This is a genomic window from Pleomorphomonas sp. NRK KF1 (assembly GCF_023721755.1).
Classification (GTDB): domain Bacteria; phylum Pseudomonadota; class Alphaproteobacteria; order Rhizobiales; family Pleomorphomonadaceae; genus Pleomorphomonas.
Genome location: NZ_JAMDLH010000001.1, coordinates 1,081,689 through 1,139,359, shown reverse-complemented (window position 1 = coordinate 1,139,359; position 57,671 = coordinate 1,081,689). Strand labels below are relative to the sequence as shown.

Genomic DNA, 57,671 nt, shown 5'->3' with positions numbered 1-57,671 from the left:
AGATCGACAGCATTGCCGAACTGGCTTCCGGGCTCGGTGTGGCCTTCGCGAACGTCGGTCCTGATGACACCGCCATTCTGAATGCACTGGATGGCGACCTGAGGCGCCTCTCCGAAAAGTTCCGGCTGCTTCAGGAAAACATGACCGAGCAGGGCTCGCGCTACATCGCCTTGCAGGATGAGACGTTGGCGGCGAGCTATTCCGCCATGCTGAAACTTTCCATCGCACTGGTCGGCGCCATCGTCTCGATGCTGGCGTTGCTTGTGCTCAACCGTCGTGCCACATGGCAGGCCAACTATCGCGCCGACCATGACGTGACCACGGGCGTGCTCAACCGCCGGGCTTTCGAGCGATGGATCGAGGGCATCCATTTCGATCCGCAGGCCACCAAGGCCGTCATGGTGTTCGACCTCGACAACTTCAAGGAGGTCAACGACGAACTGGGCCACATGGCCGGCGACCATGTGCTCAAGGCTTTCGTCCGCAGCCTCGTCGCCGCCTTCGGTCAGGACGCGCTGGTGGTGCGCTGGGGCGGCGACGAGTTCGTGGTCGTCGTCTCGACGGATGGCTTCGTCGAGGCGGGCGCCGTGACGCTGCTGCGCGCGTCGTTCCAGCGGCTGCAGTCGGTCGTACGTTTCGGCGATACCGACATTGAGATCCGTTGTTCGGGTGGCGCTGCCGTCTGGCCCTCGGACAGCCGGGATTTTCACGAGGTCCTGCAGCTCGCCGACCTCGCGCTTTACAAGGCGAAGTCGCGCGGCAAGTCGCGTCTCCAGTTCTACGATACCGACATTCTCAACGAGCGCCACAAGGTCTTGGCGTTGCGCGAGCGGCTGCGCGCTGCGCTCCGCGACGGCGAACTCAGCCTCCATTGGCAGCCGCAGGTCGACGTGGAGCGCGGTTACGTTCCGTCAGCCGAGGCGTTGATCCGGTGGACGGACAAGGAGACGGGCCGGCTGGTGCCGCCGGGCGAGTTCATTCCGGCGGCAGAGGCATCCGACCTGATCATCGAGATCGACAACTTCGTCATTGAGGAAGCGGTCAGCACCGCCGCCAAGTGGGCCACGGTCTGGCAGTATCCGCCGATCGCCGCCGTCAATGTCTCGGCGGTGCATTTCCAGCGACGCGAGTTCGTCGGGCAGGTCCGCGACATTCTTCGCCGGCACAACGTCAGCCCCGATCGGCTCGAACTCGAAATCACCGAAGGCGTCATCCTGGGCAACAACATCGAGGTGACGCGCAACCTGAAGGGGCTCGAGGCTCTCGGCGTGCATGTCGCCCTGGACGATTTCGGGACCGGCTACTCCAACATCGCCTATCTTTCGCAGCTGAAGCCGGACCGGCTGAAGATCGACCAGACCTTCATCGCCGCGCTGGCCGGCAGCTGCCAGATGGAATCCCTGGTGTCGGCGATCATCGGCATCGGCAAGGCCATCGACTGCGAAGTGGTGGCCGAAGGCGTCGAGACGGTCGATCAGCTGGATCTGGTGCGACGGCTCGGCTGCTGTCTGGTGCAGGGCTACCACTTTGCCAAACCGATGCCCGACGAGGAGTTCAGGGTCTGGCGCGACGCCAATTACCCGGACGCCGTCGCCTCGGTGAAGCATCTCCGTCGGCTGGGCGACCGCTTGGCGACCATCGCCGGCAGCGATGGCGCGGGATGGCGGCGCGGTCACGAGACCCCGTAGACATTTTCTCATGCCAAGCGGGGCGCACCCGGTCGTCGTCAAGCGGACTTCAGAAGGCCGTTTCTAGTGCTTTGTCGCGTGATCTTCGTTTGGCTCCCGTCGGATGAGCGCGTGTCGGAGCTTGGTGCGGGCGCGCTACGGCGCTATGTATGCACCGATCTCAACTCATCCACGTTCGACCGGAGCACGCCATGGCCGTCTGGCCCACCGAAATCCGCCTTTCCGCCGACAAACGCTCGCTGGCGGTGTCTTTCGAGGACGGCAAGTCCTTTTCCATTCCGGCAGAGTTGCTCCGGGTAAACTCGCCCTCGGCCGAGGTGCAAGGACACGCCCCGAGTCAGCGGGTCACGGTTGCCAGCAAGAAAGACGTCACGATCACCGCCATCGAGCCCGTCGGCTCCTATGCCGTCCGCCTGGTATTCGATGACGGCCATGACAGCGGCCTCTACACCTGGACCATCCTCTACGAGACCGGCCGAGACAAGGAGACCTTGTTCTCGGCCTATCTCGCCGAGCTCGAAGCCAAGGGACTGACGCGCTGATATCCGTGTCCGACAAGAAAACGCCGCCGCGGTGGGACCGCGACGGCGTCGGAATGTCGTTGGTGGAGACTGCTCAGCGGACGACGACGACCTTGGTGCCGACGCCGACGCGCTCGTAGAGGTCGGCGACATCGTCATTGGTCATGCGGATGCAGCCCGACGACACGGCCTGACCGATGGTCCAGGGCTCGGCGGTTCCGTGAATGCGATAGATCGTCGAGCCGATGTACATGGCGCGGGCGCCAAGCGGATTGTCCGGGCCGCCGGGCATGAAATAGGGCAGCTTGGGCTGACGCTTGCGCATGGCCGGCGGCGGCGTCCAGCCGGGCCACTCTGCCTTGCGGGTGATGTGGTGCGTGCCCTGCCAGGTGAAACCGGGACGGCCAACGCCGATGCCGTACTTCATCGCCTTGCCGTCGCCGAACACGTAGTAGAGGCGACGCTCGGTCGTGTTGACGATGATCGTTCCGTTGCCGTAAGGGCCGGCGTAGTCGATCAGTTCCTTCTTGATCGGGCTTTCCATCGAACGGGCCGAGGGCTTGCGGGCGATCGTCTGGAAGCTGCCTGTGGCAGGGTCCCAGAAGCGAACGGTTGCCTCTTCGGCACGGGCGACACCCGCATGGAGCGGTGCGGCCACCATGAGGGCCGCCGCTAGGAGAAGCATCTTTCTCATCATCGTGAAAGAACCGAATCCGATAGGTTTGAGAGGGGGAAAGCAGAACTGGACTCGACTCGGAGTCCCCCGAGCCGAACTCGAAACTGACAAGATGACGATGCAGAGAGCGCCGTCGACCTTCAAGCGCTTATACGCGGAATTCCGGCGTTGGTTCCGCCTTCCGATCGCTTTGTTGCCACAATGCAACGGTCGCGCTCAGGTTTTCGAAAGCGCCGCCTCGCCCTATGGCGGTGGTCGTCACACCGTGAGTTGCTGGCCGAGCTCGACCACCCGGTTGGAGGGCAGGCGATAGAAGTCGGTGGCATTGGCCGCGACGCGCGTCAGGGAGATGAACAGACGGTTCTGCCACATCGGCATCGGCGATTGCGGGCTCGGCTTGAAGGAGCGGCGGTTGAGGAAGAACGACGTCGCCATGATGTCGAATTTGATGCCCTGCTTGCGGCATTGGGCGAGGGCGCGCGGCACGTTCGGCGTTTCCATGTAGCCGAAGGTCAGCTCGACGAGGATGAAGTCGTCCGACAGCGGTTCGATCTTCACGCGCTGGTCGTCCGGGTAACGCGGGGTCGTCACCACATGCACGGTCATGATGATGTTCTTGGCGTGCAGGACGTTGTTGTGCTTGAGATTGTGCAGCAGCGCGCTCGGCGCGATCTCCGGGTCGGAGGTCAGGAACACGGCGGTGCCGCCGACCCGAACCGGATGCGACTTGCCGAGCATCTTGATGAGGTCGTTGAGCGGGATGTTCTCGCGGTGCGACTTCTCGAAGACCAGTTCGCTGCCGCGCACCCAGGTCCACATGCAGGCGGCGACACAGAAGGCCAGCGTCAGCGGCAGATAGCCGCCGTCGAACACCTTGAGAAGGTTGGCCGACAGGAAGATGATCTCCATCGACAGGAACGGCGCGACGATGGCGACGGCCACCCAGATCGACCATTTCCAGACCTTCCAGACCACGATGAAGGCCAGCATCGACGACATCACCATCTCACCGGTCACGGAGATGCCGTAGGCGGACGCCAGGGCGCTCGACGACTGGAAGAACACGACCAGCGCCAGGATGCCGGCCAGCAACAGCCAGTTGATGCGCGGCAGATAGATCTGCCCGGCTTGCGTCTCGGACGTATGGCGGCTTTCGATGCGCGGAATGAGGCCGAGTTGCACGGCCTGCTGGGTAAGCGAGAAGGCGCCGGTGATGACGGCCTGGCTGGCGATGATGGTGGCGATCGTCGCGAGCAGGATGAACGGCAGGAGGATCGGCTGGGGCACCATCAGGAAGAACGGATTCTCCAGCGCCTCCGGGTGGGAGAGCACCAGCGCGCCCTGGCCGAGATAGTTCAGCGTCAGCGCGGGAAACACCAGCGCAAACCAAGCGAGCTGGATCGGCCGTCGGCCGAAATGTCCCATGTCGGCATAAAGGGCCTCGGCACCGGTCACCGCCAGGAACACCGAGCCGATGACGACGAGAGCGAGAAAGCCGTGGTTGATGACGAACTTGATCGCGGAGGTTGGTAGCAGCGCATAGAGGATCGCCGGGTCGTCGCTGACGTGCATCAGTCCCAGAACGCCGAGGCAGAGGAACCATAGCGCGGTGATCGGTCCGAACCAGGCGGCGACACGGCCGGTGCCGAAGCTCTGGATGGTGAACAGCGCGATGAGGATGACGATGGTCAGCGGGACGACATAGTGCGAGAAGCCCGGCGCCACGACCTTGAGGCCTTCGACGGCCGACAGGACAGAGATGGCCGGCGTGATCACGGCGTCGCCGAAGAACATCGAGGCGCCGAGGATGCCGATAACCAGGGCGAAGCCGCCGCGCTTGCCGAGGGCGCCGCGCACCAGCGCCACAAGGGACAAGGTGCCGCCTTCGCCCTTGTTGTCGGCATACATCAAGAACAGGACGTATTTGAGGGTCACGACCAGCGTCAGCGACCAGATGAGCAAAGATACGACGCCCGTCACCTCGGAGCGCGTCACGCCGTCGGCAGCCGTATGGTGAAGGGCTTCCCGGAAGGCATAGAGTGGGCTTGTACCGATATCGCCGTAGACGACGCCGACAGAACCGACGGCGAGGCCGAGCATCGAGCCGTTGGCGTGGGAGTGCTCTCCATGACCGCTTGAATCCATGGTCGGGGAGGGCACGCCGGGCGCGGTCGTCTGCGGGTCTTTTGAATTGGCGTCGTTCATGTAGAACCGTCACAGGGATCGGACGTCGGTGACGTCGGCTCGATCCGGCGGCGTGGAAATAGCGGAATATCGCCAAATCCGCAAGCGTGGTTGCCGGACGGGTCTGTCTGCCACCGGGTCATCGCGTCCCGAAATGCCGAGCGTTTCATACATTTCTCCCACGCGCGAAGGGGCATCGATCTGCGGTCGCTCGTTCGGTCTGCGATGCAAACGCCGGTCGGCGATTGAGGTTCCAATTTGCCGGGCGATGCTCTAGAAAGCGCGGAATTGCCGCCGACCGTCATCGCCGACGTCGACCCGGCATCCTTCCGGCCGAGTTTTTGCCCATGTCGCTTGTCTCCGTACTTCTCGTCGCCATGGGCGGCGCCTTCGGCTCTGTCTGCCGCTATCTGGTCGGCGTTGGCGCCAGCCGGTTCCTCGGACCGGACTTTCCGTTCGGCACGATGATCGTCAACATTGTCGGCTCCTTCTTCATGGGGCTGTTCATCGAGCTTCTGGCCCTGAAACTCGATGGGTCCGAATCCCTTCGCCTGTTCGTGGCAGTGGGCGTCCTTGGCGGCTTCACCACACTTTCCTCTTTCTCGCTCGACAGCATCGTGTTGTTCGAGCGTGGCGCGATCGGCGCCGCCGCCCTCTATGTCGGGGGCTCGATCCTGCTGTCGCTGGCCGCGCTGGTTGCCGGTCTCCACTTTGTGAGGGCCTTCGCATGACCCAGGGAACGGCCGGCGGGCCGCGCGTCGAAACGATCATCGTGGCCAAGGACGAGGCCGGCATGCGCCTCGACCGTTGGTTCAAGGACCATTTCCCGGGCCTTGGCTTCGGCCACCTGCAGAAACTGATCCGCTCGGGCCAGGTCCGCGTCGATGGCGGGCGCTGCAAGACCGACCAGCGGCTCGGCGCCGGCCAAACGGTTCGGGTGCCGCCGCTGCAGTATGGCGACGCGGCGCAGAGCGGGGCGTCCTTCTATGACGGTGAGAGTGGGGCGCCGATGGCCCGGCCGAAGCAGGTGGCTTCGGCCAACGAGGCCGAGTATCTGCGCTCGCTGCTGCTCTATGAAGACGAACACGTCTTCGTCTTCAACAAGCCGGCCGGGTTGGCGGTGCAGGGCGGCTCGGGCATGACGCGCCACATCGACGGCATGCTCGAGGCGCTACGCGACCGCAAGGGCGTCAAGCCGCGTCTCGTCCATCGTCTCGACCGCGAGACGTCGGGTTGCCTTCTGGTTGCCCGCTCTCGTCTGGCGGCGGCGACGCTGGCCCGTACCTTCCAGACCCGTTCGGCGCGCAAGATCTACTGGGCGCTGGTCTTCGGCCAGCCGAAGCCGGCGCAGGGCAAGATTTCGAGCTATCTGAAACGCGTGGCGGGACCGGACGGCGACATGATGACGATTGCCAAGCACGGCGAGCCCGATGCACAGCACGCGGTCACGTATTACTCGATCGTCGAGCATTCCGCCGGCCGCCTGTCGTGGCTGACCATGAAGCCGACGACGGGCCGGACCCATCAGTTGCGCGTCCATTGCCAGGCGATGGGACATCCGATCATCGGCGATCCCCGCTATTTCGACATCGAGAACTGGCAGTTGCCGGGGGGCATCCAGAACAGACTGCATCTGCTCGCCCGTCGTCTGACGATCCCGCATCCGGCCGGAGGGGAGCCGATCGACGTCACTGCGCCGCTGCCGCCGCATATGCTGCAGTCCTGGAATCTCCTCGGTTTCGAGGTGTCCGACAAGGACGAGGAGAATCCATCGTTCCCCGAAGACTGACCATGGGGAGACGTAGGCGCGACCTGTGGTAGAAGGGTATTGTAACGAATCGCAAGTCTGCCGACCGGGCATGGGGTGGCATGTTGCGCCGCGCCAGGAGGAAGAATGACCGCCAAGTTGGACCGGATGCGCATGATTCCGCTGATCGGCGCCATCCTCGCCATCGGCTTCCTGATCACCAACATGGTCAGCTATCTCATCGCGGTGGATACGGTAAGGCAGTCGATCGTCGAAACCGAGCTGCCTCTCACGGGATCCAACATCTATTCCGAGATCCAGACCGATCTGGTGCGGCCGATTCTCGTGTCCTCGCTGATGGCCAACGACACCTTCGTGCAGGACTGGCTGCACTCGGGCGAACTCGATCTCGGGGCGATCACCCGCTATCTGCAGCGCATCCAGCGCCAGTACAACACCTTCACCGCCTTCCTGGTGTCGCGCGACACGCAGGCCTACTATCATTTCCAGGCACCGCCCCGGCATCTCAAGCGCGACGACCCGGCCGACATCTGGTTCTTCCGCTCGATCGACGCGGCGGCTCCCTATGAGGTCAACGTCGACATCAACAAGCAGCAGAACGACGCGCTGACCGTTTTCATCAACTACCGGGTCGTCGATCACGACGGCAAGATGATCGCGCTCGCCGGCGTCGGGCTGGATTTCCGCACCGTGCGCAACATCGTGGCGCGCTATCGCGACCAGTTCGATCGCAACATCTACTTCGTCAATGCGCGCGGCGACATCGTGGTGGCGACTGATGCCGACACACCGGTGGGCGCTTCGATCCGCAAGTCCGAGGGGCTCGACGCGGTCGCGGACCACATTCTCCGGGAGGAGAGTGGGGAGTACTCGTTCAAGCGGGACGGGCGAACCATCCTGCTGTCGCACCGGCTCATTCCCGATCTCGGCTGGCGGGTGATGGTCGAGCAGGATGAAGCCGCGGCGATGCGACCATTGTGGCTCGGCTTCCTCTTCAATCTCGCGATCGGCTTCGTTGTCATCGTCGTGTCGCTCGTTCTCGTCTCGTTGGCGTTCGGCATCTACAAGAAGCGGATCGGCGACGTGGCCTTCCGCGATGCGCTGACCGGCCTCGTCAATCGGGCGGGGTTCGAGGCGGAGTTCGACGCGCGCACGTCCTCTCGCCGGCCTCCTCCCGGCCCGCTCAGCCTGGTCCTGATCGACCTTGATGCATTCAGTGTCTTCAACGACCGGTTCGGTCGTGCCGCCGGCGATGCGGCTCTTGGAAAGATAGGCCGGATCGTGTCGGAGGTTGCCAGTGGTGTCGGCGTGGTCGCCCGACTTGACGGGGACGATTTCGCGATCTTGCGGGACGGCAGCTCCGACGCCGCCACACGCTTTGCCGACAGTCTCGTGAAGGTCATCGGTGCGGAGACCTTCGGCGACGGCGTCCCGGCGCAGCTGACAGCGAGCGTTGGCGTCACGCCGCTGGCGGAAGGCGAGGGGCGTGGCGCGGCGATGGAACGGGTCGAGCGGGCGTTGCGCAAGGCGAAAGCCGCCGGTGGCGACCGCGTTTGTCTCGCTTGAGTTCGGACACGGCGCGTCACATCGCCCGGATTGCCATGCCTGCCGGCGGGTGATCCCGGTCCGACATGCCTCATCGCTCCGGTTCTGCCAGATCGCAGCGCAACTCTCGGCTCTGGTCGACGTTTTGCCGCCATCCACACCGGCCTGCATGCGAGACACCCGGACAAGGCAAACGATCGGCATCGGACCTGTACGGCCCGCTTGCCGTGTGCTGTTGATGTGATTCGATAAATGGTTGAATTTTCAACCCATTTCCGAGTCAGAAATTTCTCCGGCCGGTCCGGGAACTTGCTTCGCTCTTGAGAGTTTATGTCTCCGGCGAGTAAGTGTCCGATAAGGTAAAACTGGCCAGTAAATATTTCCTGATGTTATCCCGTCTCTTATTACTGTGAGAAATGCGCAGTCTTACGGAAAATTGCGTACAATTTAAGTACGATTTATAGAGATGCGATGCGGTTCCTATAGAAACTGAGGTGATGTTCTCTTGATCTTATTCACACTAGTGTTATCTTTTCCTAGCAGTGTTGCGTCGAACATATCTTGGGAGGATGTGTCATGAACGTCACCGAAGTGTCTTTCGTCGCAGCGGCCGCTGCTGTAGCGAACGGAAAGGCTTTGCCGGCCATTGGCCAGACGCCCGCTCGCTACGCCGGGCATACCTTCGAGACGGGGGCCGATGCTCCCGACAGGCCGGGTGTCTTCGTGCTGACCACGGAGCTGTCCGGGCGCGCCCATCCGATTTATGTCGGAGAGAGCGAGTCCGTGATTGTCGCGGTGTCGGCCGTTCTGGCCGCCAACCCCATCCTGAAGCGCCTGACCGCCGGGGTGTTCTGGCAGGCCTGTCCTTTCGCCCTCGACCGGAGGCATCTCGTCGAGGAGCTGATCGAAGAGTACCAGCCTCATTTCAATGCCGCGGCCGAAGCGGAGAAAAGCGACCGTTCTTCTGAACGGGATGACTGGGTGCGAGATCCCATCGAGCTGATCGCTCGCTTCTGAACGGCCGCCGTCCTGCTGGCGATGACAAGGAAAAAGGGCTTCGAACAGGCGGTTCGAGGCCCTTTCCATTTTGCTTTCCGATCGAAGATCGTCAGCCTTCGTTCGGCTGAGCCTCGAGGCGCATGTCGAGGTAGTTCCCGCAGTGCTCGATCAGCTCGTCGATCTTCTGGTCGAAGAAGTGGTTGGCGCCTTCGATGATCTTGTGATCGATGACGATGCCCTTCTGGGCCTTCAGCTTGTCCACCAGAGCCTGGACATCCTTCTGTGGCACCACCTTGTCGATGTCGCCGTGGATGATCAGACCCGAGGACGGGCAGGGCGCGAGGAAGGAGAAGTCGTTGAGGTTGGCCGGGGGGGCAATCGAGATGAAGCCCTCGATTTCCGGGCGGCGCATCAGGAGCTGCATGCCGATCCAGGCACCGAAATCGAAACCGGCGACCCAGCAAAAACGCGCCTCCGGATGGATCGACTGCACCCAGTCGAGCGCCGAAGCCGCGTCCGACAGTTCGCCTGAGCCGTGGTCGAACTGTCCCTGGCTGCGGCCAACGCCGCGGAAGTTGAAGCGCAGCACCGCGAAACCGCGTTCCTTGAACATGTAGAACAGGCGGTAGGCGATCTGATTGTTCATGGTCCCGCCGAATTCCGGATGCGGATGCAGGATCATGGCGATCGGCGCGTTTCGCACTGTGGCCGGCTGGTAGCGGCCCTCGATGCGCCCGGCAGGGCCGTTGAAGATCACTTCGGGCATGTTGTCCTCGATCTCGACCCCTTTTCCCTGAGGCCTTTGCCGTCGCCGGCGAAGGCCCGTCGTATTGACGCGGAGTGGGTCAGGTCCTAGATTTAGAATTACTCAAAACTGATGCGGACAGCGCATCGTCTCGGCTCATGCGCTTGCACTGGACCGCCGGCCGGTCCGGCGTCAAGAAAAATCGCATCCGGAAGTGGCGTTGAGCGCTCTCCCGCCGGTCTGGCGGCTCAGAAGCGGATGGTATAGTGAACGCGCAAGTCGGTTCGGCGTTCCGCCCGGCAGCTGCGAATGGGGAAGGGTATGGCGGAGGCACGCCTCTATTTCGACTGGAATGCCGGAGCGCCGATGAAAGCGGAAGCTCGGGTGCGTCTCGTCGAGTTGCTCGGCCGGCCCGGCAACGGGTCGTCGGTGCATGCCGAGGGGCGGGCGGCCCGTGCCGTTCTCGAAGAGGCTCGTCGCTCGGTGGCGCGGCTCTGCGGCGCGGAGGCGAAGGGCGTCACCTTCTGCTCCGGAGGCACGGAGGCCGCCAACACGGTACTGACGCCGGACTGGACATTGTTTGGCAAGCCGTATCGGCTGGATCGGTTGCTCGTATCGGCGGTGGAACACCCGGCTGTGGCGCGCGGTGGCCGTTTTCCCGCAGAGCGCGTCGAGGTCATCCCGGTCGATGGCAACGGCATCGTCGACCTCGGCGTTTTGGAGCACCGTCTTTCCGAACTCGCTGCGGCGGGTGAGCGGGCTTTCGTCTCGGTCATGATGGCCAATAACGAGACCGGCGTCGTCGAACCTATCGCCGAAGTGGCGCGAGTTGCCAGGGCGCATGGCGCATTGGTTCATTCCGATGCCGTGCAGGCGGCCGGCAAGTTGCCCATCGATATGGATGCGCTGGGATTCGACGTGCTGACCCTCTCCGCCCACAAGCTCGGCGGTGGGCAGGGGGTGGGCGCCATCGTGCGCGGACGCAACGGCTTCGCCTTTCCGCCGCTCGTCACTGGCGGTGGCCAGGAATCCTGGGCGCGAGCCGGCACCGAAAACGTCGCGGCCATCGCTGCCTTCGGCGTGGCGGCCGACGCCGCGCTGGCCGATCTCGCGGCGATGACGGAGATCGCCGCCAGACGCGATCGCATCGCCGCAATGATCCGCGACTTCGCGCCGGACGCCGTGATCTTCGGAGAAGGGGCGCCGCGGCTGTCGAACACGCTTTGTTTTGCCGTGCCGGGCGTCGCGGCCGAGACGGCGGTGATCGCTTTCGACCTTGCCGGCGTGGCGCTGTCGTCGGGCTCGGCCTGTTCGTCGGGCAAGGTGACGGCAAGCCCCGTGCTTACGGCGATGGGTGTCGATCAGGCTCTGGTGAAAGGCGGATTGCGCGTCTCGATCGGTGCGGAGACCACCGACGAGGAGATCGAGGCCTTCGGTTTGCGGGCGCGCAACGTCTTTGCCGCTATGAAGAAACAACATGGGACCGCCGCAGCCTGAGTGACTACCGGCTGCGGAAAAAAGCGACTACATTGAGGACAGATTTCCCACGGTCCTTGAAACCGCGTGGAAGGAGCAAGAGATGGCAGCAGTCAAGGAGACGGTCGATCAGGTTCTGTCGATCGACGTCGACAAGTACAAGTATGGCTTCGTCAGCGACATCGAGTCGGAGCTGGCGCCCAAGGGCCTCAACGAGGATATCGTCCGCTACATTTCGGCCAAGAAGGACGAGCCGGAGTGGCTGACCGAGTGGCGCCTGGAAGCGTTGCGCCGCTGGCAGACCATGGAAGAGCCGACCTGGGCGCGCGTCGATTATCCGCCCATCGACTTCCAGGATCTTCACTACTATGCCGCGCCGAAGAAGACGGCTGGCCCGAAGAGCCTCGACGAAGTCGATCCGGGGCTGCTTGCCACCTATGAGAAGCTCGGCATTCCGCTGAAGGAACAGGAGATCCTGGCCGGCGTCGAGAAGGGTGACCGGTTGGTCGCCGTCGATGCGGTGTTCGACAGCGTGTCGGTGGTCACCACCTTCAAGGCCGAACTTGCCAAGCATGGCGTCATCTTCTGCCCGATCTCGGAAGCGGTGAAGACGCATCCGGAACTGGTGAAGAAGTACCTCGGCTCGGTCGTGCCGGTGAGCGACAACTTCTACGCCACGCTGAACTCGGCGGTGTTTTCCGACGGGTCCTTCGTCTACGTGCCGAAGGGCGTGCGTTGTCCGATGGAGCTGTCGACCTACTTCCGCATCAACGAGAAGAAGACCGGTCAGTTCGAGCGGACGCTCATCATCGCCGACGAGGGCGCCTACGTGTCCTACCTCGAAGGCTGCACGGCGCCGTCCCGCGACGAAAATCAGCTCCATGCCGCCGTGGTCGAGCTGATCGCCCTCGATGACGCCGAGATCAAGTACTCCACGGTCCAGAACTGGTATCCGGGCGACTCGGAAGGCAAGGGCGGCGTCTTCAACTTCGTGACCAAGCGCGGCGACTGCCGTGGCAAGAACTCGAAGATCTCCTGGACGCAGGTGGAAACCGGCTCGGCCATCACCTGGAAGTACCCGAGCTGCATCCTGCGCGGCGACAACTCGCGCGGCGAGTTCTACTCGATCGCCATTTCCAACGGCCGCCAGCAGGTCGACAGCGGCACCAAGATGGTCCACCTCGGCAAGAACACGTCATCGAAGATCATCTCCAAGGGCATTTCCGCCGGCCGCTCCAACAACACCTATCGCGGCCTCGTGTCGGTCGGCCGCAAGGCCTCCGGCGCCCGCAACTTCACCAACTGCGACAGCCTGCTCATCGGCAACAAGTGCGGCGCCCATACCGTGCCCTACATCGAGAGCAAGAACGCCTCGGCCATCGTCGAGCACGAAGCCACCACGTCGAAGATCTCCGACGATCAACTCTTCTACTGTCTGCAGCGCGGCCTGCCGCAGGAAGAAGCCATCGCCCTGATCGTCAACGGTTTCGTCAAGGATGTGCTGCAACAGCTGCCGATGGAGTTCATGGTGGAGACGCAGAAGCTGATCGGTATCAGCCTCGAGGGCAGCGTCGGCTGACACGTGCCGGGCGCGCCGCGACACGCGTCCCCTTCTCAAGACCAACGACAACGAGCCTCCGCCACGGGCGTCGAGGCCAACCGGACGACAGGACAGAACCATGCTCGAGATCAAGAACCTTCATGCCCGGATCGGCGACCGCGAGATCCTCAAGGGCCTTACCCTCACGGTAAAGCCCGGCGAAGTGCACGCCATCATGGGGCCGAACGGCGCCGGCAAATCGACGCTCTCCTACATCCTCGCCGGCAAGGAAGACTATGAGGTGACCGAGGGCGAGGTGCTTCTGAACGGCGCCTCCATCCTCGACCTCGAGCCGAACGAGCGCTCCGTGGCCGGCTTGTTCCTCGCCTTCCAGTATCCGATCGAGATCCCCGGCGTTGCCACCATGACCTTCCTCAAGGCGGCGCTCAACTCGCATCGCAAGGCGAAGGGCGAGGGCGAACTGACGACGCCCGAGTTCATGAAGCTGGTGAAGGGCGTTGCCGAAAAGCTGAACATCACCTCGGACATGCTCAAGCGGCCGGTCAACGTCGGCTTCTCCGGCGGCGAGAAGAAGCGCGCCGAGATCATGCAGATGGCGCTGCTGCAGCCGTCGATCTGCATCCTCGACGAGACCGACTCCGGTCTCGACATCGACGCGCTGAAGGTGGTGTCCGAGGGCGTCAACGCACTGCGCTCGCCCGATCGCGCCTTCGTGGTGATCACCCATTATCAGCGCCTCCTCGACCACATCGTGCCGGACATCGTGCACGTGCTGTCCGACGGACGAATCGTCCGGACCGGCGGCCCGGAGCTGGCGCTCGATCTCGAAAAGAATGGTTACGCGGCCTACGTGGCGAACGCGGCCGCCTGAGGGGGATGACCATGGTTGCCACCCCCGTTCGCACGCCGGCCGAACAGGCGCTTGCCGCCCGCTATCCGGCCGAGAGGACGTCGCTGCCCGGAACGGCCGACGTCATCGCCATCCGTGACGCCGCCTTCGGTGGCGTCGAAAAGAGCGGCCTGCCGCACCGCCGCGTCGAGGATTGGAAGTACACCGATCTGCGGGCGCGGCTGAAGACCTTCCCGCCCGCCGCCGGCTCGGGCGACGTCGCTCGCATCCTGATCGCCGCACCTGCGGTGGAGGGCGACAAGGCCCGCCGTCTTGTCATCGCCAACGGTCGCTACCGGCCCGAGCTGTCCGATCTTGAGGACCTTGAGCACGGCTTGTCCGTCTTCTCGCTCGCAACGGCGCTTGAGGCGGGCGACGCCACGGCAATTGCCGCGCTGAAGCTTGACGACGCCATCGCCTCGAACACGGCCGTGGCGCTCAATACGGCCTTCATGACCGACGGCCTCGTGATCGCCGTTGCCGACGGCGCCGAGATCGGACGCCCGGTGGAACTGGTCCACATTGCCGAGGGTGAACCCGCCGCGTCGACGGCGGTGCGCCATCTGGTGACAGTCGGCAAGGGTGCCCGCCTGACGCTGATCGAGACGATCGAGTCGCTCGACACGGTCGCCCACCACTCCAACATCATGACGATGATCGAGGTGGGCGAGGGGGCGAAGGTCGACCATATTCGCCTGCAACTGGAGCCCGACGAGGCGGTCAGCATGACCTCGCTGGTGGCGAAGATCGGACGTGAGGCGAACTTCGACACCTTCAACGCGGCATTGGGGGCGGGACTTGCCCGCGCTCAGATCTTCGCCGAGTTTGTCGGGCGCGATGCTCAGGCCGGCTTCCGTGGCATCACCATGCTCAGTGGACGGCGTCACGCCGATACGACGCTGTCGCTGATCCACGGTGCCGAGAACTGCCAGAGCCGGGAGCTCTACAAGGCGGTCATCGACGGCGAGGCGCGTTCGGCCTTCGCCGGCCGCATCGCCGTGCCGGCTCACGCCCAGAAGACCGACGCGCGCATGATGACGGCGTCGCTGCTTCTCTCCGAGGAAGCCGAGGCCGACGCCAAGCCGGAACTGGAAATCTTCGCCGACGACGTTCAGTGCGGCCACGGCGCCACCTGCGGCGCCATCGACGAGGACCTCCTGTTCTATCTCCTGTCGCGCGGCATTCCCAAGGCGGAGGCGGAGAGCATGCTGATCCTCGCCTTCCTCGGCGAGGCGATCGACGAGATCCAGAATCAGGCCGTTCACGACGCCCTCATCCACCGCGTCGAGGGCTGGCTGAAGACCAGGGCGGCGTGAGCCGGCACCGCCGCCCGGCGTGCCGGGCGGCCAAGACAAGAGACGATGATGATGTCCGTTTCGTCCTATGACGTCGAAGCCGTGCGCGGGGATTTCCCGATCCTCGCCGAGAAGGTCTACGGCAAGCCGCTGGTCTATCTCGACAACGGCGCCTCGGCGCAAAAGCCGCTCGCCGTGCTCGACCGCATGCGCCACGCCTATACCCATGAATATGCCAACGTTCATCGTGGCCTGCACTATCTGTCGAACGCCGCCACGGAGGCCTATGAGGACGCCCGCGAGGCGGTGCGCGCCTTCCTGAACGCCTCGTCGACGGAGCAGGTCATCTTCACCCGTTCCTCGACCGAGGCGATCAACCTCGTCGCGGCGAGCTACGGCGGCATGGTGCTCGGCGAGGGTAACGAGGTCATCCTCTCCATTCTGGAGCATCACTCCAACATCGTGCCGTGGAACTTCCACCGCGAGAAGAAAGGCGTCGTCATCAAGTGGGCGCCGGTCCGCGACGACGGCAGCTTTGACCTCGAGGCTTTCGAGGCGCTGTTCACGCCACGCACCAAGATCGTCGCCATCACGCAGATGTCCAACGTCACCGGCACCATCGTGCCGATTCGCGAGGTGACGCGCATCGCCCACGCCCACGGCGCGGTGGTGCTGGTCGACGGCAGCCAGGGCGCAGTGCATCTGCCGGTCGATGTTCAGGATCTCGACGCCGATTTCTACGTGCTGACCGGTCACAAGGTCTACGGCCCCACGGGCATCGGCGTGCTCTACGGCAAAAAGCAGCTTCTGGAAGCCATGCCGCCCTGGCAGGGCGGTGGCGAGATGATCGAGACGGTGACCACCGAGGGCGTGACCTACAACGCGCCGCCGCATCGCTTCGAGGCCGGTACGCCGCCGATCGTCCAGGCCATCGGCCTCGGTGCGGCCTTGCGCTACATGGAAAGCCTCGGCCGCGAAGCCATCCTCGCCCACGAGACCGACCTGCGCGACTATGCCATGCAGCGGCTCGGCGAGATGAACTCCGTTCGCATCTATGGCACCACCAAGGAGAAGGGCGCCATCGTCGCCTTCTCGATGAACGGGGCGCACGCCCATGACGTCGCCACGGTCATCGACCGTTCCGGTGTCGCCGTTCGTGCCGGCACGCACTGCGCCATGCCGCTGCTCGCGCGCTTTGGCGTGACCTCGACCTGCCGCGCCTCCTTTGCCCTCTACAACACGCGCGCCGAAGTGGACGCGCTGGTCACGGCCCTCAGAAAGGCCGAGGCCCTGTTCGGATGACCGACATGACCGAGATGACCAACCAGACCGAACCATCCCCCAACCAGCCCGAGACCGTCGGCGGTTCGGCTATCTCGCCGGCCGAGCTCGAGCGCATCACCGACGACATCATCGCGGCGCTGAAGACCGTCTACGATCCGGAGATTCCGGCCGACATCTATGAGCTCGGCCTCGTCTACCGCATCGACATCGACGACGACCGTCTCGTCACGATCGACATGACGCTGACCGCGCCGGGCTGTCCGGTGGCCGGCGAAATGCCGGGCTGGGTCGAGAACGCCGTCGGCGTGGTGCCCGGCGTTTACGGCGTAAAGGTGAACATGGTGTTCGATCCGCCGTGGACGCCCGACCGGATGAGCGAGGAAGCGCAGGTCGCTACCGACTGGTACTGAGCCGCTCACCGGCCGCTCGCGGATGCTAACTCGCGGCCGCCGGAGACGCTCGGCGGCCGTCTCCGTTCGGAGGGATGCATTGCGGCCATGCGGCAAGACGCTTGTCGTTGATGCGTTTGCTCCCTATTTTCATCTGGATCGCTCCGGTCTTGAACCGGGGTAGGTTGGGAGATTGATGTTATGGCTCTCGCCAAGTTCGCCGTGATGACGCTGACCGAGGCCGCTGCCGAGCGCGTGCGCGAGATCGTCGGCAATGCCGACAATGCCGTGGGTATCCGTCTCGGGATCAAGAATGGCGGCTGCGCCGGCATGTCCTACACGCTCGACCTGGCTCGCGAGGCGCAGCCCGGCGACGAGCGCGTCGAGGCGCACGGCGCCACCGTGTTCGTCGAGGCGAAGGCGGTGCTGTTCCTTCTGGGCACCGAAATGGACTTCGAGCAGACGCCGCTCCGCACCGGCTTCGTCTTCCGCAACCCCAACCAGGTGGGATCCTGCGGTTGCGGTGAGAGCGTCAGCTTGAAGCCGGCGGAGCATGTCGAGGCCTGATCCTGCCTTCTTACGCCGCTGCTGTCGACGCAGACTTCTCATAGGCGCGGTCCGCTGCGAGTCGGCTGGCGGCGCTCTGTGACTCGCTTCCGGGGCTGGCATCAGCCCATCTGGCGTACCAGTCTTCGAGAACGCGCTGTGACCAGCGGCTCTGCTCTGGACCTGTCTCGTCCTTCACCGCAAACAGCGACTGCATGCGCTGCATGAGATCCGCGCTTTCGGGGTCGTTGTTCATGTATGACGAGACTGGCGTACCGTCCGGATAAGCCCATTGCGGGTGCCACGCCTTCGGATCGGCATCGGCGAAGCGGACGCCGACCAGGGTGATCCCATTATCGCTTGAGGCGTTGGACGAATAAGGGTCGTCGGCCGTGTCGTAGAGGGCTTCCGCCTGCTTCTTGTAGGCTTCGAAGTCCGCGAGCATCTCGTGCGTAAGGTCGACCACCTTGATGCGGCCGTTTGCCATCGATCCGATGGCCATGAGATCGGTAATCTTGAGCCCGTCGCTGGAACTGATCATGTTTTCCTCTCCCGCGTGCATCGCCTGGGGGATGCAAGCAAGTTCCGTTCCCGGGGGTGCGGTCAGTTATTTCAACGGTTTATCGGTTCTCTTTGCGAGCGTTGCCCTGCAAGTTCTGCCGTATGGGGAAACTCTTGCCGGCACCGTCCCCATGCGAAAGGGGAGCAGAACGGCTGTCCTGCTCCCCTTCAAAGATTGATGCTCTGGCTTACCAGTTGTGCTGATGAGCGCCGATTTCCTCGAGAATGCGATCGACATCCACCTTCTGGCAGAGCTGCGTTCCGGGACTCATCACCGAGGCCGTTCCGGACGCGACACCGAGACGGAAGGCGTCTTCCGGAATGAGGCCGGATGCCAGGCCGTAGACCATGCCGCCCACGAAGCTGTCGCCGGCGCCGGATGCACTCTTCACCTCGACTTCGGGCGCCTTCAGGAACAGATGGTTGTCCGCGGTCACCAGCAGGGCTCCGTCGCCACCCATGGTGATGGCGATCATCTTCACTCTGCCCGAGGCGATGAGCTCCTTGGCCGCCGGGACCATGTCGTCGACGGTGGGGAGGGGGCGGCCGACCAGCTTGGCGAACTCGCCTTCGGACGGCTTGAACAGCGTGATGCCACCGCGCTCAAGCGCCAGGTCGAGCGGCTTGCCAGAGGTGTCGAGCACCAGGTTGCCGCCGCGCTCGATCACCAGGTCGGCCAGCTGGACGTAGAAGTTCTCCGGCATGCCGCGCGGCAGCGAGCCCGAGCCGACGCACCAGTCCCACTCCAGATCCTTGAGTGCGTAGAGGCAGCGCTTCCACTCGATCTCGCTGACCTCGGGACCTTCCGGGATGAAGCGGTATTCAAGACCGGTCGACCGCTCGTAGACGAGATGGGCGACTCGGGTCGACTGGGCGATCGGAATGCGCCGACGCGGAATGTTCCGGGCCGCCAGCAGTTCATCGAACATCTGGCCCGTGGTTCCGCCCGACATGTAGAGAGCGATCGAACTGCCGCCGAGCTCCTGGATCACGCGCGTGACGTTGATACCGCCGCCGCCCGGATCGTGCTGCTCGTTGGTGATGCGAATCTTGTGGGTGTGACGGACGACTTCGGCCTCGGCCGTGTCATCGATGGATGGATTGAGTGTGAGCGTGACGATCGGTTTCATTGGTCGCTATTTCATCGCCCGTTCGTTGTTTCGTAACGGCCCAGTTCCAGACGCTTCCTGCTTTCCACCGGCCTGCGCGCCGTGATCGGCGTCTTCTGCCGGTCCATTTGGCGCGGTGGGCTGACCACTACGCCTTTTGGATCGGTTGTCGGTTTAACGCGCTTTCGCTACAAAAGCCATGTCGTAGATCAACTACACTGCGGTGGAGTGTGCGTATCTCTGCGGCCATCCTTTTGGCGCAAGAATTTATGCAACCAGAAGTTACTGGATACCGGCTGCACGTCAGTCCTGGATCGATCCCCGCCTATTTGTCCCGATGCCACGTTCCGGAAAAGTGCTCCGGAACGATGATCAGGTCCAGCCTCAAACTCCCAGCTTTGGCATTCCATGGTGCACAGTCTCCCCCCGTGCGCCACAGTTGCCATGAAAAAGCCTTGCCGAAATCGTTCCGTTTCAAGCAAGTCCTTTCAGCATAGGTCTTGGCACAGCTAAGCCTTTTGTGCAAGCACCGAGGTGCGACGAAAGGTCAATCGAACGTTAGCGTCAGTGGTGTTCAGCGAGCTGAACTGGGATGAGCAGGTTCTCGCCTGTATCGTTGTGGGCGAGAATTCCGATGATTTCAGGGTTTTCTGTTCAGCCCTTCGGTTCCTGAGTGGCGTCGCCGACGAGCGGAAGCGTGGCGCGTTTTTCGGCGTCGCTGGCTCAAGAAAAAGCAGTCTTGCGTCGGCGGGCTGCTTGCCCGGGCCGTCGCGGCCCTGATATTTCACCTGAGGTTCGTTCGAGTCACGCGGGTTGCCGGCTGCCGTAAGGCGCTCCGTTCGCTCTCCAGGCGGCCACGAGATGTGACTCCTTCAATCGGCGGGGCGACATGGAACAGCAGCAAGACCCGGTGATCGTCCGCCATCGCGAGCTTGAGCGGATCGCCAACATGGCGCTTCGGGCCGGTCGCATCATGATGGAGTGCGGCGCCTCGGTGTCCGTTGTCCATGGTGGCGTCGGCATGATCGCGCGCGGATTCGGCGTCGAGGACGTCGGCATGCGCTCGGGCTATGCGTCGCTGGAGATCACCGTCCACGCCGGCGGAAACACCATAACGCGCATGATGCAGGTCGGCCGGCTTGGTGTGAATCATCGCCTCGATCAGGCGGTTCGCAAGCTCGCGGTGCGGGTGTCGCAGGGCGGCATGAGCGTCGACGAGGTGGAAGCCGAGATCGGCCGGCTGGTCCGGGAGACCCCCCGCCATCCGGCCTGGGTGGTGGCGGTGGCCGTCGGTATCGCCTGTGCGTCCTTCGGCCGGCTGCTCGGCGTCGACTGGGCGGCCTTCGCGGCCGTTCTGGTCGCAGGTACGGTGGGGCAGTACATGCGCCATCAGTTGCTGCACCACGGCGTCAACGTGTTCATCGTGGCCGGCCTGATCGCCTTTCTGGCTGCGACGCTGGGCGGCATCGGGTCCATCCTGCTGACGAGCGACACGGTCAGCCTTGCCATGATGGCGTCGATCCTGTTGCTGGTGCCCGGCGTCCCTTCCACCAACGCCCAGACCGACATCATGGATGGTTATCCCACCATGGGCAGCGCCCGGGCCGTCTGGGTGCTGATGGTCATGGTGTTCGCCTCGGTCGGCGTCTGGTTCGCCGAAGCCCTGCTCGGTCTGAGGTCGCTCTGATGTTCGAACTCCTGCCGCACCTTCTCCATCAGGCCTTGTTCGGGGCGCTCGCCGCCGCCGGTTTCGGCGTGCTGTTCAACTTCGGCTTCCGGGCGCTGCCCTGGTGCGCGGCGGCAGGCGCCCTGGCGCTTGCCGTGCGGACGATCGGACAGGACCTCGCCTGGAGCCTTGAGGGTGCTTCCTTCGCCGCCGCCATCGTTACGAGCTGTTCGGTGTCGCTGCTCCGAAAGCAGCTCGGCCCGGCCTGCAACGCGGTGGCCTTGGCCGGCTGCATCCCGATGGTGCCGGGCGCCTTCTTCGGGCAGGCGTTGCTGGGCTTTCTGTCCGTCACGGCGCCCAACCTCGTCGATGCCGAGGCGACGCTGATCGTCGCGGTTCAATCGCTCCTCCGGGTCATCTTTACTCTCGGGGCGATCGGCGCCGGCTTGCTCATTCCGGCGCACCTTCTCAGGAACCAGGACTTCTAGCGACTCGTTCGAAGCGAGTTTGGAAACAGCCTCGGTTCGTATCGTCCGCGTGGCGAACACTGGACAAACCGGCATTCGAGCCGGTAAAGCCTTTGCCATTCAAGCAAGCCGCTTACCCGCGTCGTCTGCGGGAGTGAGCGAGAAGAGGACCGACCATGATCCACGTAACTTTCCCCGATGGTTCGCAGCGCGAATATGCTCCGGGGACGACCGGCGCCGAGATCGCCGCCCAGATTTCCAAATCGCTGTCGAAGAAGGCCGTTGCGATGTCGCTCGACGGCGTGCTCTCCGACCTCAACGACCCAATCGTCACCGATGCTAGGCTCGAGATCGTGACGCGCGACGACCCGCGCGCCCTCGAGCTGATCCGCCATGACGCGGCGCACGTGATGGCCGAGGCCGTGCAGGAGCTGTTCCCCGGCACGCAGGTGACCATCGGCCCGGTGATCGACAACGGCTTCTATTACGACTTCTTCCGTCCGGAAGGGCCGTTCACCACCGACGATCTGCCGAAGATCGAGGCGAAGATGCGGGAGATCATCGCCCGCGACAAGCCGTTCACCAAGGAAGTCTGGAGCCGCGACGAGGCCAAGGACTGGTTCGAGAAAAAGGGCGAGGCCTTCAAGGTCGAACTGGTCGACGCCATTCCGGCCGACCAGAAGATCAAGATGTACGCGCAGGGCGGCTGGATGGACCTCTGCCGCGGCCCGCACATGACCTCCACCGGAAAGATCGGCAACGCCTTCAAGCTGATGAAGGTGGCTGGCGCCTATTGGCGCGGCGATTCCGAGCGCGAGATGCTGACCCGCATCTACGCCACGGCCTGGCACACCGAGGAAGACCTCAAGGCCTACCTCACCATGCTGGAAGAGGCGGAAAAGCGCGATCATCGCCGCCTCGGCCGCGAGATGGATCTCTTCCACTTCCAGGAGGAGGGGCCGGGCGTCGTCTTCTGGCACCAGAAGGGTTGGGCGCTGTTCCAGGAGCTGACCGCCTACATGCGGCGGCGCCTGAAGGGCGACTATCAGGAGGTCAACGCACCGCAGATCCTCGACAAGGTGCTATGGGAGACCTCCGGTCACTGGGGCTGGTACAAGGAGAATATGTTCGCGGTGCAGTCGGCCGGCGACGAGGCCGAGGACAAGCGCATCTTCGCGCTGAAGCCGATGAACTGCCCTGGCCATATCCAGATCTTCAAGCACGGCCTCAAGAGCTACCGCGACCTGCCGATGCGCCTTGCCGAGTTCGGCGCGGTGCATCGCTACGAGCCGTCGGGCGCCATGCATGGCTTGATGCGCGTGCGCGGCTTCACGCAGGACGACGCACATATCTTCTGCACCGAGGCCGACATGGCCGCCGAGTGCCACAAGATCAACGACCTGATCCTGTCGGTCTACGAGGACTTCGGCTTCAACGAGATCACTGTGAAGCTGTCGACCCGTCCGGAAAAGCGCGTCGGCTCGGACGACCTCTGGGATCATGCCGAAGAGGTGATGACCCGCGTGCTCGGTGAGATCGCCGAACGATCGGGCGGTCGCATCAAGACCGGCATCAACCCGGGCGAGGGCGCCTTCTACGGTCCGAAGTTCGAATATACCCTGCGCGACGCCATCGGCCGCGAGTGGCAGTGCGGCACTACCCAGGTGGACTTCAACCTGCCGGACCGCTTCGGCGCCTTCTACGTCGATGCCGACGGCAGCAAGAAGACGCCGGTGATGATCCACCGCGCCATCTGCGGCTCGATGGAGCGCTTCCTCGGCATCCTGATCGAGAACTTCGCCGGTCACTTCCCGCTGTGGTTCGCGCCGGCGCAGGTGATGGTCACCACCATCACCTCGGAAGCCGACGAGTATGCCAAGGAGGTCTACCAGAAGCTCCTGAAGGCCGGCGTGCGCGTCGACATCGATCTCAGGAACGAGAAGATCAACTACAAGGTTCGCGAGCACTCGCTGGCCAAGATCCCGCTGATCTTCGTCTGTGGTCGCAAGGAGGCGGAGGAGAAGTCGGTCAACGTCCGCACGCTCGGTTCGCAGCATCCGAAGTCGATGTCGCTCGACGAGGCGCTGACGATGGTGAAGGCGGAGATCGTGCCGCCGGACGTCAAGCGGGCGCTTGCCGAAGACTGAGCGGTTTTCCGTTTCCAATCATGCAAAAGGCCCGGAGCGATCCGGGCCTTTTCAGTGTCATGGCAAGCCTGACGCAAGGCGCACGAGCTACGTTTACACGGCAACCCGTTCAAGAAACTCGTCGATCGCCGCTTCGAGGTCGCGGGTCTGGTTCAGCACCAGGGCGGCGGCCGTTTCGACGTGGCGGGCGGTGTCGGAGGTCTTGCCGATCGCCTCGACCACATGGCCGACGCTCTCGGACACCGTGACAGTGTTGCCAGAGGCTTCGCTGACGTTGCGGCTGATCTCGTTGGTGGAGGCTTCCTGCTGTTCCACCGCGGAGGCGATGCCGAGCGTGGCGCGGTTTACCTCTTCCATGGTGGCGGCGATGGCACGGATCGATTCCACCGCTTCGGCGGTCGATGCCTGCATTTCCGAGATCTGAGCCGCGATCTGCTCGGTCGCGCGGGACGTCTGGTCGGACAGCCCCTTCACTTCGGCGGCGACGACGGCAAAGCCCTTGCCGGCTTCACCGGCGCGCGCCGCCTCGATGGTGGCATTGAGGGCAAGGAGGTTGGTCTGCTCGGCGATGGAGCGGATCAGGATCACCACCTGTCCGACCCGGCTTGCGGCATCGGCGAGCCCGGCTACCTGTTCGTTGGTACGGCGAGCGCCTTCGGTGGCGCTGCCGATGACGGTGGTGGTGCGCCCGACGTGACTGACCACCTCGCTGATCGATGACGCGAGTTCCTCGGCAGCGCCGGCCACGACCGTGACCTTCTCCGAGGCGCCTCGCGAGGCGGTCGACGCGCTTTCGGCTTGTGTCCGGGTGCGTCCCGCCTCGTCGAGCAGCCCGTCGGCGGCGCTTTGCATGCCGGCCATGGTGTCGGTGACGGCGCGGGTGAGTTCGCCGGCCACCGAGCGGAAGTCGCGCACCGCCGCCTCGAAGGCCTGCTGGCGGCGAAGGCGCTCCCCGGCGTCGAGGCGCTGTTCATCCTCAAGGCGGGCCTTCTCGGCCTGGTTGTCCCGGAAAACGGCGAGGGTACGGGCCATGGCGCCGATCTCGTCGGCGCGATCGGTGTCCTCGACCATTGCCGCCTCGCCACGCGACAACACTTCCATGGTGGCACGGATGCGGCTGAGCGGACCGGTGATCGAGCGGCTGATCTGCCAACTGATCAGGGCGCCGGCCAGCAGCGTCAGCGGCACGACGACATAGATGAGACGCAGCGCGAACTGGGTCCCGTCGGTAAAGGCCTGTGTCGTCGATCCGTTGAGCTCGCCGGCGGCGCTCTTGATGGCGTTGGTCAGCGGCTCGGCGAGATCGAAGGAGAGAGACGTCTGGTCGGCGACCTTCACCCATGACGAATAGAGTTCGACATAGGATGAAAAGGCGGCGGAGTAGGCGGCAAGCCGCGCCTTGAGCGCATCCTTTGTTTCCGCGCCGAGCTGGGTCTTGTCGAGCTCGCGGATAAAGCGGCCGCCGGCGGCGTCGAAGGCGCCGGAACTCGGTCCGTCGTGACGCAGCATGAACTCGGCGCGCGCCTGGTTGAGCTGGGCAAAGGCCTGAACGACGCGGACGGTGTCGGGATTCTGGCCGCTCTTGGTTGCCTTGTTCACATCGGTGCGAAGAGCCTGAAAGGCGGCTTCCATCTCGCCCAGGATGCCGCTGTCGTTGCCGAAGCCGAGCTTGATCTGTCCGCTCTTCACTTCGGCGAACTGCTCCGAGATCTTGTCGAAGAGAACCCCGAGCTGATCGGCTTCGTCGGTGGCGGCACCAACAGTGCCGGCCGCTTCGCGGAGGTGCTCTATGGTTTTGCGCGTCTCACCGACCAGGCCGTCGATCTCGTTTGCGCGATCGGGCGTCGGCGCGACCATGAACAGTCGTTCCTTGGCGGCGAGCTTGTTGGCGAGGCTCTGCGTCTGCTCCGATAGAAGCGACAGGCCGGTGGCGGCCGAAGAGGTTTGCTCCAGCGCGCGCATGGAGACCACGGCGTAGCCTCCGGTGCCGGAGACGACGATCAGTCCGGCGAGCCAGACCAGTGAGAGCGAGGCAACCTTGAGACGGATGGACAGCCCGCCACGAGAGCGACGCGAGCCAGCCGGCTTTGAACGAAACAACATGCCAAATCCCCTGCTTGTTTCGTGCACATTAGACTTTTGGTTGTTTAACGACCGCCTAATCTCGCAATAGGAAGTTGAGTTGTTGCTTGGCCGGAGTTTATCTTCGGTTAATTGGTCGATACTGCACATAGATCCGGCAATGGTGTGCCGTTTTAATTGTCATTTCTCGCAGTTCTCGGTGCTTGAAGAGAAAATCGACTGTCGGCTTGCCGCTGTTTCGAGCAAAAAGTGCGGAAATGGGAGGCACACTTAACGTGCTCAGTAGATGCAGCTGCAATGTCGCGCTGCCCTAGGTGTTCTCGCTTATGCCTTCTGGGCTATCCGGGCTCATGCGATCCGAGGGGAACCTGAGGGCGCAGATCAAAAAAAGCGCGACCTTGGCTGATGGAATCAGTAACGTGGCGGTCCGCTTTCCACCGGACTTCTTGTCAATGAACGTCTCGCTTCGCCCCGGTTTCGCCCATTCCGCCTGTCCGCACGACTGCCCGTCGACCTGCGCGCTCGATGTCGAGCTGATGCCGGATGGTCGGGTCGGGCGGCTGCGCGGCTCGCCGGACAACAGCTACACGGCCGGTGTCATCTGCGCCAAGGTCGGCCGCTATGCCGAACGGCTCTATCATCCCGAACGCCTCATGAAGCCGCTTCTCAACGTCGGCGCCAAGGGGGAGGGGAAGTTCAGGGAGATCTCCTGGGAAGAGGCGCTCGACCGCGTCGCCGATGCCTTTCTGGCCGCCGAACGGGAGTTCGGCGCCGAAAGCGTCTGGCCCTACAAGTATGCCGGCACCATGGGCCTCGTGCAGCGCGACAGCTTGGAGAGGCTCCGGCACGTCAAGAAATACTCGCGCAGCCACGACACCATTTGCGTGACGCCAGCCTGGACGGGTTGGATCGCCGGCACCGGCCGTCTTGCCGGACCGGATCCGCGCGAGATGGCGCAGTCCGATTGCATCGTCATCTGGGGTACCAACGCCGTGACGACGCAGGTCAACGTGATGACCCACGCCATCCGCGCTCGCAAGAGCCGGGGCGCCAAGATCGTCGCCGTCGACGTCTATGAGACGGAAACCGTGCGGCAGGCGGACCTCGGCCTCGTGCTGCGGCCAGGATCCGACGCGGCGCTCGCCTGCGCCGTCATGCATATCGCCTTCCGCGATGGGTATGCCGACCGCGCCTACATGGAAAAGTATGCCGACGCGCCGGCGGAGCTGGAGGCGCATCTCAAGTCGCGGACGCCGGAATGGGCGGCGGCGATCACCGGTCTCTCGGTTGCCGAGATCGAGGCGTTCGGCAAGCTGGTTGGCACGACACCGCGCACCTTCTTCCGTCTTGGCTACGGTTTCACCCGGTCGCGCAACGGCGTCGTCTCGATGCACGCGGCGCAGTCGATCGCCACGGTGCTGGGGCTTTGGCAGCGCGAAGGGGCGGGCGCCTTCCACAACAACGGCGCGATCTTCCGCCTCGACAAGACGATGGTCGAGGGGGAGGACGTGGAAGACCATAGCGTTCGCCACCTCGATCATTCGCGCGTCGGCCCGGTGCTGGTCGGCGAAGCCGACGCCTTGAAGGGCGGGCCCCCGGTCAAGGCCATGATCATCCAGAACTGCAACCCGATGACGGTAACGCCCGAGCAGGAAAAGGTGCGGCGCGGCTTCTTGCGCGACGATCTGTTCGTCTGCGTCCACGAGCAGTTCATGACCGATACGGCCAAGGTGGCCGACATCGTACTGCCGGCCACCATGTTCCTGGAGCACGACGACATCTACAAGGCCGGCGGGCAGCAGAGCATCCTGTTCGGGCCGAAGCTCGTCGAGCCGCCTGAAGGTCCGCGTGAAAACGTCTATGTCATCAACGAGCTGGCGAAGCGCCTCGGCGCCGAGCATCCGGGCTTCGAGATGACGGCGCGCGAGCATGTCGACTGGATGCTGCGGCACTCCGGGCTCGGCACCCTGGCCGATCTTGAACAGAAGCGCTTCTTCGACATGCAGCCGGACTTCGAGACGGCGCATTACGTGAAGGGCTTCGCCTATCCCGACGGCAAGTTCCGCTTCAAGCCGGATTGGGCCAACGTCAAGTCGTCCAACATCGGCCCCATGGGTCCCTGGCGGGAGATGCCGTCGCTACCCGACTACTGGCCGGTGGTCGAGGAGGCCGACGAGACGCATCCCTTCCGCCTCGTTACCGCGCCGGCGCGCAATTTCCTCAACACGTCGTTTGGCGAGACGCCGACGTCCTCGGTCCGCGAGGGGCGGCCGACGCTCAAGGTCCGGCCGGACGATGCGGCCCGGCTCGGCATAACCCAGGGCGACGCGGTTGTGATCGGCAACCATCGTGGCCGGGTCGAGCTTCACGCCGAACTCTTCGATGGGTTGCAGTCTGGCGTCGTGGTCGCCGAGGGCATCTGGGCGAACCGGGCGCACGGCGGCGGTGTAGGCATCAATACGCTGACGGGGTCGGATGAGATCGCGCCGTTTGGCGGCGCCGCCTTTCACGACACCAAGGTTTGGCTCAGGAAGCTGTGACGCCGAAAGGACAGGCCAAGATTCCGAACACGATGCGTGTCCTTTGCATTGAGGTGATTCCATCCCTTCGGAAAATGCTCTATGAAACCGCCGTTTCGGGGCCGCGCGGCGCGGCCTGACGATTCTTTCAAAATGAGGCCATGATGCGGGTTGTTTCCGGTTCTGTTGCCGCCGTTGCGCTTGCCGTCGGTCTGGTCAGCGCGTTGCCGGCAAGCGCCGACACGATTTCCCGCGACACTCTGTCGCGCAAGTTCCTCGACTACTGCGTCAATACCCAGTACCGCGTCGAAGGCATCGACCGAAGCTCCATGGTCGACAAATGCCGCAAGGCCTCCGTGGCCGCGATGGCTCAGTTCGAGGGCGACAGTTTCGACGCACCGTCGCGTGCGAAGCTCACGGCCGAGCAGGACAAGGCAATTCGCGCCGCCGTCGCTGCTGCCTTCGCCAAGAAGTAAGTCTCCTCCTCGTCTGGCTGGACGCTTTCTCGGTCTGGCTCTCCGCCCGACGGGCGAATGCTTACGCCATGATCGCCTTGATACCGTCAGCGACGAACTGAACGGCGAGCGAGGCGAGCAGGACGCCGAGAAGTCGCGTCAGCACATTGCGGCCGGTGTCGCCCAGATAGCGGTCGATGCGGTCGGCGGCGATGAAGATGGCGAAGGACAGGGCGATGATCGCGGCGATGATCAGCACCAGCGTCGCCATGGTCAGCGGATCGTGCGCGTCCGCCGCCAGCAGAATGGTGGCTGATATGGCGCCGGGGCCGGCAAGAAAGGGAATGGCGATCGGGAAGACGGCGAGATGCCGGATGTCCTCGCCGATCGGCTGCGGATGACCGACCGCTACGTCGGCGTGGCCGCCCTTGTCGGAACCGCTCGACTTGGGCTTCTCGAACACCATCTCGAAGGCGATCCAGAACAGCAAGAGACCGCCGGCGATGCGGAAGGCCGGCATGGATATGCCGAGGAAGGTCAGGATGCCGGCGCCGACGAAGGCGAAGGCGATCAGAACCAGAAAGGCGATGACCGAGGCGCGCACGGCCATGGCGCGTCGCATCTCGGGGCGGGCGCCGGCCGTCAGCGCCAGCACCAGCGGCGCGAGGCCCACCGGATCGATGGTGACAAAAAGTGTCGCGAAGGCATTGAGGATATAGTCGATCGGCATGGCCCATCCGCCGTTTCGGAAGTTGCCTGCTGCTCTGCCAGAAAAGCGATAGCGCCGATAGGGGCGGGCAACCTGTTGGCCGTGATTATAGGGAAAAGACGTGACTGTTCCCACAAACAAGACCGAACTCGCCGAAGCCATTCGCGGCAACTACTTGAAACTCCGTAGCGATCTGGATGGAGTGCCCGAGGCGCTTACCCGCGAGCCGACACTCGAAGGTCACGCCAAGGGTACGATCATGAGCGTGCATGATCTCGTTGCCTATCTCGTCGGCTGGGGAGAGTTGGTTCTGAAATGGCATGCCGGCTGGAACGCCGGCCGACAGGTGGACTTTCCGGAGACCGGCTACAAGTGGAACGAGCTCGGCCGACTGGCCGGGAAGTTCTATGCCGACTATGCGGATCTGACCTATCCGGGGCTGCTCGACCGTTTCGCCGCGACGAAGGATCGCATCCTTGCCGTTATCGACGGCACCGACGACCACGACCTCTACGGCAAGCCGTGGTACGAGACCTACACGCTCGGTCGCATGATCCAGTTGAACACGGCGTCGCCCTTCGACAACGCCCGCAAGCGGCTTCGGCGCTGGAAGAAGGAAAAGGGACTCGGCTGAAACCGAGGGCGCGGGAAGTGCCGTTTTCCGCTGGACAAACCGGTCGTTCCGTGGTCTTTGCGCCGCCACAGCATTATCAGGACCAGCCGCCGGCCGGCGGCGCCTTACGCGCCGCTCTCTCCGGAGCGTGGCGGCGTTCCGAAACGACGATTCAGCGCGGATGTGAGCCCGGATTGAATGCCGGTCGATCCTGCCGCCTGGGAGACAGTGGGACCATGAACGACGACCGATCCGGCGCCAGATCCGAGCCGCGTCCGGCCAACCAGCGCGGGGCTGCCCGCCTCGCCGCCGTGCAGGCGCTCTACCAGCTTGAGATCGGCGGCGGCGACCTCATGGAAGTGGTGCATGAGTTCGAGGCCTTCCGCCTGGGCAAGGAGCTCGACGGCTTCGAGTACAGGCAGGCGGATGCCGGCTGGTTCCGCGATATCGTCGGCGGTGTCGTCGCCGACCAGCGGACGGTCGATCCCATGGTGCATACGGCGCTGGTCGAGGACTGGCCGCTCAAGCGCGTCGATGCGACGCTGCGCGCCATCCTGCGCTGCGGCACCTATGAGCTCCTGAAGCGCGGCGACGTGCCGGGCCGGGTCATCATTTCCGAGTATATCGACGTTGCCCGCGCCTTTTTCGAGGATGACGAGCCCCGTCTCGTCAACGGCGTGCTCGATCGCATCGCCCACGAAATCCGTCCCGACGAGTTCCCCAAAGAGGGAGCCTGACATGACGGCGGCGGACGGCCTTGGCGAGTTCGAACTGATCGCTCGGGTCTTTGCGCCGCTTGCGGCCGATGGCGCCTTGGGGCTGACCGACGACGCCGCCTTCTACCGCCCGCGCCCCGGCCTCGATCTCGTGCTGACCAAGGACGAGGTGGTGAGCGGCGTCCATTTCTTTGCCGAGGATCCGTGGGACGCGGTGGCGCGCAAGGCCTTGCGCGTCAACCTCTCAGATCTCGCCGCGAAGGGCGCGGCGCCGGTCGGCTATCTTCTGGCTCTCGGTCTTCCCAAGGATTTCACCGCCGAGGAAATCGACGCCTTGGGCGCCGGGCTCGCCGCCGACCAGGCGATCTATGGCATCTCGCTCTATGGTGGCGACACGGTGCGCTCGCCGGCCGGCCTGACGCTGTCGGTGACGGCGATCGGCGAGGTCAGGCAAGACGGCATGGTCCGGCGCGGTGGTGCGCAGGCCGGTGAGGTTATCGTCGTCACCGGCACCATCGGAGACGCTGCTCTCGGCCTCTCCCTGCGCCTCGACCCGGCGCTTTCCGGCCGACTGGGACTTTCCGCCGAACATCGCGACCATCTTCTCGATCGTTACCTGCTGCCCCAGCCGCGCGGCGCTCTGGCGTCTGCGGCGGCCGACTGCGCGTCGGGCGGCATGGATATTTCCGATGGTCTTGTTGGCGACCTCGGCAAGATGGCCGCCGCCTCCGGAGTCGCCATCGAGATCGACGCAGGCCGCGTGCCGTTGTCGGCCGCCGCGCAGGCGGCGATTGCCGTCGATCCGCGCCTTCTCTCCGTTGCCCTGACCGGCGGCGACGACTACGAGCTGGCATTGTCCATTCCCGAGGCCAAGGTTGGCACTTTCCTCGCGGCCGCGGCCTCGGTGGGGGTGAACGCCACCGCGATCGGCCGGGCCCGGCAGGGCGAGGGCGCCGTGGTTCGGGGCGACCATTCGGCGCTCGCCGACCTCGGGTCGGGGTCATACCGCCACTTCTAGGGTGTCGGCCCGAAAGTTGCTAAGTTTCCAACCAAGCGGACGCGCAAGCGGCTGTCCGGCTTGCGTCGCCACGGGCGAGTCGCTAGACCTGCGCCGGGCTCCGTTTGGGTAGCCGCCGATTGTTTCCCCGAATCGTTGTTTTTCTTTGTTTTTCCGGAGGGCCGATGTTCCGCAAGCTCTACGATTGGACCATGTCGCTGGCTGGCAGCCGCAAGGCCGGCACATGGCTCGCCGCCGTTTCCTTCGCGGAAAGCTCGTTCTTCCCGATCCCGCCCGACGTGATGCTGGTGCCGATGGTGCTGGCCCGCCGCGACAAGGCTTTCACCTACGCACTGATCTGCACCGTTGCCTCCGTGCTCGGCGGCATCCTCGGCTATTCCATCGGTCTTTTCCTGTTCGATAGCGTGGGAGCCTGGCTGATCCGCGTCTACGGCTACGGCCAGAGTTTCGACGACTTCCGCGCGGCCTACGCCCACTATGGCGCCTGGATCATCCTGATCAAGGGACTGACGCCCATCCCGTTCAAGCTGGTCACCATCGCCTCGGGCTTTGCCGCCTATAATTTCCCGCTCTTCGTGCTGCTCTGCGCGATCACGCGTGGCGCCCGCTTCTTCCTCGTCGCCTTTCTGCTGCGTCTTTACGGCGAGCCGGTCCGCCAGTTCATCGAGCGTCGCCTCGATGCGGTAATGTGGGGGCTGCTGATCATCATCGTTGGTGGATTCGTGGCGGCGCGCTACGTCGTCTGAGTGCGCGGAACCGCCCGGTTTCGGCGGCAACGAAGCGAAGCGGCCGCATTTTCGTGCCGAATGGGGACAAAACGATAAAATCGTAGGCTTCGGGCTTTCACGCCCTTGACGCCACCAAACGAGGCTATATCGGTAATCCCGCCCTCGTATCCGGCCGCGGAACGGGGTCGACGTCGTGTGTCGACCCATTTCAGCAAGGCGGTGGACAAGAGGGTCGCTCCCAAGGCGAACGGGCACGGGAACCGTCAGGTTCCCAAGGGGCGTTCGCCTTCGGTTCGTGGCGCCAAGGCCGGACCCTCGAGCGTCCGGCACTGCGGAGGGATCATGTACGTTCTTTACATCGCGATCATCTGCGGACTGTTGTCCATCGCCTATGGCGTATGGGCGATCAAGTCCGTGATGGCATCGGACGCGGGCAGCGCCCGCATGCAGGAAATCTCTGGGGCTGTCGCTGAGGGTGCTCAGGCCTATCTCAAGCGTCAGTACACCACGATCGGCATCGTCGGCGTGGTGATCCTGGTTGTGATCGCGTGGCTGCTCGGTTTGCCGGTCGCCATCGGCTTCGTCGTCGGCGCCGTCCTGTCCGGACTCGCCGGCTTCATCGGCATGAACGTCTCGGTTCGCGCCAACGTCCGCACCGCCGCCGCTGCCATGCAGTCGCTGGCCGGCGGTCTCAACATCGCCTTCAAGGCGGGCGCCGTCACCGGCCTTCTGGTGGCCGGCCTCGCGCTTCTCGGCGTTGCCGTCTACTTCTGGGTGCTGACCGGCCCGATGGGCTACGCGGCCAATGACCGCACCGTCATCGACGCCCTCGTCGCCCTCGGCTTCGGCGCCTCGCTGATCTCGATCTTCGCCCGTCTCGGCGGCGGCATCTTCACCAAGGGCGCCGACGTCGGCGCCGACCTCGTCGGCAAGGTCGAGGCCGGTATCCCCGAGGATGATCCGCGCAACCCCGCCACGATCGCCGACAACGTCGGTGACAACGTCGGCGACTGCGCCGGCATGGCCGCCGACCTGTTTGAGACCTACGCGGTGACAGTGGTCGCCACCATGGTGCTCGCCTCGATCTTCTTCGCCACCAATGGCGAGCTGCTCCTCAACGCGATGCTCTATCCGCTGCTGATCTGCGGCGCCTGCATCATCACGTCGATCATCGGCACCTTCTTCGTGAAGCTCGGCGCCAACAACTCGATCATGGGCGCCCTCTACAAGGGTCTCTGGGCCTCGTCGCTGCTGTCGATCATCGGCCTCGGTGGCGCCACTTCGCTGACCATCGGCTGGGGCGAAATCGCCGTGGTTGACGGTATCGCGCTGACCGGCACCAAGCTGTTCATCTGCGGTATCCTCGGTCTCGTCGTCACCGGCCTGATCGTCTGGATCACCGAGTACTACACCGGCACGGGCAAGCGCCCTGTGGTGTCGATCGCCCAGTCGTCGGTTACCGGCCACGGTACCAACGTCATCCAGGGCCTCGCCGTGTCGCTCGAGTCGACCGCCCTCCCGGCGCTCGTCATCGTCGCCGGCATCATCGCCACCTATCAGCTCGGCGGCCTGTTCGGCACGGCGATCGCGGTGACCACCATGCTCGGCCTCGCCGGCATGATCGTCGCTCTCGACGCCTTCGGCCCGGTCACCGACAATGCCGGTGGCATCGCCGAAATGGCCGGCCTGCCCAAGGACGTCCGTCACACCACCGACGCGCTCGACGCCGTCGGCAACACCACCAAGGCCGTCACCAAGGGCTATGCCATTGGTTCCGCCGGCCTCGGCGCGCTGGTGCTGTTCGCCGCCTATACGAACGACATCAAGCACTTCGCTGAAAGTGGCGTCAGCTACTTCCAGGGTATCGGCACCATCGACCTGTCGCTGTCCAACCCCTACGTGGTGGCCGGTCTGCTGTTCGGCGGCCTGATCCCCTACCTGTTCGGCGGCATCGCCATGACCGCCGTCGGCCGCGCCGCCGGTTCGGTGGTGGAGGAAGTCCGTCGTCAGTTCAAGGAAAAGCCGGGCATCATGGCCGGCACGGAGCGTCCGGACTACGGCCGCGCCGTCGACATGCTGACCAAGGCGGCGATCAAGGAAATGATCATCCCGTCGCTTCTGCCGGTGCTGTCGCCGCTGGTGGTCTACTTCGGCGTGCTCGCCGCCTCCGGCTCGAAGGCCAACGCCTTCGCCGCCCTCGGCGCCTCGCTGCTCGGCGTGATCGTCAACGGCCTGTTCGTCGCCATCTCGATGACCTCGGGTGGTGGCGCCTGGGACAACGCCAAGAAGAGCTTCGAGGACGGTTTCGTCGACAAGGACGGCGTCAAGCACTTCAAGGGTTCCGACGCCCACAAGGCTTCGGTGACCGGCGACACCGTCGGCGATCCCTACAAGGACACCGCCGGTCCGGCCGTCAACCCGGCCATCAAGATCACCAACATCGTGGCCCTGCTGCTGCTGGCGGTTCTCGCCCATAGCTGATAGACCACATCAGTATTGCGACTGAACGAAGCGGCGGTCGGGCAACCGGCCGCCGCTTCGGCTTTTCGGGTGGCGCCGTCCGGCACCGCCGGCCATTGTCCGGAATCATGACCATGACATCCGCCCAAGCCGCTGTTCCGGCTGGTCTCGGCCGCTATCGCGGCTTCGCCTTTGCCTTCTCGGCCTACCTTCTCTGGGGATTTCTGCCCTTCTACATGAAGGCCGTCGCCCACATCTCGCCCTACGAGGTGGTGGCCCATCGCGTGCTGTGGTCGGTGCCGATCACGGTGGCGATCGTCGTCGCCCAGGGCGGCTTCGGCAGCTTTCTGACGGTGTTCCGGCAGCCGCGCACGCTCGCCATGGGGTTTCTCACGGCCAGCCTCATCTCGGTGAACTGGGCGATCTACGTCTGGGCGATCGGGTCGGGCAGGGCGCTCGAATCGGCGCTCGGCTACTTCATCAATCCGCTGGTCAACGTTGCCCTTGGGACGATCTTTCTCGGCGAGCGATTGAGCCGCGCCCAGGTGTTCGCCGTCGCGCTCGCGGTCTTCGGCGTCGGTCTGATGACCGTGGAGAGCGGCGGCCTGCCCTGGGTGTCGCTGGCGCTGGCCCTCTCATTCGGCATCTACGGCTATCTCAAGAAAACGCTGCCGATCGGGCCGACACACGGCTTCCTTCTGGAAGTCGTTCTGATTTCGCCCTTGGCGCTTGCGTACGTCGGCTGGCTTGCGGCCACTGGCAGCGGACACTTCATGGGGACAGGGGAGGTGACCACGGCCTCCGACACGCTGCTGCTGGCGGCGTCTGGCCTCGTGACGGCGGTGCCGCTCATCCTGTTCGTCTATGGCGCGCGGCTTCTGCGCTACTCGACCATCGGTCTCATGCAGTATATCGCGCCGTCGATGATCTTTCTGACAGCCGTCTTCGTGTTCCACGAGCCGTTCTCGGTCGGCAAGCTCGTCGCCTTCATGTTCATCTGGGCGGCGCTGGTGGTCTACACGGCGACGATGTTTTCGGGTCGCAAGGCTTGAGACATGAAAAAGGGCGCGGTCGATGCCGCGCCCTTCTCGTCGGGATCGTGATGGCTCAGTTCATATTGCCGAGCGGGTTGACGCGGCCCACGCCCTTGAAGATCTGGGCGATGAGGTTGAGGTCGGCGCCGCCGGTGCGGGTCTTGCGCTCGATGAAGTCGAACACCTTGCCGTCCTTCAGACCGTAGTTGGCGATCTGCTTGACCAGACCGTTCTCGTCGAAATAGACGGCGAGCACCCGCTGGTCGGTGACCGAGCGCCCCATGAGCGGGTTCTCGTCGATGGTCTGTGAGATGTAATAGAAGGTGTCGCCGGAGAGCGTCGAGGTCGTCGACGGCGAGCCGAGCACCAGAAGCACCTGTTCGCGCGACGAGCCGACCGGCACCTGCGCCAGGGCGTCCTCGGAGAGCACGTAGCCATGCTGGATCGGCGGCGTGCCGCAAGCCGACACCGAGACGGCCGTCAGCAGGGCGATCGCGGCGCCCTTCAGACCAAACATCATGCCCGACGGGCGTACACTGCGGCTGAACTTCACATGAGCCTCCCGGCACTCATAACCACACCGTGGACAATCGCAGCATAGCGATCGCCGTGCTTTCTTCCGCCTCGGGTGCCGGCGGGCCCTCGGCCCTCGGCTGTCGTTCCATGCGACGCCATCTGGCGTCGGAAGCCGCTGGCGGGGCTTCGAGCATTGTCCCGACTTCCACGCTTGGCAACTTGGTTACCTTGCGCTAGGTCACGAGGCAACGTCAATTCGTGCGCCCGGCGCGGTTTCCTGTAGATCACCACGTCGGAATCGGTCTTCGGGGAAGGAAACGGCAAAACTATGGTGTTCGGCCTTTTCGGGCGGAAGAGATCGTCTCGCGTCGCTCCGTTCTACGAGGCCTTGATGCAGGTCTCGCGCCATCAGGTATTTTACGCCGAGCTCGGGGTTGCCGATACCGTGGAGGGGCGGCTCGAAATGCTGATGCTGCATGTCGGCCTCGCCGTTCATCGCCTGTCGCGGGACGACGCCGGACGCGAGACGGCGCGCCAGCTCAGCGAACTCTTCATCGACGACATGGAACGGTCGATGCGCGAGATCGGTTATGACGACAGCGGCCTCAAGCGGCGTCTCAAGAAGGTCGTCGGCGCGTTCTATGGCCGGACGGAGGCGACGGTTGCGGCGCTCGGCTCCGAGCAGCCGGGTGCGCTGGCCGAGGTGCTCGCGCGCAATGTCTACGGGGGGCTGGCGATCGAGCCCGATCAGGTTGCCCGTCTTGCCGTCCATATACGCGGCTTCGCCCAGGGGCTTGCGGACGTGCCGGTGAACGAACTTGTGACAGGGGGCTTGCCTTCCTCGATTCAACGCCCCATTTCCGCCGGCGAGCCGGCACTTTCGGATACCAAGCCATGACTGTAAAAGCCGATATCCCATTCTCCCGCGTCTTCGCATGGAGCGGCGTTCAGCCGCGCGGAACGCCGGTGGCTTTCGAGGCCAGCCCGGCCGAGTGCGAGGCCATGGCCGACGCGCTGGGCATTGTGAAGGTGGCGAGCGCTTCGGCCGAGTTTACCATTTCGCCGTTCCGCAAGACCGGTTTCAAGGTCGTGGGCGAGGTGCGGGCGGAAGTGGAGCAGGCCTGCGTCGTCACCCTCGACCCGGTGCCCGAGAGCATCCATGAGATCGTTGACCTTCGGTACTTGCCGGAGAGCGAAATCGAGCCGGTCAGCGAGGAGATCGAGGTCGATATCGATGCCGAGGATCCGCCGGAACCGATCCTGGGATCGACGGTCGATCTCGGCGTGCTGACCACCGAGTTCATCGCCGTCGGCCTCGACCCTTATCCGCGCAAGCCAGGCGTCGAGTTCACGCCGTTCATCGAGGACGACGGCAGCGAGGACGAGGCCGAATCGCCGTTCGCCGGCCTCGCCGCGCTGAAGGACAAGCCCTCATCCTGACCGACGCCGCGTGGTTCGGGGGCGGACGACGCGCATTTTGATGTTGTTTCCTGGGGGGGAATGGTTATCTTCCCGCCCGATCAATTTCGGCGGTCGCCGCGTTTCCGAGGACTTATGGCCGAACCCCTTATCATATCCATCGACGTCATGGGCGGCGACTTCGGGCCGTCGGTGACGCTCGCCGGCGCTGACCTCGAGCTGACGCGGCGTCCGGATCTCCGCTACGAACTGTTTGGCGACGAGGCGGTGGTGCTTCCGGTTCTGGAGCAGTATCCGAGGGTCAAGGCTGCCTCCCGCTTTCATCATTGCGAGATCACCGTGGCCATGGACGAGAAGCCGTCCAGCGCCTTGCGTCACGGCCGGTGGAAATCGTCCATGTGGCGGGCGATCGAAGCGGTGAAGAAGGGCGAGGCGCATTTTGCCGTCTCCGCCGGAAACACCGGCGCCTTGATGGCAATGTCCAAGTTTTGCCTCAGGACAATGGCCAACATCGAGCGCCCGGCGCTCGCGGCGCTCTGGCCCAACCTCAAGTCGGAATCGATCGTGCTCGACGTCGGGGCATCCATCGGCGCCGATGCGCAGCAGCTGATCGGCTTTGCCGTGATGGGTGCGGCCATGGCCCGCGCGCTCTTTCACACCGAGGTCGCCTCGGTGGGGTTGCTCAACGTCGGCGTCGAGGACGTCAAGGGCAACGAGGAAGTGCGGGCGGCCGGCCAGATCCTCAAGGAGACGGCCCTCGCCAACCTTCATTACGAAGGCTTCGTGGAGGGCGACGACATCGGCCGCGGTCGCGTGGACGTGATCGTCACGGAAGGTTTCGCCGGCAACATCGCCCTCAAGACGGCGGAGGGCACGGCCAAGCAGCTGACGAGCTACCTGCGCACGGCGCTCGGCCGCACGTGGATGACGCGCGTCGGCTATCTCCTCGCCCGTGGCGCCTTCCAGGGGCTCAGGGAGAAGATGGATCCGCGCAAGTATAACGGCGGCGTCTTCCTGGGGCTGAACGGCATCGTCATCAAGAGCCATGGCGGCACCGACGCCTTTGGCTTTGCGGCCGCGCTCGATCTTGGCTACGACATGGCCCGCAACGGCCTCATGAGCAAGATCGAGACGGACCTTGCACACTATTACCGGGAGCAGGCGGCGATCAGCCTTGCCGCCGGCGAGAAAGGAAGCTGAGCGTGATCCGCAGCGTCATTCTAGGCACGGGAAGCTACCTGCCCGCCAAGATTCTGACCAACGAAGACCTCACCAAGCTTGTCGACACGACGGACGAATGGATCGTCCAGCGTACGGGCATTCGCGAGCGCCATGTCGCCGCCGATGGCGAGATGACGTCCGATCTGGCGACCGCCGCCGCTGCCAAGGCGCTCGAGGCCGCCGGCGTCTCCGTCGACGAGATCGATCTGGTGCTGCTGGCGACGGCAACGCCCGACCGTACCTTTCCCTCGTCGGCGGTCGAAGTTCAGCGCAAGCTCGGCGTCACCCACGGTTTCGCCTTCGATCTGCAGGCGGTGTGTTCCGGCTTCATCTACGCACTCAGTGTTGCCGACAGCCTGCTGCGCACCGGCCTTGCCCGAAAGGCGCTGGTGATTGGCGCCGATACCTTCTCGCGCATCCTCGACTGGAATGATCGCACCACCTGCGTGCTGTTCGGCGATGGGGCTGGCGCGGTGGTGCTGGGGACCGAGGAAGGCGAGGGCACGACGGCCGATCGCGGAGTTCTCGCCGCCAGCCTCCGGGCCGACGGGCGTCATGTCGACAAGTTGTGCACCGACGGCGGGCCGTCGATGACCGGTGCTCCCGGCCACGTGCGCATGCACGGCCAGGAAGTGTTCAAGTTCGCGGTCGGCGGCGTCGGCGACGTCATCAAGTCGGTGTTCGAGGCGACCGGGTTCGACGGGGCGAGCATCGACTGGTTCATCCCGCACCAGGCCAATCGTCGCATCATCGAGGGCTCGGCGAAGAAGCTCGGCATTCCCCTTGAGAAGACGATCGTCACGGTTGAAGGGCACGCCAACACCTCGGCGGCGACCATTCCGCTGGCTCTCGATTTCGCGGTGCGTTCGAACAAGGTCAAGCGTGACGACGTGATCCTGTTCGAAGCGGTCGGCGGCGGCCTCACCTGGGGAGCCGTTATCCTCCGTTGGTAGCATGCTGCGGTTTTTTGTTTGTTTGGAAAGACTTGCGCGAAAAATGCATTGACCGCATCCGTATCTGGCACTACGTTCGTGCGCTATGTCTTTGGATCTCGACCGTCGGCCAGATCCACGGTCGACTGGAACAACGGGAGCTTGCGATCCATGGGGGGCAAAACCGTAACCCGCGCCGATCTTTGCGAGGCCGTGTACCAGAAGGTTGGTCTGTCGAGGAGCGAGTCCGCTGAACTCGTCGAATCGGTGCTGCGCGAGATCGCTGATTGTCTGGTGACGGGCGAGACCGTGAAGCTGTCTTCCTTCGGTACGTTTTCTGTCCGTTCTAAGACCGAGCGCATCGGTCGCAACCCCAAGACGGGTGAAGAAGTTCCGATTCTTCCTCGGCGTGTGCTGGTGTTCAAGCCCAGCAATGTGCTGAAGACGGAAATCAACGGCGGCGACGCTTCGTCCGTTCAGGGCGACGATTGAGTGAGGCCGGCTGACTGCCGGCCACTCTGAAACTCCATTTAAAATACAGACTATTAGCGGCCGATCTTCGTGTTAATGCGATATCGGGCTTGGCTTCCTTCGCCTGTCACTTCTATATTAGGGCGCTTTGCGAATCCGGTCTTCCGGGAACGAGTACGGCATCAGGTCGGGCGGCGGCGTGGAAAAGGCAACTGACGCGTTCAGGACAATCAGCGAGGTTGCGGAGGAGCTCGATCTTCCGCAGCACGTCTTGCGATTCTGGGAAACCAAGTTCAGCCAGATCCGGCCGATGAAGCGCGGCGGCGGGCGCCGCTACTATCGTCCTGATGATGTCGAGCTGTTGCGCGGCATCCAGTATCTTCTCTACGGCGAAGGCTACACGATCAAGGGCGTCCAGCGCATCCTGAAGGAACAGGGTGCCCGTTTCGTCATGGAGGTCTGGCGCCATCCAGGCGAACCAATTCCCGTGATTCCGAACGGCGAGGTCTCGGACGAAGCCGACTCCCCGGTGGACGAGGCGGTCTTCGAAGCCGAGGAGCCCGAGCTGGAACCTGTGGTGCCACAGCGTTCCGCTGCGCGTGCCGAGGCTCGGATGGAGCCGCCGATGGCGCGTGCGCCAGAGGTCGAGGAGGAGCCGTTGCCGGCCGGCATTTTGCCGGAGAGCACAAACCGCGGCGGATTTCGCTTCATGGAGCGCTTCCGCGCAACGCCGGAGCACGCCTCGGCATCCAGTTCGAGCGGGTTGTCGCGAGAGGATATCAGGCGCCTGCAGTCGACGTTGTTCGAACTTCTGGAATGCAAGCGCCTCCTGGATCAGACGCGCTGACGAGCCATCCGGTGGGGAAGGGGTGAAATTAGCACTTGTCCCGCCGGGTCGAACCGGCTAAATCCCTCCCGTCCGGCGGTCGACGCCGGACGAAGATAGGACGGGCAGTAGCGCAGCCTGGTTAGCGCACGTGTCTGGGGGACACGGGGTCGGAGGTTCAAATCCTCTCTGCCCGACCATCCTTTTCCCCCAATAGCAAGCGACGATGACGAGTGAGTGCGGCTTGGCCTGTGGCCGATGACGCTTGCGATCTCCTTCTGGATTTGTGGAAAAGGCCGTTCGGACGCGCAGCGGCCCAAGCGGGCGTCGTCCATTGTGACGCCCGGTTTTGTACCGATCTTTCAAACCGGTTCGAGCTGTTTTATTTCTCTGTCCGAAATAATCTGTTCGTTTGTGCCTATCAGGCGTTGTTTTCCGGGAAAAGCGACGATATGGGCATAGACGGAGTTTCCAAACCGGTTCGAGATGGCGCCAAGACTCGTCTCAACTGGCCTTGGCTCGGAGGCGCTTAGGTGAATCTCAGGGAGCTGGCGCAGCATCTAGGTCTGTCGAAGACGACTGTGAGCCGGGCTCTCAACGGCTTCTCCGAAGTCAACGAGGAGACGCGTCTTCGCGTGCAGGAAGCTGCCCGGCGGTTCAACTATACGCCCAACATCAGTGCCAAGCGGCTTGCCACCGGTGAGTCCGGCGCATTCGGCGTGGTTCTGCCTGGGGCTTCCAGCGAGATGGCCGATCCGGTGTTCGGCGAGTTTCTGGCCGGGCTTGCCGACGGGGCAGGGCGTTGCGGGCGCGATCTCTATGTCAACGCCACATTCGACGGTGAAGAGGCTGGCTATCGCCGACTGGCCCGCGCCAAGGCGGTCGACGTGATGATTCTCGCCAACCTCAAGGTCGAGGATCTCCGCATTCGGCTGCTGTCGCACCTCGGCCTGCAGGCGGTGACCTGCGGCCGTACGGCGGGCTCGCTTGTCTATCCGCATCTCGACATCGATCATGAGGACGGCGTGCGCCGCGCCGTCGATCTGCTCACCGGTCTCGGCCACAGGGCGATCGCGCTAGTCAGTGGTCCGGCCGATCTGTCGGCGTCGGAACAACGCATGGTCGGCTGGCACACCGCCCTCGACCGTCGGGGACTGACTGCCGAAGCCGGTTTGTTCATGGCTGGCCCTGCGACCGAGGATCATGGCTATCGAGCCACGCGCACGCTGCTGGCCTTGCCAACGGCGCCGACCGCCTTTCTCTGTGCATCGATGTTCCTGGCCTCCGGTTGTTGCCGGGCGATCGGCGACTGCGGTCTCAAGATCGGCCGGGACGTTTCGGTCATCGCCCATGACGACGGCCTCGCAACCGTGCGGCCGGAGGCCTTCGAGCCGGCTCTGACAACCACCTTCTCGTCGATCCGGTCCGCCGGGGGGCGCGTAGCGGAATTGGCCGCCGCGCTGGTCGGCGGTGCCGATCCGGCCGACCTCTCGGAAGTCTGGCCGGTCGATCTGATCTTTCGCGACAGTGCCCAGGCGCCGCCGCGAGGATGACTGTCACCCGGCACCAGCCGATGGCACGCATGAAAGAACCGAACAGGGCGACACGCCGCCTGATGGAGAAACCCAGGATCTGACGGAGTCTTGACGTGGTTGATCATTCAAAGAACGCGTCCGGCGGCGGCAAGTCGCTCGACGCGAAGGGCAGACTTTACCTGCGGGCTCCGATCGGCGGTTGGCTCGGCTCCATCGCCGACGTTCCCGATCCGGTGTTCAGCGGCCGAATCCTGGGCGACGGCTTCGCCATCGATCCGACCGACGCGACGCTACGCGCGCCATTCGCCGGCGTGGTTACCTCGCTCCATCGCGCCCACCACGCCGTGACGCTGAGGGCGGACGATGGCGCCGAGGTGCTGATGCACATTGGCCTCGACACCGTGGCGCTCAAGGGCGATGGCTTTACGCCCCACGTGGCCGAGGGCGACAGGGTCAAGGCCGGCGATCCGCTGATCAGCTTCGACATGGACGTCATCTCGCAGTTGGTGCGCAGCCTGGTGGTTCCGGTGGTGCTGACCAATGGCGAACGCTTCACGCTGTCCGTTCCCGGCGTCGATCGGGAGATCGCGAGCGGTGACGAGGTTGCCACTATCGATCCGCAAGGCGAAGCGGCGCCGTCTCCTGCGAGCGCGTCGGTAGGCGATGCGGTCGTCGTCAAGGTGCGCATTGCCGATCCGCATGGCATCCACGCCCGCCCCGCCGGCCTGATCGCCGAGGCGGCGAAGTCCGGCAGCGCCGAAGTCATCATCCGTCTCGGCGAGCGCAAGGCCAGCGCGGCCAGCCCGGTCGGGCTGATGCTGCTCGGCGCCCAGCACAATGACGAGCTGACCATCGAGGCCAAGGGAGCCGATGGCGCAGAGGTTGCAAACCGCATCGCCGCGCTGCTGGGCGGGCCGGAAGCTCCGGCGGCGACTGTTCCCATCTCCGAGCCAGAAGCCGCCGCCTCGCCGGAAAAGGACTCGTCGACGGACATCGCCGCGCCCGAGCTTTGGGGACCGGGTGTCGCCAAGGCCATCGAGGGTACGACGGCCTCGCCTGGGCTCGCTGCCGGCGTGTCGGTTCGCATCACCTCCGAAGACTTCGAGGTTTCCGAGGCCGGCGCCGACGTCGAACAGGAAATCAAGGAGCTGCGCGCCGCGCTCAAGACGGCCGCGACCGATCTCGGCGCGAAGATCGCCGAGAGCAAGGGGCAGCAGGCCGAGATCCTCACCGCCCATCTGTCCTTCGTCGAGGATCCCGACCTGCGCGATGCCGCATGGACGATGATCCGTGACGGCAAGAGCGCCGCCTATGCCTGGAAGACGGCCATCGATCGTCAGGTCGCCGCCCTGCGCAAGCTCGGCAACCCGGTGCTGGCCGAGCGGGCCACCGATCTCGAGGATGTCCGTCGGCGCGTTCTGGCCATTCTGTTGGGCGTGTCCGGTTCGGCGACGGTGCTGCCCGACGAGGCGGTCATCTTCGCCGCGGACCTGTTGCCGTCGCAGTTCGCCGATCTCGACCTGACCAAGGTGGCCGGCATCGTGCTGGCCTATGCCGGTCCGACGGCGCATGTGTCGATTCTCGCGGCGTCGAAGGGCATCCCGGCCGTCGTCGCCGCCGGTGTCGGCGTTCTGTGCGTCCCCGATGGGCAGCCGGTTGTTCTCGACGCTGACAAGGCGATGGTGCTGATCAACCCGCCGGCGGACGAACTGGCTGGCGTTCGTGCCGCCGTGGTTCGTCGTCGCGAACGTCTTGCCGCCAATCGCGCCGCGACGCAGGACGATTGCTACATGGCCGACGGCAGGCGGATCGAGGTGGTCGCCAATCTCGGCGGCCCCGCCGACGTTGCCGTGGCGCTTGAGAGCGGCGCGGAAGGTTGCGGCCTGATGCGGTCGGAGTTCCTGTTCCTCAACCGCACCTCGGCGCCGAGCGAAGACGAGCAATATGCCCAATATCAGGCCATTGCCGATGGCCTGAAGGGACGGCCGCTGATCATCCGCACCCTCGATGCCGGCGCCGACAAGGACGTGCCCTACGCCAACCTGCCGAAAGAGGAAAACCCCGCTCTCGGTCTGCGCGGCGTCCGCATGAGCCTCTGGCAGCCCGAACTTCTCAGGACGCAAATCCGCGCCATCCTCAGGGTGAAGCCCTACGGCCAGACCAAGATCCTGCTGCCGATGATCGCCACGCTCGCCGACCTTCGGGATGTGCGGAAGGTGATCGACGAGGAAATGAAGGCGCTCGGGCGGACCGCGCCGATCGAGGTCGGCATCATGGTCGAGGTTCCCTCGGCGGCGTTGATTTCGAAGACGCTGGCCGCCGAGGCCGACTTCCTGTCGGTCGGTACCAACGACCTTGCCCAGTACACGCTGGCCATCGACCGGGTGAACGCCCGCCTCGCCAAGCAGCTCGATCCCTTCCACCCGGCGGTGCTCAGGCTGATCCAGCTGGCGGCCGAAGGGGCGAAGGCGCATGGCCGCTGGGTCGGCGTCTGCGGTTCGCTTGCCTCCTTCCCGCTGGCGGCACCGGTGCTGATCGGCCTCGGCGTCACCGAGCTGTCGGCGACATCAGGCTCGATCGCCGAGATCAAGGCGATGGTGCGCACGCTCGACATGACCAAGTGCAAGGCGGTCGCCGAGGCGGCGCTCGCCCTCGAATCCGGCGAGGCGGTGCGCCGCATGCTCGCCCAGTCCTGGCCCGAAGCTTAATCCCAGAGGTTTCCAACCATGTTCAAGTCAGCTTTCGGAGTGCTGCAGCAGATCGGCAAGGCGCTGATGTTGCCCGTAGCCGTGCTGCCCGTCGCCGGCCTTCTGCTCGGCATCGGCGCGTCCAACTTCTCCTTCCTACCCGAGATCGTGTCGCAGGTGATGGCCAAGGGTGGCGACGCCATCTTCGGCAACCTGCCGATCATCTTCGCTGTCGGCGTGGCCCTCGGCCTCGCCAAGAATGATGGCGTCGCCGCCATCGCGGCCGTCGTCGGCTACTTCGTCATGACGGCGACGCTCAGCGCCATGGCAGTGTTCCTGGAGGTGCCGATACTCGCCGGCAAGACGGTGCCGACCATCGACACCGGCGTGTTCGGCGGCATCATCATCGGCGCCATCGCGGCATCGCTGTTCAACCGCTACTTCCGCATCCAGCTGCCGTCCTACCTCGGATTCTTCGCCGGCAAGCGCTTCGTGCCGATCATCACCGGCGTCGCGGCCATCGTCGCCGGCGTGGTGCTGTCCTTCGTCTGGCAGCCCGTGCAGGCCGGCATCGACGTGTTCTCGCACTGGGCGGCCGACAGCGATCCGCGCCTCGCCGCCACCATCTACGGCTTCGTCGAGCGCCTGCTGATCCCGTTCGGCCTGCACCACATCTGGAACGTGCCGTTCTTCTTCGAGATCGGGTCGTTCACCGACGCCGCCGGCAAGGTGGTTCACGGCGACATCAACCGCTTCTTCGCGGGCGACCCCACCGCCGGCATCCTTTCGGGCGCCTTCCTGTTCAAGATGTGGGGCCTGCCGGCCGCCGCCATCGCCATCGCCCACACGGCTAGGCCGGAGAACCGGCTCAAGGTCATGGGCATGATGATCTCGGCCGCGCTGACCTCGTTCCTGACCGGCATCACCGAGCCCATCGAGTTCTCGTTCCTGTTCGTCGCCCCAGCCCTCTACGCTTTGCATGCCGTGCTCGCCGCCACCACCCAGTTCGTGGCCAACACGCTCGACATCCACATGGGCTTCACCTTCTCGCAGGGCGGCATCGACTTCCTGCTGTTCAACGTCTTCGGCTCCAAGGCCCACAACTGGTGGATGACACTGATCCTCGGGCCGATCTATGCGGCCATCTATTACGGGGTGTTCCGCTTCGCCATCCTGAAGTTCGACCTCAAGACTCCCGGCCGCGAGGATGACGCCGTCGGCAGCGTGGAGACGGCTACCGAGGCGCTTGACGGCAACGATCGCTTCGCCACCGCCCGCAAGCTGGTCACCGCCTTCGGTGGCGCTCAGAACATCACCAATCTCGATGCCTGCATCACCCGCCTGCGCGTCGGCGTCGCCGACATCGCCAAGGTGAATCAGGCGACGTTCAAGGAAATGGGCGCCGCGGGCGTCATGGTGGTGGGCCAGGGCCTGCAGGTGATCTTCGGCACCCAGTCGGAAAACATGAAGACCGACATGGAGGAGTATCTGCGCACCCAGCCCGCCGGTGGCGCCGCTCCGGCCGCAGCCGCCGCGCCGGTCGCGGCAAAGCCTGCTGCTGGGGTGCCGTCGGTTGCCGCCCGACTGAAGGCCGACCAGATGGTCGATGCGCTCGGTGGACGCGCCAACATCGTTTCGGTCGAGGCGGTGTCCGGAACCCGCGTTCGCATTGAGGTGGCCGATCCCAAACGGTTCGACCAGTCGCTCGTCAAGAAGGCCGGGGTGCGGGCGGTCGCCACGCTGGGAGCAGCGCACTATCAGCTGATCGTCGGCGACGACGCCGGCGAAGTGGCGCAGGCGCTATCGGCCTGATGCATCCTGCTTCGCCGGTGGTGAGCCGGCGGCAGTCCGTGTTCGAGACCAACGCCGCCTTCCCGAAAGGGAGGGTGGCGTTGTCGTTTTCACGGGTGCGAGAAACGCCGATCTAGGCGTTCATACCGATCCGAAACTTTCGCTTTAGATGATACGAAAGACAAAACGAACTAAAACGAAGATCATTCGAACTTTGTGGATAGTGACAGGGCAGCGCGATCGCGCTGTCGGCGAGCCTGCGAGGGAGAAGGGCATGGCGGGGAGTTTTGGAGCGGGGCCTGTTCCGGACAGCGCCGATGTCGTCGTCATCGGCGGCGGCGTGGTAGGGTGCGCCATAGCCCGCGCGCTGTCGCGTTACGAGCTGTCGGTGCTGGTCATCGAACGGTCGCCCGACGTCGCCACCGGCACCTCCAAGGCCAACAGCGGCATTCTGCATGCCGGCTTCGACGCGGAGCCAGGCACCTGGAAGGCGCGACTCAACGTACAGGGCGCCCGGCTCTATGCCGAGCTATCCGAGGGGCTCGGAATTCCGCGCAAGGCGACGGGGTCGCTGGTGGTGGCGAAGGATGCCGCCCAGATGGAGACCGTGGCCGACCTCCGCCATCGCGGCATCGACAATGGCGTGCCGGGTCTCGAGATCTGGTCGCGGGAGCAGGTTCTCGCTCACGAACCGAACATCTCACCCGAGGTTGCCGGCGCGCTATGGGCGCCGACCGGCGCCATCGTCTGTCCGTTTCTCGCCACCGTCGGCTTTGCCGAGAACGCCATTCGCAACAGCGTGCGCATCGTCACCGAGTGCGCCGTGACCGGGCTCGATGTGGCTGATCGGCAGATCGTGGCGGTGAATACCACGCGTGGCCGTGTCGCGACGCGCTTCGTGGTCAACGCCGCTGGCCTTCATTCGGGTGAGATAGCCCGTCTCGCCGGAGACGACAGCTTCACCATCAAGCCGCGCCGGGGCGAGTATATCCTGTTCGACCGCAGCGTCGGCAAACTGGTCAACACGGTTCTGTTCCCGACGCCCGACAAGGTGTCGAAGGGCATCCTGGTGTCGCCCACCGTGCACGGCAACGTGTTCATCGGTCCCGATGCCACCGAGATCGACGACCCCGAGGACAAGGAGACCACCGCAGGCGGTCTCGCCGGCATCATTGCCGGCGCCCGCCGCATCATGCCGACCCTGCCGCTCGGTACGGCGATCACCGAATTCGCCGGCTTGCGTGCCGCAGCCGGAAAGGACTTCGTCATCGGTCCGTCGCCGGTCGCCCGTGGTCTCGTCCACGCTGCCGGCATCCAGTCGCCCGGCCTCACCTCGGCACCGGCCATCGGCGAGGTCATGGTCGAGGTGCTGCAGGACGTCGGCCTGCGGTTGAGGCAGAAGGCGAGCTTCGTGCCGGTCAACCCGGCAAAGCCGCGCTTCCACGAGATGGACCGTGCGACGCAGGCGGAGCTGATTGCCGCCGATCCGCTGTTCGGGCGCGTCATTTGCCGTTGCGAGACCATCACCGAGGCGGAGATCGTCGCGGCCATCCTGTCGCCTTGCGGTGCGCGCACCGTCGACGGCGTCAAGCGGCGGGTTCGCGCCGGGGCCGGTCGCTGCCAGGGTGGTTTCTGCGGGCCGAGGGTCACGGCGATTCTCGCCCGCGAGCTCGGCATTCCCGTCACCTCGGTCCGCAAGGACTCGGCGGACTCCTGGCTGTTCATGTCACGTGCCGATCTTGAAGCCGGGGAGGGCGTCCATGCGTGAGTTGTCCTACGACGTGGTGACCATCGGCGGCGGTCCCGCCGGCATGGCGGCGGCGTTGGCCGCGCGCGAGGCCGGCGCGGAGCGTGTTCTGATCATCGAGCGCGACCGCGAACTCGGTGGCATCCTGCAGCAGTGCATTCACAACGGCTTCGGCCTCCGCCGCTTCGAGGAGGAGCTGACCGGGCCGGGCTATGCCCATCGCTACATCGAGATGGTCAAGGCGACGGACATCGACGTCTGGCTCGACACCACGGTACTCGCGGCCGAACCCGGTGGCGTCATCACCTCGGTCAGTCCGCATGCCGGGATGACGGTCGTCCGGGCGAAGTCGGTGGTCTATTCCATGGGCTGCCGCGAGCGGACCCGTGGCGCCATCCGCACGCCGGGCAGCCGGCCGGCCGGTGTGTTCACCGCCGGCGCCGCCCAGCGCATGGTCAACATGGAGGGCTACCTGCCGGGCAAGGAAGTGGTGATCGTCGGTTCCGGCGACATCGGCCTGATCATGGCCCGCCGCATGACCTTCGAGGGTGCCAAGGTTAAGGCCGTCTTCGAGATCATGCCCTATTCGAACGGGTTGACGCGCAACATCGTCCAGTGCCTGGAAGACTTCGATATTCCGCTCTATCTCGGCCACTCGGTGACGGCCATCCACGGCAAGGACCGGGTTACCGGTGTCACCGTGTCGAAGGTCAACGACAGGCTGGAGGTGATCGAGGATACGGCCTTCGACGTGTCGTGCGACTGCGTGCTGCTCTCCGTTGGCCTCATTCCCGAAAACGAACTCGGACGGGCGGCCGGTCTCGCTCTCGATCCGATCACCAGCGGCGCCCGCGTCGACCAGTTCCGCCAGACATCGATTCCCGGCTTCTTCGCCGCTGGCAACGTGCTGCACGTCCATGATCTGGTCGACTGGGTGTCGGAAGAGGCGGCCATTGCCGGCCGGTCGGCGGCGCGCCATGCCAGGGGCGAGCTCCCAGCGCTCGGTTCCGAGCGATCCGTCACGGCGGGGGAGGGGCTGCGCACCGTCGTGCCGCAACGCCTTTCCGCTTTCGAGCCTGGCAAGATGAGCACCCACTTCTACTTTCGCGCTGCCAAGCCGATGGGTGCTTCGGTGCTTCAGTTCTGGGCCGATGGGGTGCTCGCCTTCGAGCGCAAGCTCAGGGTGGTGAAGCCGAGCGAGATGATCGTCGCCGACATTCCCGTCCGCAAGATCGGCGATGCCTCCACGCTGGAGTTCCTCGTCGTGCCGGCGCCCGAGAAGATCGAGGCGGAAGACGAGATCGAGGAGGAGGCATGATGGAACGCGTGGTTCATGCCATCCAGTGCATCGGGTGTCCGATCGGCTGTGGCGGCGAAGTCGTCGTCGAGAACGGCACTGTTTCGGAGATGTCCGGCTTCACCTGCAAGAAGGGGCTCGCCTATGCCGCCGAGGAAGTGGTGGCGCCCAAGCGCATGGTGACGACGACGGTGCGGGTGTCCGGCGGTGGTCTGGCGCTGTTGCCGGTTGTCTCGGCCACGCCGGTGCCCAAGGAGCGCATCTTCGACTGTCTGTGCCTCTTGCGCGGCGTCACGGTTGTCGCGCCGGTGGCCGAGGGAGCCGTCATCGTTTCCGACGCGCTGGGCCTGGGTGTCGATTTCCGCGCCGCCCGCGCCGTCTCGCCCCTTCAGTAGGCGTTTTCCTGGTTGAGGATGCGGATCGGCGTCAGCATGAGAATGTAAAGGTCGAACAGAACCGACCAGTTCTCGATGTAGTAGAGATCGTGCTCGACGCGCGCCTGGATCTTGTCGGGCGTGTCGACTTCACCGCGCCAACCGTTGATCTGCGCCCAGCCGGTGACACCCGGCTTCACCTTGTGGCGGGCGAAGTAGCCGTCGACCACCTCTTCCCAGAGCTTGTGCTGGGTATGGGCGTTGACGGCGTGGGGGCGCGGGCCGACGAGCGACAGGTCGCCCTTCAGCACGTTGAACAGCTGCGGCAACTCGTCGATCGAGGTCTTGCGGATGAAGCGACCGACCGGCGTCACGCGCGGATCGCCACGCGTCACCACCTTCTCTGCCTTGATATCCGCCTGATCGGCGTACATGGAGCGGAACTTCATCACCGAGATCACCTCGTTGTTGAAGCCATAGCGCGGCTGGCGGAACAGGATCGGCCCCTTGGAGGTCATCTTGACGGCGATGGCAGCGCCGATCATCACCGGCGACAGCGCGACGATGGCGAGAGCGGCGATTGTGACGTCGAACACGCGTTTGGACACCTGCGACCAGCCGGTGATCGGCCGGTCGAACAGGTCGAGAAAGGGCACGCGGCCGATGTAGGAGTAGGAGCGCGGCCGAAGGCGCAGCTTGCTCGAATGGGCGGACAGACGAATGTCCACCGGCAGCACCCAGAGTTTTTTCAGAAGCTGCAGGATACGGACTTCGGCTGTGGCCGGCAGGGCGACGATCACGAGGTCGACGGCGGCGAGGCGGGCGAAGTCCACGAGATCCGACGTGTTGCCGAGCTTGGGAAAGCCCTGCTGATTCTCCGGGCTGCGATCGTCGTTGCGATCGTCGAAGATGCCGAGGATGGCGAGTTCGTTGCCGCCGGTCTCCTCCAGCGCGGTTATGAGGGACTCGGCCATGGCGCCGCCGCCCAGGATGACGGCCCGCTTCTGCAATCGTCCGGCACGGGTCAGCCGGCGCGTCGCCAGCGATGTCAACGCCGAGGCGAGGCCGAGCGCCATCACGCCGGCCACATACCAGGCCGGAAACCACAGGCGGGCGACGTCGGGCACGCCGTCGCCAATGATCAGCACGACCGAGACGAAGCCGAAGACGCTCGACCAGGCGACCAGAAGCTTGGCGAACCGCTGGGAGTGGCGGCGCAGGAACGACAGGTCGTTGGCGCCAAGTATCTGCGCGACGAGCAGCGTCAGGACGGCGGCCCCGACCGGAATTGCGACCGTCAGGTCGGCGATCGATACCGAGAACAGCGGAAGGAGGCCGATACCGACGACGGACAGGCACAGGGCCTCGAAAGCGGCGGCGACGCCGCTCACCAGCGAAGGGGCGATGGAGGCCTCACGATAGTTTCGAGCGACGGCTTCCGCCGCCGTTGGAAGGTGGGAAGCGGTCCCGGAGCCCGGTTCTGTGGCGCTCATCGCAATTCATCCCCGCTGATCATAGCGAACGAAGCCGCCATGATGGGCTAAAAACACTGAAGTGAAGTAAAGCGGCAGCCGGCGCTCGTCCTTGGCAATAATCTCGTCAAAACAGCCGCTGGGCGACCCGCAGGACATCGCCGGGCCGGACCAGGGCGTTCGGCGGCAACGTGCCAGTATAGATCTTGCCGTTCAGGCGGCGCGACACGGCGATGCCGCGCTCGTTGGCGCGTGAGGTAAAGCCACCAGCAATAGCGATGGCAGTCTCGACGGTCATCGTGTTGACGTAGCTGTACTGGCCGGGATTGCGCACCTCGCCCATGATGAAGAAGGGGCGGTAGGTATCGACCTCGACCGTGACGTCGGGATTGTTGAGATAGCCTCTCTTGAGGCCGCGCGTGAGCGCCCCCGCCAACTCCTGCGTAGTCAGGCCGCGCGCCGTGACGTTGCCGACCAGGGGATAGGCAATGTAGCCCGCCTGATCGACGGAGAAGGTGCCGGAGAGCGCCGTTTGCTCGAAAACGGTGACGCGCAGCTTGTCGCCGCTGTCGAGACGATAGGGGCCGTCGAGCCCATCCGGAATCGGGGAAGAATCGCCAACCGGCCGACGCCGGGGCGCGGTCGTACAGGCGCCGAGGCCGAGCAAAGCCAGACCGAGAAAGGCGCGTCGCCGCATGCGAATGTCCCCATGAAATCAGCGCGAATACGGTAAGCGACCCTAGTCCGGCATGGTTAAGGAAAGGAAAACGCTGCTTAACGACCCTTTATCAAGTCTTGCCGGGAGGCGATAATCGGGGAACCTCGGTAACATTTTTGCGATGCTTAACGGGCTGGTTACCATACCCGCCCATGCTTTTCGCATGGAAAGGCAAGCTCGACTCTCGAACGTTTTCGGTGCGCCGCCCGCCGGTGAGGCGGGGGATGGCGTGCGTCAGGCCGCCTTTCAGCCTTCTTCACGCTGGAAGGCCATCTTGGTCGCGCTGGCCGCCTCCGCGGCCATTGCAACACACGGCCTTCTCTCGGCCCTTCCGCCGGGAGTCGAGGTTCGCGCCCGACTTGCCATCGACCGCATGAGTGCGGCGGAAAGCTCTGTCGATTCCGAGTTCCTCTCGGCGCAGGCGAAGCTCATCACGTCGCGCGACGCTCTTCGTCGGGCAGCCACCGAACTCGGAGTGACTGATGCCGACACCGTTTCCAAACCGCCGCTCCATCTGAGTCTGCTGGCGGCGGTCGGCATGGGGACCGCCGGCAAGCTCGTCTCACCCGAAGAGAGGTTGACCGAGGCGCTCGCGGCCGGCTTTTCGGCCGCGCCATCCGGATACGGTCGGTTGATCGACATCCGGTTTTCGGCCGAAAATCAGGACTTTGCCATTCGCTTCGTCAATCGGGTCATTGGCGACTATCTCCAGCTCCAGGGTACGGATGGCGGCGTCGGTGCCAGACTGGTCTCGGGCGCGACGCAGGTCGAGCAGACCGTGAGCGTTCCGCCTTGGATGGGGGGAGTGTTTGCCGGGCTGTCCGTGCTTGTCTTGGGCGCGGCCGCCGCGGCCATCGGCCGCCGGCGTCGTCGAGAGGTCGGCGAACTGCCGGAAGAGGCTCCGCTTGCCGTCGGCGCCTCCGAATCCGTCGTCCCGAAATCCGCCGATCTTGAGGCACCTGCGGCGAAAACGGAGCTAGCCAAGCTTGCTGCCGCCGTGACCGCTTCGCCCGCCAGCGGCCTTGTTGATCTCGCCGAGCGGCGCCGGGTCGCTGTCGCAAGCTTCGGCGAGGGTGGTGAGAATCGCCGCCTTATCGAGGAACTGGCCCGCGACGGTGGCTTCAAAGGCGCGCGCATTGTCGTTGTCGATGCGAGCCGGCGTGTCGAGGACCAGCCGGGCCTTGCCGAACTCTTGGCGGGAGAAGCCGATTTCACCGAGGCCATCCAGCGCAACGCCAGCTCGCGCGCCCACGAGATCGGCCCCGGTCGCCGCTCCCTTGGTGCGCTCGCCGACGACGCCGAGTCCGTCGCAATGCTGCTGGAAACGCTGGAACAGACCTACGATCTCGTGCTGATCGACCTCGGACGGCTGCGGGCCGATCCGGCTTTCGCGCTGTTCGCTCGGCTTGCCGGGCAACTCATGCTTACGGGCGATGCCGATTCCACCGCCGTCGACACGCTTCTGGCCGCGCTCGGCCGCCGGGGCGTTACCAGCATCACGCGCGTGGCGAAGACGGCCGGCGAAATCGCGGCCTGAGCGTCCTCTCCGAAGAGAGCAGAAAGCTTATGTCTGGCGAGCCGGTGCCGGCGCCTTCCACAATCCGACCATCACTGCCGCCGCCACGATGGTGAGTGCGCCGACGATACCGAAGGTATCGGGGACCGACGCGAACACCACAAGGTCGAACAGCAAGGCCCATATCATGGCGGTGTATTCGAAGGGCGCCAGCGTCGATGCCGGCGCCCGGGCGATTGCTTCTGTCATGGCGATGTGAGCCAGTCCGCCCAGGATCCCGGACGCGACCAGGGCCGCCAAGCCGGTGGGCGAGGTTTCCGCCCAGCCGAGCGGCAGGCTGATGAGGCCGGCGAGCGCTGACACCACCGCGAAGTAAAAGGCGATCGCCGCCGGTGTCTCGGTCTCCGTCAGCTTCTTGATCTCGATCTTGGCGAAAGCCGTGGTCAGGGCGCAGAGGACGCCGGCTCCGACGCCGAGCAGCGTTCCCAATGCCGACTCGGGCTGGGTGAAGGCCGGCACCAGCATCACGATGACACCGAGAAAGCCGGCGACAGTGGCCCACAGGATCAACGCGCCGGGGCGTTCGCGCAGAAACACGACGGCGGCCGGAATGGTGATCAGCGGGGCCAGAAAGGAAAGAGCTGTCGCCAGTGAGAGTGGCAAGTAAGCAAGCGACAGGAACGAGAGGAACATGGCGGCGGCGCCGAGCGTGCTGCGCTTGAGATGGCCCATGGGACGCCGCGTTCTCAGTCCATGCGGCAGGTCGCCACGCCACCAGAGGTAAAGCAGGATCGGTCCGAGAGCCACGGCCGAACGCCAAAACATGATCTGGCCCACCGGGGCCTCGATTGCCGCAAGGCGAACCGAAAGGCTCATCGCTGCGAAGAGGAACGTCGCCAGAAGGCGAAGCGTGATGCCTCCCACCACGCTGTCGAAGAAGGCGGGGCGGTCATCGGATGTGGCCGGCGTCATCAAACGCTCTTCCTTGCGACTCTAGAGAAGGTAGTGAACATGGAGGCGCGCGTGATGACGCGACGGCTCGATACGAGCCTCGACGGAGAAAACCTCGCGCAGAAGCTTCTCGGTCAGCACTTCCTCCGGGCTGCCCGCCGTGGCGATCTTGCCGGCCTTCATGACGATCAGCCGGTCGCAGAACATGGCGGCGTGATTGAGGTCGTGGAGCGCGATGATGCTGGTCACAGGAAGCTTGCTGACGAGACGGAGCAGGCTGATCTGGTGGTGAACATCCAGATGGTTGGTCGGCTCGTCGAGAAAAAGCTCAGTCGGCGTTTGAGCCAGCGCCCGCGCGATGTGGACACGCTGCTTTTCTCCGCCCGAGAGAGTCTGCCAGAGCGCGTCGCGCATGCCGGCGATTCCCGTTTTCTCGAGCGCGGCCTCGACGGCAGTCTGGTCTTCCGTCGACCAGCTGGAGAACAATGATCGATGGGGAAAGCGCCCCAGCTTGACCACGTCGATCACCTTGAGGCTGGCGTTGGTTGCCGCGTGCTGTTCGACAAACGCCACTCGCTTGGCGATGATTCGACGCTCGGTCGTTCGGAGGTCCATGCCTCCGATGGTGATCCGGCCGGCGTGCGGTTGTCTGAGGCCGGCGAGCAGGCGGAGCAACGAGGTCTTTCCGGAGCCATTGGGGCCGAGCAGGCCCAGCGTTTCCCCGGGACGCACGTCGATCGAGACGTCGTCGACAATGGCGCGCCTGCCGATCTTCCAGGTGATTCCCTCGGCGGAAACGCTCATGACGGACTCCTGAACCGGTAGAGGATGGCCGAGAAGAACGGAACGCCAACGAGCGCCGTGACGACGCCGACCGGCAGCGTCTGGCCCGGGACCAGCAGCCGTGAGGCAATGTCGGCGAGAACCATGAAGACGGCGCCGGCGACCGCAGAGGCGGGCAGCAGTCGGATGTGGAGCGGTCCCATGAAAAAGCGAACCGCGTGCGGCACGACGAGGCCGACGAAGCCGATCGATCCGACCATGCTGACGATCGTCGCGGTCATCAGAGCGGTGAGCGCAAAGAGCTGCAGTCTCACCCCGCCGACGTTGAGCCCCAGAGCGGCGGCGGCTTCGTCACCGAAGGCGAAGGCATCGAGATTGCGGGCATAGATCAGGCAGGCGACGAGCCCGAACCCGATGACAGAGGCGACCAGGGCGAGCTCCGGCCACCGGACCCCGCCAAAGCTGCCGAGCAGCCAGAACATCACATCGCGCGCCTGCTGGGCGTTGCCCGAAGTGGTCACGATGTAGGAGGTGGCGGCGTTGAAGAGCTGCGACGCCGCCACGCCGGCGAGAATGGTCCTGTCGGCGCCGCCGCGCGTACCGTTGGACAGGAGGGCGACGAACAGAAAGGCCCCGAATGCACCGGCGAAGGCGCCGACGGACAGCGAAACGGCCCCGGTGCCGATGCCCAGGATGAAGATGGCCACCGCGCCGGTCGAGGCGCCGGCCGAGATGCCGAGTACATAGGGCTCGGCCAGGGGATTGCGAAGAAGCGATTGCATGATCGCTCCCGACAGCGCCAGGCCGGCGCCGCAGAAGGCCGCCACCAGAGACCTGCTGAGGCGATAGTCCCAGATCACCGCCTCGTGGATGGGCTCGAGTTCGATCGCCGTCCATCCGAGTCTATTGGTCAAGGCACTGAATGTCGTAGAAAGGGGGATCGGCAGGTCGCCGACCCCCACGCTGAAGCCGATGACCAGCACGACCACCGAGAGCGATACCAGGATGGTGGTGGCAACCAGGCCGATACGCCAGACGGCGGATCTCGCTGGGATCACTTCAGGTAGCCAAGGCTTCTGAGCTGGGCGGCCACTTCTTCCGCGCCATAAACGGTGCGGAGGGTGGGATTCATGGCCTGACCGTCCATGACGACGATCGCCTTGTCGCGAACCGCGCGCATCTGGCTGACGGCGGGGTCGGTCGTCAGGAACTTGATCTTCGCTTCCGGCTTGTCGAGTTCCCAGCGATTGCGGTCGAGGCTGGCGATGACGATGACATCGGGATCTGCGGCAATGATGGCTTCCCAGCCGAGGGTCGGCCACTCCGCTTCCGTATCGAGGGCGTTGGCGCCGCCGAGCAGGTTGGCGATGAAGCCCGAAGCGCCGTTCTTGCCGCCGAGATAGGCATCGGCCGACGGAGTCGGACTTGAAAACCAGAACAGATACTTGAGCTTGCGCTCGCCCGTCGACACCTTGGCCCGCAGTTCGGCTTCACGTGCCTTGAAGTCGGCGATGAGCTTCTGGCCGCGGTCGGCGACGTCGAAGATGCGCGAGAGCTCATCGATC

51 protein-coding genes and 1 tRNA gene (2 of these 52 cut by a window edge) are annotated in these 57,671 nt (G+C 64.5%); 38 read left to right on the top strand and 14 right to left on the bottom strand.

All coding sequences use genetic code 11. The annotated features are described in order from the left end of the window. Positions 1–1,688 carry the 3' portion of a bifunctional diguanylate cyclase/phosphodiesterase gene (locus M4J39_RS05220; protein ID WP_251726718.1) on the top strand. It extends 364 nt beyond the left edge of the window, so the window shows 1,688 of its 2,052 coding nt (coding positions 365–2,052); its start codon lies off the left edge, out of view; its stop codon occupies positions 1,686–1,688. A 191-nt stretch (positions 1,689–1,879) separates the two neighbouring features. Then, positions 1,880–2,230 (top strand): gamma-butyrobetaine hydroxylase-like domain-containing protein, encoded by a 351-nt coding sequence (locus M4J39_RS05215; RefSeq protein ID WP_251726717.1) that lies wholly within the window; start codon positions 1,880–1,882, stop codon positions 2,228–2,230. A 73-nt stretch (positions 2,231–2,303) separates the two neighbouring features. Here the strand turns inward: M4J39_RS05215 and M4J39_RS05210 are convergent, their stop codons facing one another. After that, positions 2,304–2,903 carry a L,D-transpeptidase gene (locus M4J39_RS05210; protein WP_251726810.1) on the bottom strand — a complete coding sequence of 200 codons (600 nt, stop codon included), beginning with the start codon at positions 2,901–2,903 and terminating at the stop codon, positions 2,304–2,306. Positions 2,904–3,143: 240 nt separating this feature from the next. Beyond that, the gene (locus tag M4J39_RS05205) at positions 3,144–5,090 is read right to left on the bottom strand and encodes a potassium transporter Kup (protein WP_371875386.1); all 1,947 of its coding nucleotides are present in this window, start codon (positions 5,088–5,090) and stop codon (positions 3,144–3,146) included. Between the two features lie 326 nt (positions 5,091–5,416). Between M4J39_RS05205 and crcB the strand changes: the two genes are divergently transcribed. The 4 genes from crcB to M4J39_RS05185 all read left to right on the top strand — a co-directional run bounded on the left by crcB (position 5,417) and on the right by M4J39_RS05185 (position 9,399). Next, positions 5,417–5,800 (top strand): fluoride efflux transporter CrcB, encoded by a 384-nt coding sequence (gene crcB / locus M4J39_RS05200; protein ID WP_251726716.1) that lies wholly within the window; start codon positions 5,417–5,419, stop codon positions 5,798–5,800. Then, positions 5,797–6,858 carry an RluA family pseudouridine synthase gene (locus M4J39_RS05195; protein ID WP_251726715.1) on the top strand — a complete coding sequence of 354 codons (1,062 nt, stop codon included), beginning with the start codon at positions 5,797–5,799 and terminating at the stop codon, positions 6,856–6,858. Before crcB ends, M4J39_RS05195 begins: the two co-directional genes overlap by 4 nt. Before the next feature lie 105 nt (positions 6,859–6,963). Next, complete coding sequence (locus tag M4J39_RS05190; RefSeq protein ID WP_251726714.1) at positions 6,964–8,403, top strand: diguanylate cyclase; 1,440 nt, start codon at positions 6,964–6,966, stop codon at positions 8,401–8,403. Between the two features lie 555 nt (positions 8,404–8,958). Next, positions 8,959–9,399 carry a hypothetical protein gene (locus M4J39_RS05185; protein WP_251726713.1) on the top strand — a complete coding sequence of 147 codons (441 nt, stop codon included), beginning with the start codon at positions 8,959–8,961 and terminating at the stop codon, positions 9,397–9,399. Positions 9,400–9,490: 91 nt separating this feature from the next. Here M4J39_RS05185 and M4J39_RS05180 read toward each other — a convergent pair whose 3' ends face one another. Next, positions 9,491–10,147: an alpha/beta hydrolase gene (locus M4J39_RS05180; protein WP_251726712.1), complete on the bottom strand. Its 657-nt coding sequence runs from the start codon at positions 10,145–10,147 to the stop codon at positions 9,491–9,493. Between the two features lie 300 nt (positions 10,148–10,447). On the opposite strand from M4J39_RS05180, the gene M4J39_RS05175 reads away from it, so the two are divergent. The 7 genes from M4J39_RS05175 (at position 10,448) to sufA (ending at position 17,587) form a co-directional block, all read left to right on the top strand. After that, entirely contained in the window at positions 10,448–11,623 is a 1,176-nt protein-coding gene (locus tag M4J39_RS05175) for a cysteine desulfurase family protein (RefSeq protein ID WP_251726711.1), read from the top strand. 82 nt (positions 11,624–11,705) lie between these two features. Continuing rightward, positions 11,706–13,181, top strand: a complete 1,476-nt coding sequence (gene sufB, locus M4J39_RS05170; protein WP_251726710.1) for a Fe-S cluster assembly protein SufB — start codon at positions 11,706–11,708, stop codon at positions 13,179–13,181. Positions 13,182–13,281: 100 nt separating this feature from the next. Further along, positions 13,282–14,034 carry a Fe-S cluster assembly ATPase SufC gene (gene sufC, locus M4J39_RS05165; protein ID WP_251726709.1) on the top strand — a complete coding sequence of 251 codons (753 nt, stop codon included), beginning with the start codon at positions 13,282–13,284 and terminating at the stop codon, positions 14,032–14,034. Positions 14,035–14,045: 11 nt separating this feature from the next. After that, positions 14,046–15,368 carry a Fe-S cluster assembly protein SufD gene (gene sufD / locus M4J39_RS05160; protein WP_251726708.1) on the top strand — a complete coding sequence of 441 codons (1,323 nt, stop codon included), beginning with the start codon at positions 14,046–14,048 and terminating at the stop codon, positions 15,366–15,368. A 45-nt stretch (positions 15,369–15,413) separates the two neighbouring features. Beyond that, positions 15,414–16,649 (top strand): cysteine desulfurase, encoded by a 1,236-nt coding sequence (locus tag M4J39_RS05155; RefSeq protein ID WP_251726707.1) that lies wholly within the window; start codon positions 15,414–15,416, stop codon positions 16,647–16,649. Between the two features lie 5 nt (positions 16,650–16,654). After that, a complete protein-coding gene (locus M4J39_RS05150; protein WP_371875401.1) occupies positions 16,655–17,041 on the top strand; it encodes an SUF system Fe-S cluster assembly protein in 387 nt (128 codons plus the stop codon). A 180-nt stretch (positions 17,042–17,221) separates the two neighbouring features. Continuing rightward, positions 17,222–17,587 carry a Fe-S cluster assembly scaffold SufA gene (gene sufA, locus M4J39_RS05145; RefSeq protein WP_251726706.1) on the top strand — a complete coding sequence of 122 codons (366 nt, stop codon included), beginning with the start codon at positions 17,222–17,224 and terminating at the stop codon, positions 17,585–17,587. A gap of 10 nt (positions 17,588–17,597) precedes the next feature. Here sufA and M4J39_RS05140 read toward each other — a convergent pair whose 3' ends face one another. Both M4J39_RS05140 and M4J39_RS05135 read right to left on the bottom strand, forming a co-directional pair. Beyond that, positions 17,598–18,107, bottom strand: a complete 510-nt coding sequence (locus M4J39_RS05140) for a hypothetical protein (RefSeq protein WP_251726705.1) — start codon at positions 18,105–18,107, stop codon at positions 17,598–17,600. Between the two features lie 208 nt (positions 18,108–18,315). Next, positions 18,316–19,257, bottom strand: a complete 942-nt coding sequence (locus M4J39_RS05135) for a 1-phosphofructokinase family hexose kinase (RefSeq protein WP_251726704.1) — start codon at positions 19,255–19,257, stop codon at positions 18,316–18,318. Between the two features lie 868 nt (positions 19,258–20,125). On the opposite strand from M4J39_RS05135, the gene M4J39_RS05130 reads away from it, so the two are divergent. From M4J39_RS05130 to thrS, 3 genes are all read left to right on the top strand, one after another. Next, complete coding sequence (locus M4J39_RS05130; RefSeq protein WP_251726703.1) at positions 20,126–20,923, top strand: threonine/serine exporter family protein; 798 nt, start codon at positions 20,126–20,128, stop codon at positions 20,921–20,923. After that, the gene (locus M4J39_RS05125; protein ID WP_251726702.1) at positions 20,923–21,390 is read left to right on the top strand and encodes a threonine/serine exporter family protein; all 468 of its coding nucleotides are present in this window, start codon (positions 20,923–20,925) and stop codon (positions 21,388–21,390) included. Before M4J39_RS05130 ends, M4J39_RS05125 begins: the two co-directional genes overlap by 1 nt. A gap of 155 nt (positions 21,391–21,545) precedes the next feature. Next, positions 21,546–23,516 (top strand): threonine--tRNA ligase, encoded by a 1,971-nt coding sequence (gene thrS / locus M4J39_RS05120; protein WP_251726701.1) that lies wholly within the window; start codon positions 21,546–21,548, stop codon positions 23,514–23,516. Positions 23,517–23,609: 93 nt separating this feature from the next. Here the strand turns inward: thrS and M4J39_RS05115 are convergent, their stop codons facing one another. Further along, a complete protein-coding gene (locus tag M4J39_RS05115; RefSeq protein WP_251726700.1) occupies positions 23,610–25,619 on the bottom strand; it encodes a methyl-accepting chemotaxis protein in 2,010 nt (669 codons plus the stop codon). Between the two features lie 431 nt (positions 25,620–26,050). On the opposite strand from M4J39_RS05115, the gene M4J39_RS05110 reads away from it, so the two are divergent. Together M4J39_RS05110 and M4J39_RS05105 are read left to right on the top strand one after the other, a co-directional pair. After that, positions 26,051–28,138, top strand: a complete 2,088-nt coding sequence (locus tag M4J39_RS05110; protein ID WP_251726699.1) for a molybdopterin oxidoreductase family protein — start codon at positions 26,051–26,053, stop codon at positions 28,136–28,138. A gap of 140 nt (positions 28,139–28,278) precedes the next feature. Further along, the gene (locus M4J39_RS05105) at positions 28,279–28,593 is read left to right on the top strand and encodes a hypothetical protein (RefSeq protein WP_251726698.1); all 315 of its coding nucleotides are present in this window, start codon (positions 28,279–28,281) and stop codon (positions 28,591–28,593) included. 61 nt (positions 28,594–28,654) lie between these two features. Here M4J39_RS05105 and M4J39_RS05100 read toward each other — a convergent pair whose 3' ends face one another. Continuing rightward, entirely contained in the window at positions 28,655–29,302 is a 648-nt protein-coding gene (locus tag M4J39_RS05100; protein ID WP_251726697.1) for a MarC family protein, read from the bottom strand. 100 nt (positions 29,303–29,402) lie between these two features. Between M4J39_RS05100 and M4J39_RS05095 the strand changes: the two genes are divergently transcribed. The 6 genes from M4J39_RS05095 (at position 29,403) to rarD (ending at position 35,868) form a co-directional block, all read left to right on the top strand. Next, entirely contained in the window at positions 29,403–29,915 is a 513-nt protein-coding gene (locus M4J39_RS05095; protein ID WP_251726696.1) for a ClbS/DfsB family four-helix bundle protein, read from the top strand. 215 nt (positions 29,916–30,130) lie between these two features. Continuing rightward, entirely contained in the window at positions 30,131–30,631 is a 501-nt protein-coding gene (nusB, locus tag M4J39_RS05090; RefSeq protein WP_251726695.1) for a transcription antitermination factor NusB, read from the top strand. Position 30,632: 1 nt separating this feature from the next. Then, positions 30,633–31,628: a thiamine-phosphate kinase gene (thiL, locus tag M4J39_RS05085; RefSeq protein ID WP_251726694.1), complete on the top strand. Its 996-nt coding sequence runs from the start codon at positions 30,633–30,635 to the stop codon at positions 31,626–31,628. Between the two features lie 164 nt (positions 31,629–31,792). Then, positions 31,793–32,374: a YqaA family protein gene (locus M4J39_RS05080; protein ID WP_251726693.1), complete on the top strand. Its 582-nt coding sequence runs from the start codon at positions 31,793–31,795 to the stop codon at positions 32,372–32,374. 324 nt (positions 32,375–32,698) lie between these two features. Continuing rightward, on the top strand, positions 32,699–34,837 hold the full coding sequence (locus M4J39_RS05075; protein ID WP_251726692.1) for a sodium-translocating pyrophosphatase: 2,139 nt from the start codon (positions 32,699–32,701) through the stop codon (positions 34,835–34,837). Between the two features lie 113 nt (positions 34,838–34,950). Beyond that, positions 34,951–35,868, top strand: a complete 918-nt coding sequence (gene rarD / locus M4J39_RS05070) for an EamA family transporter RarD (protein WP_251726691.1) — start codon at positions 34,951–34,953, stop codon at positions 35,866–35,868. A 55-nt stretch (positions 35,869–35,923) separates the two neighbouring features. On the opposite strand, the gene M4J39_RS05065 is transcribed toward rarD, so the two are convergent. Next, on the bottom strand, positions 35,924–36,403 hold the full coding sequence (locus M4J39_RS05065) for an outer membrane protein assembly factor BamE (protein ID WP_251726690.1): 480 nt from the start codon (positions 36,401–36,403) through the stop codon (positions 35,924–35,926). Between the two features lie 354 nt (positions 36,404–36,757). Here M4J39_RS05065 and M4J39_RS05060 point away from each other — a divergent pair, with 354 nt between their 5' ends. From M4J39_RS05060 to M4J39_RS05000, 13 genes are all read left to right on the top strand, one after another. Then, on the top strand, positions 36,758–37,264 hold the full coding sequence (locus tag M4J39_RS05060; RefSeq protein WP_251726689.1) for a ubiquinol-cytochrome C chaperone family protein: 507 nt from the start codon (positions 36,758–36,760) through the stop codon (positions 37,262–37,264). Beyond that, the gene (locus M4J39_RS05055) at positions 37,261–37,806 is read left to right on the top strand and encodes a DUF177 domain-containing protein (protein WP_251726688.1); all 546 of its coding nucleotides are present in this window, start codon (positions 37,261–37,263) and stop codon (positions 37,804–37,806) included. Before M4J39_RS05060 ends, M4J39_RS05055 begins: the two co-directional genes overlap by 4 nt. 114 nt (positions 37,807–37,920) lie before the next feature. Further along, positions 37,921–38,985 carry a phosphate acyltransferase PlsX gene (gene plsX / locus M4J39_RS05050; protein ID WP_251726687.1) on the top strand — a complete coding sequence of 355 codons (1,065 nt, stop codon included), beginning with the start codon at positions 37,921–37,923 and terminating at the stop codon, positions 38,983–38,985. A 2-nt stretch (positions 38,986–38,987) separates the two neighbouring features. Beyond that, positions 38,988–39,959 (top strand): beta-ketoacyl-ACP synthase 3, encoded by a 972-nt coding sequence (locus M4J39_RS05045; RefSeq protein WP_251726686.1) that lies wholly within the window; start codon positions 38,988–38,990, stop codon positions 39,957–39,959. A gap of 78 nt (positions 39,960–40,037) precedes the next feature. After that, positions 40,038–40,430, top strand: coding sequence for an integration host factor subunit alpha (locus tag M4J39_RS05040; protein WP_371875400.1), 393 nt, complete (start codon positions 40,038–40,040; stop codon positions 40,428–40,430). A gap of 178 nt (positions 40,431–40,608) precedes the next feature. Next, a complete protein-coding gene (locus M4J39_RS05035) occupies positions 40,609–41,256 on the top strand; it encodes a MerR family transcriptional regulator (RefSeq protein WP_251726685.1) in 648 nt (215 codons plus the stop codon). Positions 41,257–41,357: 101 nt separating this feature from the next. Continuing rightward, positions 41,358–41,435 (top strand) — tRNA-Pro (locus M4J39_RS05030). A gap of 333 nt (positions 41,436–41,768) precedes the next feature. After that, positions 41,769–42,788 carry a substrate-binding domain-containing protein gene (locus M4J39_RS05025; protein ID WP_251726684.1) on the top strand — a complete coding sequence of 340 codons (1,020 nt, stop codon included), beginning with the start codon at positions 41,769–41,771 and terminating at the stop codon, positions 42,786–42,788. A gap of 95 nt (positions 42,789–42,883) precedes the next feature. Then, the gene (gene ptsP / locus M4J39_RS05020; RefSeq protein WP_251726683.1) at positions 42,884–45,478 is read left to right on the top strand and encodes a phosphoenolpyruvate--protein phosphotransferase; all 2,595 of its coding nucleotides are present in this window, start codon (positions 42,884–42,886) and stop codon (positions 45,476–45,478) included. An 18-nt stretch (positions 45,479–45,496) separates the two neighbouring features. After that, on the top strand, positions 45,497–47,269 hold the full coding sequence (ptsG, locus tag M4J39_RS05015) for a PTS glucose transporter subunit IIBC (RefSeq protein ID WP_251726682.1): 1,773 nt from the start codon (positions 45,497–45,499) through the stop codon (positions 47,267–47,269). Positions 47,270–47,522: 253 nt separating this feature from the next. Then, entirely contained in the window at positions 47,523–49,016 is a 1,494-nt protein-coding gene (locus M4J39_RS05010) for an NAD(P)/FAD-dependent oxidoreductase (RefSeq protein WP_251726681.1), read from the top strand. Beyond that, complete coding sequence (locus M4J39_RS05005; protein ID WP_251726680.1) at positions 49,009–50,313, top strand: NAD(P)/FAD-dependent oxidoreductase; 1,305 nt, start codon at positions 49,009–49,011, stop codon at positions 50,311–50,313. Before M4J39_RS05010 ends, M4J39_RS05005 begins: the two co-directional genes overlap by 8 nt. Continuing rightward, positions 50,310–50,687, top strand: a complete 378-nt coding sequence (locus tag M4J39_RS05000; protein WP_251726679.1) for a DUF1667 domain-containing protein — start codon at positions 50,310–50,312, stop codon at positions 50,685–50,687. Before M4J39_RS05005 ends, M4J39_RS05000 begins: the two co-directional genes overlap by 4 nt. Here M4J39_RS05000 and M4J39_RS04995 read toward each other — a convergent pair. Both M4J39_RS04995 and M4J39_RS04990 read right to left on the bottom strand, forming a co-directional pair. Further along, positions 50,681–52,159, bottom strand: a complete 1,479-nt coding sequence (locus tag M4J39_RS04995; RefSeq protein WP_251726678.1) for an undecaprenyl-phosphate glucose phosphotransferase — start codon at positions 52,157–52,159, stop codon at positions 50,681–50,683. The two genes, M4J39_RS05000 and M4J39_RS04995, sit on opposite strands and share 7 nt — an antisense overlap. A 106-nt stretch (positions 52,160–52,265) precedes the next feature. Next, positions 52,266–52,835, bottom strand: a complete 570-nt coding sequence (locus M4J39_RS04990; protein ID WP_251726677.1) for a polysaccharide biosynthesis/export family protein — start codon at positions 52,833–52,835, stop codon at positions 52,266–52,268. 295 nt (positions 52,836–53,130) lie between these two features. Between M4J39_RS04990 and M4J39_RS04985 the strand changes: the two genes are divergently transcribed. Beyond that, the gene (locus tag M4J39_RS04985; protein WP_251726676.1) at positions 53,131–54,393 is read left to right on the top strand and encodes a hypothetical protein; all 1,263 of its coding nucleotides are present in this window, start codon (positions 53,131–53,133) and stop codon (positions 54,391–54,393) included. Between the two features lie 27 nt (positions 54,394–54,420). On the opposite strand, the gene M4J39_RS04980 is transcribed toward M4J39_RS04985, so the two are convergent. The 4 genes in view from M4J39_RS04980 to M4J39_RS04965 are tightly spaced (at most 26 nt apart) and all read right to left on the bottom strand, a layout consistent with a single transcriptional unit that may run on beyond the window. Next, positions 54,421–55,344, bottom strand: a complete 924-nt coding sequence (locus M4J39_RS04980) for a DMT family transporter (RefSeq protein WP_251726675.1) — start codon at positions 55,342–55,344, stop codon at positions 54,421–54,423. A 21-nt stretch (positions 55,345–55,365) separates the two neighbouring features. Next, complete coding sequence (locus M4J39_RS04975) at positions 55,366–56,127, bottom strand: ABC transporter ATP-binding protein (protein ID WP_251726674.1); 762 nt, start codon at positions 56,125–56,127, stop codon at positions 55,366–55,368. After that, on the bottom strand, positions 56,124–57,134 hold the full coding sequence (locus tag M4J39_RS04970; RefSeq protein ID WP_371875399.1) for a FecCD family ABC transporter permease: 1,011 nt from the start codon (positions 57,132–57,134) through the stop codon (positions 56,124–56,126). Before M4J39_RS04970 ends, M4J39_RS04975 begins: the two co-directional genes overlap by 4 nt. Positions 57,135–57,160: 26 nt before the next feature. Further along, positions 57,161–57,671, bottom strand: the end of a protein-coding gene (locus M4J39_RS04965) for an ABC transporter substrate-binding protein (protein ID WP_251726673.1). It continues 515 nt past the right edge of the window; the window shows 511 of its 1,026 coding nt (coding positions 516–1,026); its start codon lies beyond the right edge, outside the window; the stop codon is at positions 57,161–57,163.

Coding starts and splice junctions, on each gene's coding strand:
- crcB (WP_251726716.1), top strand. CDS start 5,417: ATGTCGCTTGTCTCCGTACTTCTCGTCGCCATGGGCGGCGCCTTCGGC.
- M4J39_RS05115 (WP_251726700.1), bottom strand. CDS start 25,619: ATGTTGTTTCGTTCAAAGCCGGCTGGCTCGCGTCGCTCTCGTGGCGGG.
- sufD (WP_251726708.1), top strand. CDS start 14,046: ATGGTTGCCACCCCCGTTCGCACGCCGGCCGAACAGGCGCTTGCCGCC.
- M4J39_RS05180 (WP_251726712.1), bottom strand. CDS start 10,147: ATGCCCGAAGTGATCTTCAACGGCCCTGCCGGGCGCATCGAGGGCCGC.
- M4J39_RS05205 (WP_371875386.1), bottom strand. CDS start 5,090: ATGAACGACGCCAATTCAAAAGACCCGCAGACGACCGCGCCCGGCGTG.
- M4J39_RS05000 (WP_251726679.1), top strand. CDS start 50,310: ATGATGGAACGCGTGGTTCATGCCATCCAGTGCATCGGGTGTCCGATC.
- M4J39_RS05195 (WP_251726715.1), top strand. CDS start 5,797: ATGACCCAGGGAACGGCCGGCGGGCCGCGCGTCGAAACGATCATCGTG.
- M4J39_RS05210 (WP_251726810.1), bottom strand. CDS start 2,903: ATGAGAAAGATGCTTCTCCTAGCGGCGGCCCTCATGGTGGCCGCACCG.
- rarD (WP_251726691.1), top strand. CDS start 34,951: ATGACATCCGCCCAAGCCGCTGTTCCGGCTGGTCTCGGCCGCTATCGC.
- M4J39_RS05135 (WP_251726704.1), bottom strand. CDS start 19,257: ATGAAACCGATCGTCACGCTCACACTCAATCCATCCATCGATGACACG.
- M4J39_RS05125 (WP_251726702.1), top strand. CDS start 20,923: ATGTTCGAACTCCTGCCGCACCTTCTCCATCAGGCCTTGTTCGGGGCG.
- thrS (WP_251726701.1), top strand. CDS start 21,546: ATGATCCACGTAACTTTCCCCGATGGTTCGCAGCGCGAATATGCTCCG.
- M4J39_RS05010 (WP_251726681.1), top strand. CDS start 47,523: ATGGCGGGGAGTTTTGGAGCGGGGCCTGTTCCGGACAGCGCCGATGTC.
- sufC (WP_251726709.1), top strand. CDS start 13,282: ATGCTCGAGATCAAGAACCTTCATGCCCGGATCGGCGACCGCGAGATC.
- sufB (WP_251726710.1), top strand. CDS start 11,706: ATGGCAGCAGTCAAGGAGACGGTCGATCAGGTTCTGTCGATCGACGTC.
- ptsG (WP_251726682.1), top strand. CDS start 45,497: ATGTTCAAGTCAGCTTTCGGAGTGCTGCAGCAGATCGGCAAGGCGCTG.
- plsX (WP_251726687.1), top strand. CDS start 37,921: ATGGCCGAACCCCTTATCATATCCATCGACGTCATGGGCGGCGACTTC.
- M4J39_RS05100 (WP_251726697.1), bottom strand. CDS start 29,302: ATGCCGATCGACTATATCCTCAATGCCTTCGCGACACTTTTTGTCACC.
- M4J39_RS05055 (WP_251726688.1), top strand. CDS start 37,261: ATGACTGTAAAAGCCGATATCCCATTCTCCCGCGTCTTCGCATGGAGC.
- M4J39_RS05190 (WP_251726714.1), top strand. CDS start 6,964: ATGACCGCCAAGTTGGACCGGATGCGCATGATTCCGCTGATCGGCGCC.
- M4J39_RS05215 (WP_251726717.1), top strand. CDS start 1,880: ATGGCCGTCTGGCCCACCGAAATCCGCCTTTCCGCCGACAAACGCTCG.
- M4J39_RS05175 (WP_251726711.1), top strand. CDS start 10,448: ATGGCGGAGGCACGCCTCTATTTCGACTGGAATGCCGGAGCGCCGATG.
- M4J39_RS05150 (WP_371875401.1), top strand. CDS start 16,655: ATGACCGAGATGACCAACCAGACCGAACCATCCCCCAACCAGCCCGAG.
- M4J39_RS05060 (WP_251726689.1), top strand. CDS start 36,758: ATGCAGGTCTCGCGCCATCAGGTATTTTACGCCGAGCTCGGGGTTGCC.
- thiL (WP_251726694.1), top strand. CDS start 30,633: ATGACGGCGGCGGACGGCCTTGGCGAGTTCGAACTGATCGCTCGGGTC.
- M4J39_RS05130 (WP_251726703.1), top strand. CDS start 20,126: ATGGAACAGCAGCAAGACCCGGTGATCGTCCGCCATCGCGAGCTTGAG.
- M4J39_RS04995 (WP_251726678.1), bottom strand. CDS start 52,159: ATGAGCGCCACAGAACCGGGCTCCGGGACCGCTTCCCACCTTCCAACG.
- M4J39_RS05140 (WP_251726705.1), bottom strand. CDS start 18,107: ATGATCAGTTCCAGCGACGGGCTCAAGATTACCGATCTCATGGCCATC.
- M4J39_RS05080 (WP_251726693.1), top strand. CDS start 31,793: ATGTTCCGCAAGCTCTACGATTGGACCATGTCGCTGGCTGGCAGCCGC.
- nusB (WP_251726695.1), top strand. CDS start 30,131: ATGAACGACGACCGATCCGGCGCCAGATCCGAGCCGCGTCCGGCCAAC.
- sufA (WP_251726706.1), top strand. CDS start 17,222: ATGGCTCTCGCCAAGTTCGCCGTGATGACGCTGACCGAGGCCGCTGCC.
- M4J39_RS05185 (WP_251726713.1), top strand. CDS start 8,959: ATGAACGTCACCGAAGTGTCTTTCGTCGCAGCGGCCGCTGCTGTAGCG.
- M4J39_RS04990 (WP_251726677.1), bottom strand. CDS start 52,835: ATGCGGCGACGCGCCTTTCTCGGTCTGGCTTTGCTCGGCCTCGGCGCC.
- M4J39_RS05155 (WP_251726707.1), top strand. CDS start 15,414: ATGATGATGTCCGTTTCGTCCTATGACGTCGAAGCCGTGCGCGGGGAT.
- M4J39_RS05075 (WP_251726692.1), top strand. CDS start 32,699: ATGTACGTTCTTTACATCGCGATCATCTGCGGACTGTTGTCCATCGCC.
- M4J39_RS04975 (WP_251726674.1), bottom strand. CDS start 56,127: ATGAGCGTTTCCGCCGAGGGAATCACCTGGAAGATCGGCAGGCGCGCC.
- M4J39_RS04980 (WP_251726675.1), bottom strand. CDS start 55,344: ATGACGCCGGCCACATCCGATGACCGCCCCGCCTTCTTCGACAGCGTG.
- M4J39_RS05105 (WP_251726698.1), top strand. CDS start 28,279: ATGATGCGGGTTGTTTCCGGTTCTGTTGCCGCCGTTGCGCTTGCCGTC.
- M4J39_RS05110 (WP_251726699.1), top strand. CDS start 26,051: ATGAACGTCTCGCTTCGCCCCGGTTTCGCCCATTCCGCCTGTCCGCAC.
- M4J39_RS05005 (WP_251726680.1), top strand. CDS start 49,009: ATGCGTGAGTTGTCCTACGACGTGGTGACCATCGGCGGCGGTCCCGCC.